This is a genomic window from Bordetella holmesii, from assembly GCF_020735985.1.
Taxonomy (GTDB): domain Bacteria; phylum Pseudomonadota; class Gammaproteobacteria; order Burkholderiales; family Burkholderiaceae_B; genus Bordetella; species Bordetella holmesii.
On the sequence record NZ_CP085973.1, the window covers coordinates 1,592,222 to 1,649,892 of the forward strand.

The 57,671-nt window shown below is 63.4% G+C and carries 44 protein-coding genes, 1 tRNA gene and 9 pseudogenes (2 of these 54 running past the window's edge); 25 read left to right on the forward strand and 29 right to left on the reverse strand.

The window, feature by feature from the left end:
* The 3 genes in view from rbbA to LK440_RS07600 are tightly spaced (at most 13 nt apart) and all read right to left on the reverse strand, a layout consistent with a single transcriptional unit that may run on beyond the window.
* On the reverse strand, positions 1-872 hold the start of the coding sequence (gene rbbA / locus LK440_RS07590) for a ribosome-associated ATPase/putative transporter RbbA (protein WP_005013781.1). Its footprint begins 1,858 nt before the window's first position; 872 of the gene's 2,730 nt are visible here — the first part of the coding sequence; the start codon lies at positions 870-872; its stop codon lies off the left edge, out of view.
* Positions 872-1,933, reverse strand: coding sequence for an HlyD family secretion protein (locus LK440_RS07595; protein ID WP_005013780.1), 1,062 nt, complete (start codon positions 1,931-1,933; stop codon positions 872-874). The genes rbbA and LK440_RS07595 overlap by 1 nt, the downstream gene beginning before the upstream one ends.
* Before the next feature lie 13 nt (positions 1,934-1,946).
* The gene (locus LK440_RS07600; RefSeq protein ID WP_005013777.1) at positions 1,947-3,380 is read right to left on the reverse strand and encodes an efflux transporter outer membrane subunit; all 1,434 of its coding nucleotides are present in this window, start codon (positions 3,378-3,380) and stop codon (positions 1,947-1,949) included.
* Positions 3,381-3,770: 390 nt separating this feature from the next.
* Here LK440_RS07600 and LK440_RS07605 point away from each other — a divergent pair, with 390 nt between their 5' ends.
* A complete protein-coding gene (locus LK440_RS07605) occupies positions 3,771-4,403 on the forward strand; it encodes a TetR/AcrR family transcriptional regulator (protein ID WP_005013776.1) in 633 nt (210 codons plus the stop codon).
* On the opposite strand, the gene ligD is transcribed toward LK440_RS07605, so the two are convergent.
* Together ligD and ku are read right to left on the reverse strand one after the other, a co-directional pair.
* Positions 4,400-6,025 carry a non-homologous end-joining DNA ligase LigD gene (gene ligD / locus LK440_RS07610; RefSeq protein WP_005013772.1) on the reverse strand — a complete coding sequence of 542 codons (1,626 nt, stop codon included), beginning with the start codon at positions 6,023-6,025 and terminating at the stop codon, positions 4,400-4,402. The two genes, LK440_RS07605 and ligD, sit on opposite strands and share 4 nt — an antisense overlap.
* Position 6,026: 1 nt before the next feature.
* Positions 6,027-6,980 (reverse strand): non-homologous end joining protein Ku, encoded by a 954-nt coding sequence (gene ku / locus LK440_RS07615; RefSeq protein ID WP_005013770.1) that lies wholly within the window; start codon positions 6,978-6,980, stop codon positions 6,027-6,029.
* 257 nt (positions 6,981-7,237) lie between these two features.
* Between ku and LK440_RS07620 the strand changes: the two genes are divergently transcribed.
* The 5 genes and pseudogenes from LK440_RS07620 (at position 7,238) to LK440_RS07640 (ending at position 13,042) form a co-directional block, all read left to right on the forward strand.
* Entirely contained in the window at positions 7,238-7,549 is a 312-nt protein-coding gene (locus tag LK440_RS07620; protein ID WP_005013769.1) for a hypothetical protein, read from the forward strand.
* Between the two features lie 69 nt (positions 7,550-7,618).
* Positions 7,619-7,774 (forward strand): hypothetical protein, encoded by a 156-nt coding sequence (locus LK440_RS07625; RefSeq protein WP_017685797.1) that lies wholly within the window; start codon positions 7,619-7,621, stop codon positions 7,772-7,774.
* 55 nt (positions 7,775-7,829) lie between these two features.
* On the forward strand, positions 7,830-9,446 hold the full coding sequence (locus LK440_RS07630; protein WP_005013768.1) for a VRR-NUC domain-containing protein: 1,617 nt from the start codon (positions 7,830-7,832) through the stop codon (positions 9,444-9,446).
* Positions 9,443-11,675 (forward strand): annotated as a pseudogene (locus LK440_RS07635) (ATP-dependent DNA helicase). The gene LK440_RS07630 and the pseudogene LK440_RS07635 overlap by 4 nt, the downstream one beginning before the upstream one ends.
* 98 nt (positions 11,676-11,773) lie before the next feature.
* Positions 11,774-13,042, forward strand: coding sequence for a DUF445 domain-containing protein (locus LK440_RS07640; RefSeq protein WP_017685798.1), 1,269 nt, complete (start codon positions 11,774-11,776; stop codon positions 13,040-13,042).
* A 28-nt stretch (positions 13,043-13,070) separates the two neighbouring features.
* Here the strand turns inward: LK440_RS07640 and LK440_RS07645 are convergent.
* A pseudogene (locus LK440_RS07645) lies at positions 13,071-13,800 on the reverse strand (MgtC/SapB family protein).
* Positions 13,801-14,038: 238 nt separating this feature from the next.
* Positions 14,039-15,412, reverse strand: a complete 1,374-nt coding sequence (locus LK440_RS07650; RefSeq protein WP_005019415.1) for a TonB-dependent receptor domain-containing protein — start codon at positions 15,410-15,412, stop codon at positions 14,039-14,041.
* Between the two features lie 63 nt (positions 15,413-15,475).
* Here LK440_RS07650 and LK440_RS07655 point away from each other — a divergent pair, with 63 nt between their 5' ends.
* The gene (locus LK440_RS07655) at positions 15,476-16,426 is read left to right on the forward strand and encodes an IS481-like element IS481 family transposase (protein WP_005013764.1); all 951 of its coding nucleotides are present in this window, start codon (positions 15,476-15,478) and stop codon (positions 16,424-16,426) included.
* On the opposite strand, the gene LK440_RS07660 is transcribed toward LK440_RS07655, so the two are convergent.
* The 5 genes and pseudogenes from LK440_RS07660 to LK440_RS07680 form a co-directional block, all read right to left on the reverse strand.
* On the reverse strand, positions 16,417-17,601 hold the full coding sequence (locus LK440_RS07660) for a TonB-dependent receptor plug domain-containing protein (protein WP_005013763.1): 1,185 nt from the start codon (positions 17,599-17,601) through the stop codon (positions 16,417-16,419). The genes LK440_RS07655 and LK440_RS07660 overlap by 10 nt on opposite strands.
* Positions 17,602-17,680: 79 nt before the next feature.
* Positions 17,681-18,598: a FecR family protein gene (locus tag LK440_RS07665; RefSeq protein ID WP_005013762.1), complete on the reverse strand. Its 918-nt coding sequence runs from the start codon at positions 18,596-18,598 to the stop codon at positions 17,681-17,683.
* 1 nt (position 18,599) lies between these two features.
* A complete protein-coding gene (locus tag LK440_RS07670; RefSeq protein WP_005013761.1) occupies positions 18,600-19,094 on the reverse strand; it encodes an RNA polymerase sigma factor in 495 nt (164 codons plus the stop codon).
* Between the two features lie 142 nt (positions 19,095-19,236).
* The gene (locus LK440_RS07675; protein ID WP_005013759.1) at positions 19,237-20,217 is read right to left on the reverse strand and encodes a D-2-hydroxyacid dehydrogenase; all 981 of its coding nucleotides are present in this window, start codon (positions 20,215-20,217) and stop codon (positions 19,237-19,239) included.
* Positions 20,201-20,923: pseudogene (locus tag LK440_RS07680) on the reverse strand (Bug family tripartite tricarboxylate transporter substrate binding protein); the annotation flags it as partial. The pseudogene LK440_RS07680 and the gene LK440_RS07675, both read right to left, overlap by 17 nt.
* A gap of 60 nt (positions 20,924-20,983) precedes the next feature.
* On the opposite strand from LK440_RS07680, the pseudogene LK440_RS07685 reads away from it, so the two are divergent.
* A pseudogene (locus LK440_RS07685) lies at positions 20,984-22,106 on the forward strand (IS3 family transposase).
* A 150-nt stretch (positions 22,107-22,256) separates the two neighbouring features.
* Complete coding sequence (locus LK440_RS17865) at positions 22,257-22,388, forward strand: hypothetical protein (RefSeq protein WP_019248680.1); 132 nt, start codon at positions 22,257-22,259, stop codon at positions 22,386-22,388.
* A gap of 7 nt (positions 22,389-22,395) precedes the next feature.
* On the opposite strand, the gene LK440_RS07690 is transcribed toward LK440_RS17865, so the two are convergent.
* From LK440_RS07690 to LK440_RS07735, 10 genes are all read right to left on the reverse strand, one after another.
* A complete protein-coding gene (locus LK440_RS07690) occupies positions 22,396-23,025 on the reverse strand; it encodes a MarC family protein (protein WP_005013757.1) in 630 nt (209 codons plus the stop codon).
* A 294-nt stretch (positions 23,026-23,319) separates the two neighbouring features.
* Positions 23,320-25,524 carry a TonB-dependent alcaligin siderophore receptor FauA gene (fauA, locus tag LK440_RS07695; protein ID WP_005013756.1) on the reverse strand — a complete coding sequence of 735 codons (2,205 nt, stop codon included), beginning with the start codon at positions 25,522-25,524 and terminating at the stop codon, positions 23,320-23,322.
* 110 nt (positions 25,525-25,634) lie between these two features.
* Positions 25,635-26,858 (reverse strand): alcaligin export MFS transporter Bcr, encoded by a 1,224-nt coding sequence (bcr, locus tag LK440_RS07700; protein WP_005013755.1) that lies wholly within the window; start codon positions 26,856-26,858, stop codon positions 25,635-25,637.
* A 122-nt stretch (positions 26,859-26,980) separates the two neighbouring features.
* Positions 26,981-27,955, reverse strand: coding sequence for an alcaligin siderophore biosynthesis transcriptional regulator AlcR (alcR, locus tag LK440_RS07705; protein ID WP_005013754.1), 975 nt, complete (start codon positions 27,953-27,955; stop codon positions 26,981-26,983).
* Positions 27,956-28,022: 67 nt separating this feature from the next.
* On the reverse strand, positions 28,023-29,216 hold the full coding sequence (alcE, locus tag LK440_RS07710; protein WP_005013753.1) for an alcaligin biosynthesis hydroxylase AlcE: 1,194 nt from the start codon (positions 29,214-29,216) through the stop codon (positions 28,023-28,025).
* Between the two features lie 14 nt (positions 29,217-29,230).
* Positions 29,231-30,031 (reverse strand): alcaligin biosynthesis protein AlcD, encoded by an 801-nt coding sequence (gene alcD, locus LK440_RS07715; protein ID WP_005013752.1) that lies wholly within the window; start codon positions 30,029-30,031, stop codon positions 29,231-29,233.
* Positions 30,028-31,884 (reverse strand): alcaligin biosynthesis protein AlcC, encoded by a 1,857-nt coding sequence (alcC, locus tag LK440_RS07720; RefSeq protein ID WP_005013751.1) that lies wholly within the window; start codon positions 31,882-31,884, stop codon positions 30,028-30,030. Before alcC ends, alcD begins: the two co-directional genes overlap by 4 nt.
* Positions 31,881-32,486 (reverse strand): alcaligin biosynthesis acetyltransferase AlcB, encoded by a 606-nt coding sequence (alcB, locus tag LK440_RS07725; RefSeq protein ID WP_005013750.1) that lies wholly within the window; start codon positions 32,484-32,486, stop codon positions 31,881-31,883. The genes alcC and alcB overlap by 4 nt, the downstream gene beginning before the upstream one ends.
* 18 nt (positions 32,487-32,504) lie before the next feature.
* Positions 32,505-33,890 (reverse strand): alcaligin biosynthesis hydroxylase AlcA, encoded by a 1,386-nt coding sequence (alcA, locus tag LK440_RS07730; protein WP_003814013.1) that lies wholly within the window; start codon positions 33,888-33,890, stop codon positions 32,505-32,507.
* 397 nt (positions 33,891-34,287) lie between these two features.
* Positions 34,288-34,377, reverse strand: a tRNA-Ser gene (locus LK440_RS07735).
* Between the two features lie 239 nt (positions 34,378-34,616).
* On the opposite strand from LK440_RS07735, the pseudogene LK440_RS07740 reads away from it, so the two are divergent.
* The 5 genes and pseudogenes from LK440_RS07740 (at position 34,617) to LK440_RS07760 (ending at position 39,816) form a co-directional block, all read left to right on the forward strand.
* Positions 34,617-35,843: pseudogene (locus LK440_RS07740) on the forward strand (cation:proton antiporter domain-containing protein).
* An 88-nt stretch (positions 35,844-35,931) separates the two neighbouring features.
* Positions 35,932-36,714, forward strand: a complete 783-nt coding sequence (locus LK440_RS07745) for a 3-hydroxybutyrate dehydrogenase (RefSeq protein WP_003814011.1) — start codon at positions 35,932-35,934, stop codon at positions 36,712-36,714.
* A gap of 98 nt (positions 36,715-36,812) precedes the next feature.
* Positions 36,813-37,763 carry an IS481-like element IS481 family transposase gene (locus LK440_RS07750; protein WP_005013747.1) on the forward strand — a complete coding sequence of 317 codons (951 nt, stop codon included), beginning with the start codon at positions 36,813-36,815 and terminating at the stop codon, positions 37,761-37,763.
* A gap of 26 nt (positions 37,764-37,789) precedes the next feature.
* Positions 37,790-38,563 carry a peroxide stress protein YaaA gene (gene yaaA, locus LK440_RS07755; RefSeq protein WP_003814010.1) on the forward strand — a complete coding sequence of 258 codons (774 nt, stop codon included), beginning with the start codon at positions 37,790-37,792 and terminating at the stop codon, positions 38,561-38,563.
* An 11-nt stretch (positions 38,564-38,574) separates the two neighbouring features.
* The gene (locus LK440_RS07760) at positions 38,575-39,816 is read left to right on the forward strand and encodes an MFS transporter (protein WP_003814009.1); all 1,242 of its coding nucleotides are present in this window, start codon (positions 38,575-38,577) and stop codon (positions 39,814-39,816) included.
* A 6-nt stretch (positions 39,817-39,822) separates the two neighbouring features.
* On the opposite strand, the pseudogene LK440_RS07765 reads toward LK440_RS07760, so the two are convergent.
* From LK440_RS07765 to LK440_RS07775, 3 genes and pseudogenes are all read right to left on the reverse strand, one after another.
* A pseudogene (locus LK440_RS07765) lies at positions 39,823-41,483 on the reverse strand (FUSC family membrane protein); the annotation flags it as partial.
* Complete coding sequence (locus LK440_RS07770; protein WP_005012808.1) at positions 41,468-42,418, reverse strand: IS481-like element IS481 family transposase; 951 nt, start codon at positions 42,416-42,418, stop codon at positions 41,468-41,470. The pseudogene LK440_RS07765 and the gene LK440_RS07770, both read right to left, overlap by 16 nt.
* Before the next feature lie 99 nt (positions 42,419-42,517).
* Positions 42,518-43,111 (reverse strand): annotated as a pseudogene (locus tag LK440_RS07775) (FUSC family membrane protein); the annotation flags it as partial.
* A 470-nt stretch (positions 43,112-43,581) separates the two neighbouring features.
* Between LK440_RS07775 and LK440_RS07780 the strand changes: the two are divergent.
* From LK440_RS07780 to pssA, 4 genes are all read left to right on the forward strand, one after another.
* A complete protein-coding gene (locus LK440_RS07780; RefSeq protein ID WP_003814007.1) occupies positions 43,582-45,297 on the forward strand; it encodes an acetolactate synthase 3 catalytic subunit in 1,716 nt (571 codons plus the stop codon).
* A 10-nt stretch (positions 45,298-45,307) separates the two neighbouring features.
* Complete coding sequence (ilvN, locus tag LK440_RS07785) at positions 45,308-45,799, forward strand: acetolactate synthase small subunit (RefSeq protein ID WP_005013744.1); 492 nt, start codon at positions 45,308-45,310, stop codon at positions 45,797-45,799.
* A 72-nt stretch (positions 45,800-45,871) separates the two neighbouring features.
* The gene (ilvC, locus tag LK440_RS07790; protein ID WP_005013742.1) at positions 45,872-46,888 is read left to right on the forward strand and encodes a ketol-acid reductoisomerase; all 1,017 of its coding nucleotides are present in this window, start codon (positions 45,872-45,874) and stop codon (positions 46,886-46,888) included.
* 167 nt (positions 46,889-47,055) lie between these two features.
* Positions 47,056-47,835, forward strand: a complete 780-nt coding sequence (gene pssA, locus LK440_RS07795; protein ID WP_003814004.1) for a CDP-diacylglycerol--serine O-phosphatidyltransferase — start codon at positions 47,056-47,058, stop codon at positions 47,833-47,835.
* 18 nt (positions 47,836-47,853) lie between these two features.
* On the opposite strand, the gene LK440_RS07800 is transcribed toward pssA, so the two are convergent.
* Entirely contained in the window at positions 47,854-48,372 is a 519-nt protein-coding gene (locus tag LK440_RS07800; protein ID WP_005013740.1) for a hypothetical protein, read from the reverse strand.
* 293 nt (positions 48,373-48,665) lie between these two features.
* Between LK440_RS07800 and rpsO the strand changes: the two genes are divergently transcribed.
* The 4 genes and pseudogenes from rpsO to LK440_RS07820 form a co-directional block, all read left to right on the forward strand.
* Complete coding sequence (gene rpsO, locus LK440_RS07805; protein ID WP_005013738.1) at positions 48,666-48,935, forward strand: 30S ribosomal protein S15; 270 nt, start codon at positions 48,666-48,668, stop codon at positions 48,933-48,935.
* 89 nt (positions 48,936-49,024) lie between these two features.
* Complete coding sequence (gene pnp, locus LK440_RS07810) at positions 49,025-51,190, forward strand: polyribonucleotide nucleotidyltransferase (RefSeq protein ID WP_005013736.1); 2,166 nt, start codon at positions 49,025-49,027, stop codon at positions 51,188-51,190.
* Between the two features lie 156 nt (positions 51,191-51,346).
* Complete coding sequence (locus tag LK440_RS07815) at positions 51,347-52,078, forward strand: hypothetical protein (protein ID WP_005019399.1); 732 nt, start codon at positions 51,347-51,349, stop codon at positions 52,076-52,078.
* 12 nt (positions 52,079-52,090) lie between these two features.
* Positions 52,091-52,828 (forward strand): annotated as a pseudogene (locus tag LK440_RS07820) (pyridoxal-phosphate dependent enzyme); the annotation flags it as partial.
* Here LK440_RS07820 and LK440_RS07825 read toward each other — a convergent pair.
* Positions 52,823-53,773, reverse strand: a complete 951-nt coding sequence (locus tag LK440_RS07825; protein ID WP_005012808.1) for an IS481-like element IS481 family transposase — start codon at positions 53,771-53,773, stop codon at positions 52,823-52,825. The pseudogene LK440_RS07820 and the gene LK440_RS07825 sit on opposite strands and share 6 nt — an antisense overlap.
* 92 nt (positions 53,774-53,865) lie before the next feature.
* Here LK440_RS07825 and LK440_RS07830 point away from each other — a divergent pair.
* Positions 53,866-54,357: pseudogene (locus LK440_RS07830) on the forward strand (threonine ammonia-lyase); the annotation flags it as partial.
* On the opposite strand, the gene LK440_RS07835 reads toward LK440_RS07830, so the two are convergent.
* Together LK440_RS07835 and LK440_RS07840 are read right to left on the reverse strand one after the other, a co-directional pair.
* Entirely contained in the window at positions 54,351-54,887 is a 537-nt protein-coding gene (locus tag LK440_RS07835; RefSeq protein WP_005013733.1) for a PIN domain-containing protein, read from the reverse strand. The pseudogene LK440_RS07830 and the gene LK440_RS07835 sit on opposite strands and share 7 nt — an antisense overlap.
* A gap of 383 nt (positions 54,888-55,270) precedes the next feature.
* The gene (locus LK440_RS07840) at positions 55,271-56,218 is read right to left on the reverse strand and encodes a LysR family transcriptional regulator (protein ID WP_005013732.1); all 948 of its coding nucleotides are present in this window, start codon (positions 56,216-56,218) and stop codon (positions 55,271-55,273) included.
* Positions 56,219-56,380: 162 nt separating this feature from the next.
* Between LK440_RS07840 and LK440_RS07845 the strand changes: the two genes are divergently transcribed.
* Positions 56,381-57,253: a branched-chain amino acid ABC transporter permease gene (locus LK440_RS07845; protein WP_005013731.1), complete on the forward strand. Its 873-nt coding sequence runs from the start codon at positions 56,381-56,383 to the stop codon at positions 57,251-57,253.
* 13 nt (positions 57,254-57,266) lie between these two features.
* Positions 57,267-57,671, forward strand: partial view of a branched-chain amino acid ABC transporter permease gene (locus LK440_RS07850; RefSeq protein WP_005013730.1) — the beginning only. It continues 522 nt past the right edge of the window; the window shows 405 of its 927 coding nt (coding positions 1-405); the start codon lies at positions 57,267-57,269; its stop codon lies beyond the right edge, outside the window.

Genomic DNA, 57,671 nt, shown 5'->3' on the forward strand with positions numbered 1-57,671 from the left:
AAATTGACATGGTCGACGGCGACGAAGTCGCCAAAACGCATGGTAAGGTCGCGTGCCTCGATGGCGACGTCGGCGGCCTCGTCGACGGCCAGGGGCTGGATCACCACGGGTTGGTGCCCTTGCTTGCGTTCTTCGGGCAACAGCGCGATGAAGGCTTCTTCAAGCGAGGTGCTGCCCGTAGACGAGAGCAGTTCGGCGGGGGTGCCGGTGGCCAGCACGCGTCCGGCGTCCATGGCGATGAGCCAGTCAAAGCCCTGAGCCTCGTCCATATAGGCGGTGGCCACGATGACGCTCATGCCGGGGCGGTCCTGGCGAATGTCGTTGATGAGGTCCCAGAATTGGGCACGGGCTAGCGGGTCGACCCCCGTGGTAGGTTCGTCCAGGATGAGCAGATCGGGGTCGTGAATGAGGGCGCAGCACAGGCCCAGCTTCTGCTTCATGCCCCCGGAGAGTTTGCCGGCTGGCCGCTGCAAGAAGGATTCCAGGCCGGTGGCCCGGGTGAGGTCGTCGATGCGCCGGCGGCGCTCGGCGGCATCATGGCCGAACAGACGGCCGAAGAATTGCAGGTTTTCTTCGACCGACAGCGTGGGGTAGAGATTTTTTCCCAACCCTTGCGGCATATAGGCAATACGCGGGCAAACCTGTTCGCGATAGCGCGCATTGGCCATGTCTGCGCCCAGCACCGTGACGCTGCCTTGCTGCACGGCGCGCGAGCCGGCGACCAATGCCAGCAGGCTGGATTTGCCAACCCCATCCGGGCCGATCAGGCCCACCATGCGCGCGGCAGGGAAGTCCAGGCTCACGTCATCGAGCGCGGCGGTCTTGCCATAGTGCTGGCTGACGTGCTCAAGCCGGGCGACGGGTTTGTCCATCACGGTACCTTGACTTGCAGATTGGCGGGCCAGCCCGTGTCAGGGTCGAGCTTGATCCAGGCCACGCCGGGCAGGCCGGTCTTGACCTGGGTGAGGTGGCGTTGCAGCAGTTCGGGGCTGATTTGCGCGCGGACGCGAAACATCAGTTTCTGGCGTTCGCTGGCCGTCTCCACCGTCTTGGGCGTGAACTGCGCCGTACTGGCGACATAGCTCACGGAGGCGGGGATGACGAACTGAGGTGCGGCATCGAGTACAAGGCGCACCTCCGTGCCCAGCCCCACTTTGCCGGCGGCCTGCTCGGGCAGGAAGAAGGTCAGATAGACATCGGAGAGGTCGACCAGGTTGAGGACCTTGCCGCCGGCACCCAGCACTTCGCCCGGCTGGGCGACGCGATACTGCACGCGGCCGGCTCGCGGCGCGCGTAATTCGCTGTCGGCGATGTCGGCCTGCACCCGGGCCACCGTGGCTTGGGCGGCGTCGATAGCCGATCCCGCGCCCACCTCCTCGGCCTGGGCCGCCTGGATGGCCGCGTCGGCAGCGGCGACTTGGGCACGTGCTGCCGCCACGGCCGCCTCGGCGCTTCGGACGCGGGCGCGGTCATCATCGAGTTCCTGAATGGAAGAGGCGCCTTCCTTGGACAGAGTCTGGGAGCGGGCAAGACGCCGGCGGGCCGCGTCGAGCTCGCTTTCGCGCTGGACGACGACGGCCTGTGCGGCCTGTTTGTCGCTCCTGCGCAGGGCCACCTGCGCGCGCGCGCTGGCCGCGGCGTTGATGGCTTGCTGATGCTGGGCACGTGCTTCGGCGTGCTGCGCCGTGAGAGTGTCGATCTGCATGCGTGCCAGCGGTTGACCGGCCTGGACGAACGCGCCTTCGTTGACCAGTACATCATCGACGCGGCCGGCCAGTTTGGTTGCGACGTCGATCTCGGTGGCTTCGATGCGGCCGTTTCCACTGACAAAGCCTTCGCCGGGGCCACGGTCGTTGATGTTGCGCCAGCCGTAGTAGCCGAGCAAAGCCACGACAGCAAGGATGGCCAAGGGCAGAGTTTTGCGGGCATTCATCGTTGAAACCTCGTTACGGATGATCGGTGGGGACCGGGGCGGTGACTTGCGCGTGCGTGCCCCCGCCCAACGCCGCGTACAGCGCGACCTGGCTCGACAACAGCGCGCGCTGCGTGCTGGCCCATTGTTGCTGGGCATCCAGCAGATCTCGTTGGGCGTCCAGGACTTCGAGAAAGGGCGAGGCACCGTGGTCGTAGCGCAGGCGGGCCAGGCGGGCACGCTCGCCTTGGGCCTGAACGGTGGCCTGCAGGATCTGCACCTGTTCGGCCAACCAGTAACGTGCCGACAGCGCGTCGGCCACCTCACGAAAAACGGTCTGTATGGTCTTTTCGTACTGGGCGATTGCCTGTTGCTGGCGCGCGTGAGCCAGTTCAAGATTGGATTGCCGACGGCCGGCGTCAAAGATGGGCAAATTCAGGTTGGGCGAAAAACTCCAGGCTGAGCTTGCGCTGCCGAACAGCCCGTGGAGCTGACTGCTTGCCGAGCCGAACGCGCCCGTCAACGAGATCTGGGGAAAGAAGGCCGCCCGTGCCGCACCGATATTGGCGTTGGCGGCCTTTAGCTGATGCTCGGCTGCAACGATATCAGGGCGGTTGGTCAGCAGATCCGAGGGCAGGCCGGCGGGCAGCTCCTGCATCAGCGCCTCATGCGTCAACGCGTCGGGCGCTTCTGCCAGAGTGATGGGTTCACCGACGAGTTCTTGCAGGGCCTGCAGTTGCGCGGCCCGGGTGCGTTCGAGCTCGGCTCCCAACGCCGTGGCCTGCTGCCACAGGGTTTCGACCTGGGTCAGGTCGAGTTTGGAAATCGATCCGACCTCGAAACGGCGGCGGAAAATCCGCAGTGATTCGGCCCGCGTGGCGATGGTCGTCCGGGTCAATGCCAGGCGTTCATCGAGTTCGCGCAGGGTGAGATAGCCGTCAGCCACCTCGCTGATGAGCGAAAGCGTGGCTGCGCGCTGGGCGGCGTCGGTGGCGAGGTACTGTTCCAGCGCGGCATCCTTCAAATTTCGCACCCGGCCCCAGAAGTCCAGCTCCCAGGCCGCCATGCCCAGTCCGACCTGATACTGCGAGCCTGTGACCGAGCGTCCGGTCAGGTTGAGATCACCAGGGGTGCGCTGGCGCGTGCCGTCGGCCGTCACCCCAAGCGTGGGGAACAGGCCGGCGCGTTCGATGCCATAGGCCGCACGCGCCTCTTCGACACGCAGAACGGCCAACCGCAGGTCGCGGTTGTTGTTCAGGGCCTGCGTGATCAAGCCGCGTAGTTGGGGATCGGTATAAAACGATTGCCAATCGACGGCAGCGGCAGGCGCACTAATGGTAAGGGAACCGGATGGCTGCGGGAAGCTTGCTGCCACTGGCAGCGCCGGGCGTTCATAGTCGGGCGCCAGGGAGATGCAGCCAGACAGCAGGATGGCGCTGATGGCAAGGCTGAGCAGGCGGCGGGTCATGATGTCATATCTCCAGCACATAGAGGCCAGGCCCGGTACGCGGCATGCAGAATCTGCGACGCGGCGCGCCCCGTCGGGCCGGCTTGGCTCGATGAGGACTAGCCCCCACCCCTGCCAGCAGACCTGCCACCGAAGACCAGGGTGCGGTGTCCCGCGCGGTATGGCCTTGCGTTGCGGTGATGTACGTGCTCATTGCCTGCCACCTTCAGTGTCGCGGCGCCGATGGGCGCCCGCTTTGATAGGGGATACGTTCTGTGGCGTAACGGACGGGCTTGGTCCGCCTGACTATTGTCGGCCGGCGAGGAGTCGCAGGCCTTGACGCAGATCAAGGTAATGACCGACCGGTCGGTATGTAATGCTCGGGAAAATTAACCCTAGTTTCAATCAGCGATGACGAATCCACAACCCGACCCCATCTCCAAGGGACGGCGGCGACTGCCCGCCGAGCTGCGTGTCAGCCAGATACTAGATGCCGCGCTGGCGGAGTTTTCGGCGCGCGGGTATGCCGCGACACGCATGGACGACATTGCGCGGCGGGCACAATTGTCCAAGGGCGGGCTCTACGTCCATTTCACGAGTAAGGAGGAGGTACTTTCCGCTTTGCTGGACCATTGGCTCAAGCCAGTTGCGATCGATCCGAAGATCATGCTCGATGGGGTCGGCACGTCGCGGGAGTTGGCGGAACGTTTGGTGCAGCACATTCACGCCGCGCTGGAGCAGCCTGCCCTGATGACCACCTTCCGGCTGTTGATGGCCGAGGGAGCCCGTTTGCCCGACTTGATCGAACGGTGGGGCCGCGACAGCCGCGCTCAACAAGAGGCGTTGGCCGACCTGCTCGAGCAGGCTGCCGAGCGTGGCCTGTGCCGCCCCGGCGTTGCCGCGCATTCCTGGTTGCTGCTTTCGCCCGCCGTCCACGCCCTGGTGGCCGGCATGGTGTCGGGGCGAGACGAGATTGCCCAGGATCGCCAGTGGCGTGAGGGGCACGTGCAAATGCTGTGCGCCTTGATGGCGCGACCCGCTTAGACGCGCAGCCCAAGGCGAGCCAGCATGCGGGGGCCGACCTGGCGGCGGCTGGCGGCGTAATCGGCCCATGGATGGGGGTGCGTCTCGATCCATTCCAGGGCGTTGCGCACATTGAAGCAGTTGGTGCGCAGATCGCGGGCCGGATCCAGCACGTCCCAGGGCAAGGGCATGGCGACCGGGCCGCCTGGGCGGCCGCGTACCGAGAAGGCGGCCACCGCCGTCGCTGCCTTGCCATTGCGCAGGTAGTCCACGAAGATGCGCCCGCCGCGCTTGGCCTTGGCCATGTTGGCGACGAAGCGATCCGGCAGCACACTTTCCAGCCGGTCAGCCAGCCCATGCGCCAGCGCCTTGACTTCTTGCCAGCCGGCCACGGGCTTGAGCGGCGCGACCAGATGCAGGCCCTTGCCGCCGGTGGACTTCAGAAACGGCACCAGCCCGACCTCCTGCATGAGGCCGCGAACCAATTGCGCGGCCTCCACAATGGTGGGCCAGTCGACGCCGTCGCCAGGGTCCAGGTCCAGGATGAGGCGATCCGGGGTCTCGGTCTTGGGCGCGCGCGAATTCCAGGTATGAAGCTCGATCACCCCCCATTGCACCAGCGCGATAAGGCCTTCGAGCTGGAGCTGGCAGGCCTGCAGCCAGGCGTGTGCGGCTTGCGCCGCGTCGGCGATGTCCAGCCGCTGGGTCAGCCGCAGCGGGCTGGGGGCACGTTCGAGCAGGACGCTCAGCCAATGCTGGCGCTGCGACAACGGTATGCCGCGCAGGTCCCTGCCTTCCCAATAGGGCAGGTCAAAGACCACGTAGCGCAGGCATGAAGCATCGCCATCCAACGCCTTCTGCAGCAGTTGGAAGTCGGCAATGCCCTGCTCGTTGAAGACCACCACCTCGCCGTCCAACCAACCTTGGCCCAGCTTCAAGGCGCGGATCGTCGTGGCCAGCGGCTGCATCCGTGCGGTCCAGTCCAGGCCATTGCGGCTGATGAAGCGGACGTTGCCATCACGCAATTCGCACAGCATGCGGTAACCGTCGTACTTCACTTCGTAGCGCCAGTCTTCGCCGACAGGCGGCTGATCGGCAAGGGTTGCCAGGGGCGGTTTCAATTGCCGAGGCATGGAGGCCGCCTTGCCGGGCAGCGTACGAGCGGCTGGTTTGGGCGGCACATCCTGGACTTTGCGCAGCAGCCATTGCTCGTCCCGTGTGCGAATGAGCGCCCAGTCACCCTGCAGACGGCGCCCTTGCAGCCGGAAATGCAAATGCCCGCGCTGCAGTGCCTGAGCGGGATTGCCTTGCATGGACCAATGGCCGCGGTCCCAGATGTCGACGTGACCCGCGCCATACTGGCCGGCAGGGATATCGCCGAAGAAATCGGCGTAATCAAGCGGGTGGTCCTCTACCTTGACTGCCAGGCGCTTGACTTGCGGGTCCATACTAGGCTCTTTAGGGACGGCCCAGCTGACCAACACGCTACCGATTTGAAGCCGAAAATCGTAGTGCAGACGCCGCGCGGCGTGTTTGTGTACGACAAAAATCGTCTGGCCTGCGGCGCGTCCCGCCCCTCGGGGTTCGGGGCTGGCGGTGAAGTCACGCTTGGCACGATACGCCTGCAGCTTTGGGTTGCCCACGTCAGGCAACCTTGCGCCGCGTCGACCTGGTAGCGGTCTTGCGTGCGGTGGCCTTTTTCACGGTTTTGGCAGCGGCGGTTTTGCTGGCGGTCTTCTTTGCCGCCTTCTTCGGCGTTTTGCGGGGCGCCGTGGTGGCCTTGGTGGCCGTCTTGCGTGCAGCAGCAGGGGTGCGCTTTCCCTGATCTATGCTTTGTTTGAGCATGGCCATCAGGTCCAGCACCTTGGCCGAACGTGGCGGGGCGGCGGGTTCGTCGGCCTGACTCAGGCTGTGCGTCTTTCCGGCTTTGACCTTGGACTCGATCACGGCCAGCAGATCCTCGCGATAAGCATCGCGATACTGTTCGGGGTCCCATTGCAGGCTCATATCATCGATCAAGCGCAGCGCCATGTCCGTCTCCCGGGCCGCGGCGCGCTTGGAGGGCAGCTCCATGTCTGGCGCGTCGCGAATTTCATCGGCGTAGCGCATCGTCACCATCATCAGGGCGTCGCCCTGTGGCAGCAGTGCCGCCAGATGCTGTCGGGTGTGCAGCACCACCTGCGCCAGTGCCAGGCGACCGCTCTTGAGCAGCGCGTCGCGCAGCAGTACATAGCCCGGCCCGCCACGCTTGTCGGGCTCCAAATAATAGGACGTATCGTAGAAGTAAAGCGGGACCTCGGCGGCTCTCACGAAGCCCAGAATGGATATGGTCTGTGTCGCCACGTCGTCGGCGCGCCGGAAGTCGTCATCGCTCAGATATACGTAATCGCCTTTTTCGTACTCATAGCCGCGCACGATATGCTCGGCGGTGATGACTTTGCCTGTGCGCTTATTGATGCGTTGATAGCCGACGGGGGCATCGTCGCGTTTGTCTATCCAGTCAAAATCCAGTCGCGCGGAACGAATGGCCGCGTGTACGGCCACGGGGATATGTACTAAGCCAAAGCTGATCGCACCTTTCCAGAGGGTTCTGGCCATGTCGGACTCCTTAGCGCCTGCCTGGGTCCACCATACGCGGCCAGTGGCCACCCGTCCAGAATCCTGGTGTGAGCGCGCTCAGCGATGCGCTGAGCAGAGCGATTCCGGGTTAAAAGAGAGAGTCAGCGTACTGTCAGCGGGCCGGCGCCAAGAAATACGGCCATTGCCAATCCGGCAGGCCAGCGTCATGCTGGCATTGCGTTGAGCGGTTCTGAATGGCCGGCGCCCGTCGGGGGCGCCCACAAACAGGAGCAGTCATGAATACCCGTGCCGACAACCCGGTGGCGTTTGGCCGCCCTCCCGCCGATATCGATGCCCGTGGGGCGGATCGACAGGCAGATGCTGTAGCGGCACCCGACAACCCGGCAGTGCAAGTGAGCATCAACGCCAAGGTGTTACCTCCGACCAGTCTGGTCGATGTCCCTAATTTTCCGCCGAAAATTCCGCGCGACGACAATGAAGCCCTGTCCGACCGTCTACCCGCGATGGACGAGCAGACCGAGTCCAACTGGGCCGACGGCAGCGAGCCTCAGCCCCGGGCCAAGAACGCGCGCTCCTCGCTGTTTTGAAGCGCGCCTGACCGCAGCTTGCGCAACCCCGCAGGCTGTGGTGGGGCCGGCCGGTCTCGATGGCGTAACATGAAACGGACGATCGTCACCGGAGGCTTTATGTATCCGCATCTCTGCCATACCCCGCTCAAACCGGCGCCCCAGGATCCCGGCCCGGAGCCGGGCGATATTCCGGTCGATCCGGACAGCGACCAGCCGGAGCTGGACAGGCCGTTTGCCGCGTGAGCGCAGGGTGCTGGTATGATGCTGCTGTATATTCATACAGCTATTTGTTCCATCGATGTTGCCTGCGCATCGCTACTACTACCTGCACAACTTTCAACGCGAGCTGGACTGGGTCGCTGCGCGCTACGACGATATGCTGGACGCGGCCGAGCGGGATTTTCTTTGCCGTTTTGGCGCGTTGCCGCAGGGCTCGCAGGCCCTGCTCGTGCGTTTGCTCACGCGCAAGGGCGATGTCTTTCGTTCGGACAAGCTTGTCTACGATGAAATCGGCGATATCACGGCCGCTGCCTCTCCGCTGCTGGAGCTGGGTTGGTTAGCCGCCAATCCCGATCTCTCGGTCGAGGATCTTGGCCGCCTGTACACCAAGACAGAGCTTGCACCGCTGGCAGACCACAAACCAGGCGTGCGCAAGGACATCCTGCTTGAGGCGTTGCAGCCGCATGCACCGCGGCCGCATCGCGATTGGTGGCCGCACGCGCAAGAGTCCGTATGGCAGGTTCGGGTCGGGGAGGTCTGTGAGCGATTTCGCCTGCTGTTCTTTGGCAATTTGCGCCAGCAATGGGACGAGCTGGTTCTGACCGATCTGGGCATCTACCAGTATGAGTCGGTACCTTTCTCGCTCGAGTCACGGGCCTTTCAGCATCGCATCGACCTAGCGGATTATCTGCGCCTGGAGAGGTGGCGCGAACAACTGGACCAAAGTGGGCCCGATCCGGACCTGCGCCAAGCCGTCTGCGCGGCCACGAGCGCCAATCCCTGGCTGATGGCGCGGCGTGCCAAGTTACTCATGCGTTTTGGGCAGGCCAGCGAGCGGTTGCGCGATTGGCCGCAAGCCGGGGCCGCTTACGCCGCCTGCCACTACCGCGGGGCCCGGCACCGCCTGATGCGGGTGCTGGAGCAGCAAGGCCAGTACGCCCAGGCCCATGCGCTAGCCATGGCGGCCATGGCCGAGCCCGAGGACGAGGGTGAGAGCCAGCGTGTGGCGCGCATGTTGCCGCGCTTGCGGCGACAGTTGGGTCTGGCCGCGCCGCCCAAGGTGGCCGAGCCGGCGCTGTTGCAAGAATCCCTCTGCCTGGCCGCGCCGGCATCCGGCACGTCGGTTGAGGGGGCCGTGCGCGATCATTACGCCAGCCTTGGCGCGACGGTGCACCACGTCGAAAGCAGCCTCATCAACGGCCTGTTCGGGCTGTTGTGCTGGGAGGCCATCTTCGCGCCTCTGCCTGGCGCGTTTTTTCACCCCTATCAGCGCGGTCCGGCGGACTTGTCAGCACCCGATTTCGTCGCTCGGCGCGCCCGCCTGTTTCAAACGTGCCTGGGGTATCTGGACGATGGCAGCTATGTGGGGCGGATTCGGCAGCGGTATGCGGACAGGCAGGGCGTGCAGTCGCCTTTCGTGCAGTGGGGTTTGTTGACGCCTTCATTGCTGGATCAGGCGCTCGACGGAGTGCCGGCGGCCGATCTGCGCCGATTGTTCGAGCGTCTGCTGGCCGATCCGGGCGCCTACCGTAGCGGCTTGCCAGATCTGATCTGCTTCTGGCCCGGGCAGGGTCGCTACGAACTGGTCGAGGTCAAGGGGTCGGACGATCGCCTGCAAGACAACCAGACAGCCTGGCTGCACTACTGCGCGCGGCACGGTATTGCAACACGCGTTTGCTATGTGAACTGGAAATGAAGCTCACCGTGGCCGTGCGCACCCTGTGCGAGTTCAGCGCCCGCGTCGGCGACCTGGACCTGCGCTTTACGCCAGCGCCCAGCGCCCAGGAGGGGATGGCCGGGTATACCGCCATCGCCGAGCGGCGTGCGGACACCTACGAAAGCGAGGTCTTCCTGTCTGGCGAGCATGGCGCCCTGACGGTGCGGGGCCGGGCCGACGGTTTTGACGCCAGCCTGGGGCGTCTTGAAGAGATCAAGACGTACCGGGGAGAACTGTCCGCCATGGGGGCGAATCAGCGTGCGCTGCATTGGGCTCAGGCGCACATCTATGGCCATTTGATGTGCCAGGCACGAAACTTGGCCGGCCTGAGCCTTGCGCTTATCTACGTGGATGTGCAGACGCTGGACGAGACGGCGTTGACCGAATGGCAGGACGCCCCAGCGTTGGCCGACTATTTTGGCCAGGCCTGCGAGCGCTATCTCTTATGGGCGCAGCGTCAGGCGCAGCACCGGTTTGCCCGCGACGCCGCACTGGATGCGATGCGGTTTCCGCATGGGGACTTCCGCCCTGGGCAACGCGAATTGGCCGTTGCCGTGTTCAGGGCCGCCCGCGATGGCCGCGCTTTGCTCGCCCAGGCCCCCACCGGGATAGGCAAGACGCTCGGCGTGCTGTTTCCCGCGCTCAAGGCGTGCGCGGCGCAAGGCCTGGATAAAGTGTTCTTTCTTACCGCGAAAAGCTCGGGTCGCGGGCTCGCAGTGAGTGCACTGGATCAATTGCCGCCGGGGTTGCGCACCGTTGAACTCTTGGCGCGCGATAAAGCCTGCGTGCATCCGGATAGGCACTGCCATGGCGAATCCTGCCCGCTGGCGCGGGGGTTTTATGACCGCCTGCCGGCCGCGCGTGACGCGCTTGAGGCCGGCGGCGATTACTCGCAGCCTGTGCTGGCGCGCACGGCCCGTGAGCATGAGCTCTGCCCGTATTTTCTCAACCAGGAGATGGCGCGCTGGGCCGACGTCGTGATCGGTGACTACAATTATTATTACGACGCCAATGGCCAGCTTTATCAGCTGTCGCAGGCCTGCCAGTGGCGGGTGGTGGTTCTGGTGGACGAAGCCCACAACCTGGTCGAGCGCGCCCGTGCGATGTATAGCGCTAGCCTTCGTTTGAGCGGGCTGATGGCCGCGCGCCGCGCCCCAAGCCCTGCGTGCGCCTCTGGATGGATTGAAGCGCTCCTGGCGGTCGCTGACACGAAAAAGCGATGCCGAGTATGAGGTTCATGACGAGGTGCCTGCCGGGGTGCTGGCCGCGTTGCAGAAACTGGTACAGGCGGTCGGAGACCATCAGGCGCAAACGGCCCAGGCGCTGCCGGCAGACGACGCGCTTCTGGCGTTTTATTTTGAGGCGCTGCGCTTTACCCGGTTGGCCGAGCAATTCGGCGACCACAGCCTGATCGACCTGCAGCGGCACGGTGAAGACGCTGAGCTGGGTTTGCGCAACGTGGTGCCGGCCAATTTTCTGGCAGCTCGCCATGCGGGTGCCCATTGCACGGTGATGTTTTCGGGCACGATAGGGCCGCAGCGTTTCTATCGCGACATGCTGGGGCTGCCCGCGGCCACGTCCTGGCTGGAGGTGGCCGGCCCTTTCCGCGCCGAGCAACTGGCGGTGACCGTGGCCGGCCACGTGTCCACACGGTTTCGCGACAGGCCGCGGTCGGTCGAACCCATCGGCGCCATCATCGCCCGGCAATATGCCGAGCAGCCGGGTAATTATCTGGCCTTTCTGAGCAGTTTCGACTATGCCCGGCAGGTCGAGGAGTGGCTGGCGCGGCACCACCCCGGTTTGCCCGTCTGGCGCCAGACTCCCGGCATGGGCGAAGGCGAGCGCGAGGCTTTTCTGGCGCGCTTTGTCGAGGGCGGGCAGGGCGTGGGTTTTGCTGTACTTGGAGGGGCGTTCTCAGAGGGGGTGGATCTGCCGGGTGAGCGCCTGGTCGGCGCCTTTATCGCAACCTTGGGGCTGCCCCAGCTCAACCCCCTGAACGAGGCCATGAAGCAGGTCATGGAGCGGCGGTTCGGCGCCGAGCACGCCTATGACTACACCTATCTTTATCCGGGCCTGCGCAAAGTGGTTCAGGCCGCTGGCCGGGTGATTCGCGGTGAGGACGACCAGGGCAGCGTGCACCTGATTGATGACCGCTACCGTTGGCCGCGGGTTCGCGCGCTCCTGCCGCAATGGTGGGCCTTGACCTGAGCGCGGATCTGCGGCGTTGTCGTGTACGCTCTGTACCGTCCCGTCATTCCGGTTAAAGGGAGAATCCCGCCTTGCCCGAGTCGCTTTCCACCACTGAAATGCGCCGCAGCCAGTTGGCCCGCATGAAGCGCTGGGCGCTGGTGCTGCTGCTGATGATGGTCGCCGGTTTTGTGACCAGTCACCTCATGGGCGGCCAAGGTGTCTGGGCGTGGGTGCGCGCATTTTGCGAGGCCGCCACAGTGGGGGCCCTGGCAGACTGGTTTGCGGTTGTGGCTCTCTTTCGCCGCCCTTTGGGGCTGCCCATCCCGCACACGGCCATCATTCCCAACAGCAAAGACCGCATCGGCGAGAACCTCGCTGTCTTCGTGCGCGATCACTTCCTTGATCCCGACAGCCTGCTCGAGCGTCTGCGGGTTTTCGACCCGACCGCGCGGCTGGCGCGCTGGCTTTCCCGGCCGGCGCAGACCAAAGCGCTGGCGCAGGGTGCGCGTCAAATGGCTTTGCAGATGGTGGAGTTGCTCGACGAGCAGGCCGTGCGGCGGGCCATCCGCAGTTTTGTCGAGGACACGGTACGCCGCTGGGATGCCGCGCAGACGGCAGGAGAGGTCCTGACCCTGCTCACACGCGATGGCCGTCACCAGGAACTGCTCGATGCGGCGCTGCAACGGCTGGCGGCTTATCTGTCGCAAGAAAAGGTCAAGGAGCGGGCCTCGGGCCTGTTGGTCCGATTTGCGCGCAAGGAATGGCCACGCATCATCGCGACGGTGGACCTGGTGGCTTCGGTCGACACTATGGCTGATAACCTCGCCGACCGCCTGGCCCGCGCGCTGATGGACGAATTGCGCGACGTACTCGCGCAGCCCGATCATCCCGTGCGCAAGGATTACGAACACTGGATCGCGGATTACATCGAACGACTGCGAGAGGATCCGCAAGTCGCGCAGCAAGTCCAGATGCTGAAGGAAAAACTGCTGGCCGAGCCGCGTGTGCAGACGTACGTGCAGGCACTCTGGGACGATATCCATGGCGCCTTGCGGCGCGACCTGGCGCGTGATGATTCAGCGCTGACGCGCCACCTGGAGGGCGCGCTGGGCGGATTGGCGGCCAGGTTGCGCAAGGATGACAAGGTGCGTGCAGCGCTTAACGCTCATATCATGGGGGCCGCCAACCGGTTGACCGGACGCCTGCGCGCCGGCGTGACCGAGCATATTGCACGCACCGTAAAAAATTGGGACGAGCGGCATCTGGTGGACGAGCTCGAACTGAATGTCGGGCGCGATCTTCAGTATGTAAGGTTCAACGGGACGCTGGTGGGCGGACTGATCGGTCTGGCATTGCACGCTGTGGTGTTGATGCTGCAACGCTAGGCCGGCCCGACCCAAGACGGACCCGCGGTCAGACCGTATTGGCCGACCAGAAGGCCTGGCGGATGGCGGGAGATGCCGCCAGGATGGCCGCCACGCGGTCCAGGTCCTTGTCTTCGATGGCGGCCTCGGCCAGCGTAGCTTCGATTTCCACATCGCTGTCGCCGAACTGATCGATGCTCAGTTCCGAGAGCGGCAATTGCTCTGCCTGCAGCACTTCCTCGAGCCGGGCCAGCGCCTGCTGTTGCTGGCCTGCTCCCGTGATGAGATGGATGACAGTGTTGACCTCGGTGTGCTGCGGCTCGACGGGTTGGCGGTTGACGTAGCTGACCACCGGGCGCAGCAGGGTATTGGCCGCCAGGACGAACAATGCAGCGGCGACGGCCTCCAGCATCATCGACGCGCCGGCGCAGCGGCGCAGCGGCGCAGGCGCCGATGGCGGCCGAGCCCCACAAGGTGGCGGCCGTGTTCAGGCCGCGGATGCTGCCCCCTTCGCGCATGATGGCGCCCGCACCCAGAAAGCCCACGCCCGAGACCACATAAGAGATCACCCGTGCGCCACCGTCCGGGCCGGCGATGCGAAACGCCAGATCCACGAAAATGGCCGCGCCTACCGCTACCAGGACATTAGTGCGCAGTCCGGCGGTACGCTGCCGGACCTGGCGCTCGAAACCGACCAGCGCCCCGAGCAGAAAGGCCGTGGCCAGGCTGACGAGCGTATTGGCCAACGGCAGCCATTGGATATTTTCGAAGTTTTTCATGATGGGCTTGGGCATACCTCGGCCTGGAGGGCCATCCGCCATTGTCCTGCTCTCGCGTGAAAGAGGCGTTACATGGGCAGGCGGACAGGGCTGCGGCGAGTCCGGCAGCGCAGCCTGCCGTGCATGAGCGGCAGGCAGGAATGCGTCGGCCGAGTGTTCAACGCCCGGCGATTATAGGAGAGATGGCTAAGCCCGCTCTGGCCAGGCAGCTCGCCTGACCAGAGCGCGGCAGGGGGCCTTAGTAGCGCACGGTGTACGCCAGACCAAACGTGCGGCCGCGGCCGTTGAACTGCAGCGAGTCTGCTGTCATCAAGCCGGCGTAGAGAGTCTGCGCACGTTGGCTCCAGACGGTCTGATAGCGGCGGTCGAAGAGGTTTCGAATGCCTACGCTGATGGTGCCGTACTTGTCGAGATCGTAACCGCCGAACAAGTCAAAGGTGAGATAGCCCTTGAGGCGATTGCCATCGGCATCGCTGAGGTCGAAATTGCGGTTGGCCTGCAAGCGCATGGACGCAGGACCCGAGTGCCAGGCCCCGTAGATCGAAGCCTTGGACGGACTGGCCAAGGTGACGGTCTGCCTGGCCCAACCGCCATTGGCCTGTTGTTGCTCAGACCGGCTCGCCAGCCAGTTCACGCCCGCGCTCCAACGCGTGTTGAAGTTGTAGTTCAACTGGCCCTCGATGCCATAGTTGCGCACCTTGCGGTCCTGCAGGCCGACTGACAGCGTGATGGGCTGGATGGCCAGGGCTTTGTCGGACCATGCATAGAACGCGGCAGTTTGCAGTTGCCAATCGCCATAGTCGCCGCGCCAGCCCACCTCGACCTGACGGGTCTTGATATTGGCGAGCTCCGAGCCGTCGATCGTCACGGCGCTCAGGAGATTCCAGGTGTTGCCCTGCAGCCGGTAACTGCCATTGCCATAGTATTTGGCGACGTCCACCAACTCGAAGCCTTCGGAGTAGTTGATCCAGGTCTGCTGGCGCGCATCCACCTTCCAGAGCAAGCCTGCATTAAACAACGTGGTGTCGTAGGCGTTGTCACCGCCAGGAATAGCCTGGGCCTGAGTTCCCAGCCCGTTTTGCATGAGGACCTGTTGGGGCACGGGCACGAAGTCGCTCAATTTGACCTTGTTGCGCTGTTGCCGCACGCCGCCGCTTAGCGTCAGGCTGTCGGTCAGACGCCAGTCGCCTTGCGCGAAGGCAGCCCAGGTGTCGGCGGTATAGCTGGGGTAGCGCTGCAAGGTCGCCAGATTATCGAAGTCTAGTCCGCCCGAGGCCAGAGCGCGGTTCCAATCGAAGTTGGCCGTATCGCCGTTGAATTTCTCGCGCGAAAACTCCAGCCCGTAGGTGACTTTGAAGGCTTCCCAGTTTTTGCTCAGTGCGGTCTTCAAACCCCGGGTATCCGTGTTCTGTTGCGACGCACCATAGTAGAAGCCTCGGCGGCAGCTGGCCGCGGTCGGGCACGTGCCGTCGTTGTACGTGAACTGGTTGGGGAAGGGGTAGAAGTCCAGTTTTTCGCGGCGCCAATAGGCCTGCGCGAACAGATCCTGACCGCCCAGCAGGTCGCGGGCGCTGTAGTTGTGAAGATTCAATAGGTTGTATGCATGGTTCATCCGAACCGGATTTGAGAAACTGGAAATCGCCAACCCCCCAGTTCACTCAAGGAGCCCGGCCGGATGAACACCCATAAGCATGCCCGATTGACCTTCCTACGTCGACTCGAAATGGTCCAGCAATTGATCGCCCATCAAGTTTGTGTGCCTGAAGCGGCCCGCGCCTATGGGGTCACCGCGCCGACTGTGCGCAAATGGCTGGGCCGCTTCCTGGCTCAGGGCCAGGCGGGCTTGGCCGATGCGTCCTCGCGCCCGACGGTCTCGCCCCGAGCGATTGCGCCGGCCAAGGCGCTGGCTATCGTGGAGCTGCGCCGCAAGCGGCTGACCCAAGTGCGCATCGCCCAGGCGCTGGGCGTGTCAGCCAGCACCGTCAGCCGCGTCCTGGCCCGCGCCGGTCTGTCGCACCTGGCCGACCTGGAGCCGGCCGAGCCGGTGGTGCGCTACGAGCATCAGGCCCCCGGCGATCTGCTGCACATCGACATCAAGAAGCTGGGACGTATCCAGCGCCCTGGCCACCGGGTCACGGGCAACCGACGCGATACCGTTGAGGGGGCCGGCTGGGACTTCGTCTTCGTGGCCATCGATGACCACGCCCGCGTGGCCTTCACCGACATCCACCCCGACGAGCGCTTCCCCAGCGCCGTCCAGTTCCTCAAGGACGCAGTGGCCTACTACCAGCGCCTGGGCGTGACCATCCAGCGCTTGCTCACCGACAATGGCTCGGCCTTTCGCAGCCGCGCCTTCGCCGCGCTGTGCCATGAGCTGGGCATCAAGCACCGCTTTACCCGACCTTACCGCCCACAGACCAATGGCAAGGCCGAACGCTTCATCCAGTCGGCCTTGCGTGAGTGGGCTTACGCTCACACCTACCAGAACTCCCAACACCGAACCGATGCCATGAAATCCTGGCTACACCACTACAACTGGCATCGACCCCACCAAGGCATCGGGCGCGCTGTACCCATCTCCAGACTCAACCTGGACGAATACAACCTATTGACAGTTCACATGTAGTCGGCCATGAGCATGGCGCGCTCGGTCGACGGTTTGACGTCGGACTCAAATCCGTTGCGGATACCAAGCAGATCCGGATTGGCCGGACCCGCCAGAGGGAGGGCCCCCTGGAGGTTTTTGCCGAGATACAGCGCTTTGCCCGGGTGAAACTCAGAGTGGTAGAACTGCCCAAGCAACTTCAGGGACTGCTTGTCATCCAGTTTGATGTCCAGGGTGCCGGACAGATCGAGCGCGCGGTTGTATTGCAGGTCGGTCTGGGTGATGTCGGGAGTGACCTGTTTGCCGCTGGCGTCGTAGGCGGCTCCGTTCTGCGCGTAAGCCAGCGCCAGCCGGCCGAAGACCTGGTCGGTACCGCCTTCGACAGACTGCGCCACACGCCAATCGACATCCTCCGAACCCGAGAAACCGCTGCGTCCAGCGACTTCGCTGGTGAAGGTCGCCGGGCCCGGTGCGCCGCGCTTGGTCACGATGTTGATGATGCCGCCCGTGGCTCCGCCACCATACACCGAACTGGCGCCGGACAACACTTCGATACGCTCGATATTGAAGGGCGATATCGAGTCGAACTGACGGCTGATGTTGCGCATGGAATTGAGCGACACGCCATCGATCATGATCTGGGCACTGCGCCCGCGCATATTCTGCGAGTAGTTGGTGCGGCTTTGCGAACCCAGGTCCAGGCTGGGGACCAGATTGCCCAATACTTCGGGCAGCGTGGCTCCGCCTTGCGCCTGCTGTTCGATCTGCTCACGGGTCAAATACCATACCGTGCGCGGAAGTTCACTGATGCTGGTGGGCGCGTAGCCGGCGACGACGACGACGTTCTCCAGCGTCTGTGCAGTGGGTGCACCCGCCTCGACCAGCACGGCAGACGGGCCGGTGAAGCGCCAGTTCAGGCCGCTGCCGGCAAGCAGGCGATCGAGCGCCTGTGTGGCCGTGTATCGGCCGGCCAGGGGCGCGCCGCGTTTGTCCTGCGTCAGCGCCGCGGGAAACGAGATCTGCAACTGGTACTGGCGGCCGAGCGCGAGCAATGCCGAATCCAGGGCTTGTGCCTGCAGCTCCACGGCCTGGGGCGTTTCGGATTGGGCGTGGGAGACCGCATGGGTCAGGCTCAGGGCGACGGCCAACGCGAGCGGGCGCAGACGATTCTTCAACAATGAGGGTAGGGGCTTCATAGGGGTTCCTTGCGAGGTCTTTCCGTATAGACGCGTCCCAGGGACGCCGACCCTACCCCTTGCGCTGATTTTTTTAGCTTCAGGGGCGGGAAATCCACGCCCAGTTTCCTAGCCGCTTGACCTTGGCTCCGGCAGCTCGCGCCAGCGTATCGAGCGCTTGCGGATGCTGCACGGTTACCAGCGAACTGATCCGCAGCTCGCGTAGCCCAGTGCTGATCCAGACGCGCATCCCCGTATAGCGTGAGAGCTGATCGACGGCATCTTGTAGTGTCACGTCGCGCAGCAGCAGTAGGCCTTCCGTCCACGCCTGATCGGAGGCGGCATCAAAACGCGTTTCCTGCATCCCGTTTTGACCCGCCTGCACGCGCTGGCCGGGGGCGAGCACAGCGGGCGGCGTGCCCGGCCCGCACGGCAAACACTCGACCCGCACATGGCTCTCGAGCACGGAGACGACCGTTTCGTCGGCGTGCGTGCGATCGACCTCATAGCGCGTGCCGAGTGCGGTCGATCGGGCTTGCGGGGTAAGCACCACAAAGGGGCGTGCAGCGTCAGGCGCCACGGTAAAGAGGGCGCGGCCGCGCAACAATTGAATCTGTCGCTGTTGGGGCCGGAAATCCAGTTCGATCGCGGCTCCGGCATCGAGCACGACCTCGCTGCCGTCAGGCAGACGGGCAGTCTGCACCTGGCCATTGCTGTTGGCGATGACGTTGGCCGGCGGCTCGCTCTGCCGGGAGACCAGCAAGCCGGCCACCAGCGTGGCACAGACGAGCGCGGCCAGCGCACGCCGGCGCTGCGCGCCACGCACATTGCGGCGCAAAGTTGGCCCATCGACGTGGTTCATCTGCTGCCACAATTCAGCGATGCTGTCATAACAGGAAGCGTGCTCGTCGCGCGCCCGATACCACTTCTCGAAAGAAGGGTCGGGCAGGGCGGCCGGCGCCACGCCGTTGCGGCGGACAACCCATTGGGCGGCACGGCGTTCGATGCTCGCATCCATGTCAGGCCTGCGCCATCGCCAGGCGGCATGCCAGCAGCACACGGGTCATGTGTTTTTCTATGGTCTTGAGGCTCACGCCCAGGGCTTGGGCGATGTCCGCATAGCTTTGCCCGTCTATTTTGTGCAACAGGAATATCTGCCGTGTGCGTAACGGCTGGGCCAGGATGGCGGCCTCCAGCCGTGCAATGACCTGCCGCAAGGCGGCGATCTCGGCCGTATCCGGACTGGTGGCGCCAGGGAGCTGGAACTGCGCGTAGCGCTCGATATTGCGGTTTTCCGCCGTTTGCCGCCGTTGCATGTCGATGGCCAGATTAGCGGCCACCTGAAACACATAAGCCCGGACATTGCTTATGGGTGCGCTCACGGCCTGCATGCCCGCCAGTTTGAGCCAGGTTTCCTGGGCGCAATCCTGCGCGGAATCACGCGAGCCGGTGCGGCGGGACAGGAAATCGACCAGCTCGCGGTAATGCGTGGCGACTGTGTCGGCAAGCTTCATGGCATGGGCGGCGGTTGTCGTTGGGATCGCGAATTATAATGAGAAACGTTGTTATCGCGAGTAAAAACGCCCGCTTTCATCGTCGGGGGACCTGCCCGACATCAAAGCAAAGCGTTTTCCTGCTTCCTGCCAGGGTGGCAGCCTACAGCTTGAATAAATTGCGCAGGGGCTCGCCGCGGGCCAGCCGCCTGATGTTATCCAGAAAAATACCGCGCACGCGGTCGGCGTTGCCGCTGGAAAACGCGGCGCTGTGAGGGGTAACGATGACGTTGTCTAGATCCCACAGCGCAGAGTCCGCGGGCAGGGGTTCCTGCTGAAACACGTCCAGAAATGCGCCTGCCAGTCGGGCGCTGGAGAGACGCTCGATGAGTGCGGTTTCATCGACCACATGCCCGCGCGCCACATTGATCAGCATGGCGTGCGCTGGCAGCAGCGCCAGAGCCTCGCGGTTGATCAGGTTCTGGGTCCGCGCCGTCAGCGGACAGGCCAGGATCAGCCAATCGGCCCCGGGCAGGGCTTCGGCCACCCGGTCATAGGGCAGGCTGCGCTCGGCCTCGGCCACCGGGGTGTCGGAGTTGCGCAAGACCGTCAGGCTCATCCCCAAGGCTTTGAGGCTGGCCCCGATACGCTGGCCGATGCCGCCCCAACCCACGATGACCGCATGCTGGCCAGCCAGGTCGCGGGGCTCGCGTTCGTCCAGCGTTTGCCAGGGATGCTCGCGCTGCTGCCGGGCAAGCAGCGGTAGCTTGCGAGCCAGCGACAGCAGACCGGCTAGGGCCGTTTGCGCCACGACGGCATCGCTGGCGCCTTGCGAGGTCGTCACGCTCACGCCGCGGGCGGCCAGATCCAGATAGATCTGGCGGTCGGCGCCCGCCGAGTGCACATGCACCCAGCGCAGGCGGGTATTGCGTCGCAGCGCGTCGTAGTAAACGGCCGTCTCGGGTTCGACCCGGAACTTGGTCGACTTGCCCGTGATGTCGCGCGAGATGAAGGCAATGTCGAAGGCCTGCTCAGGTTGCTGCAGGCGCCAAGCGAACGGCGCTTGAGCCAGGGCTTGGGTCAGAGGCGCGCGCTCCGCCTTGGAGCAGAGGATGCGCAGCAGGGAGTCAGTTGGTTGGAGCATCGAATTTTTTGACCAGAATGGCCCACTTATCGTATTCGCTCCTGATGAAGGAGGCGAACGCTTCCGGGGAGCCGCCCTGCGGTTCAGCGCCTTCTTGCAACATCTGAGCGCCGAGCGCGGGCAAGGCAGCGTTGACCTGTTCGTTGATGGTGTTCACGACTTCAGGCGGCGTACCTTTGGGACCGAAGAAACCAAACCAGGATCCGGCGTCGAAACCGGGGTAACCGGATTCGGCCACGGTGGGCAGCTCGGGCAGGGTCGAGGAGCGTTTGAGGGTACTGACGGCCAAGGGGCGCAGCTTGCCGGCGCGGATCTGCCCGATGACCGACGGGATAGTGGCAAACATGAAGTCGAGCCGTCCTGCCAGCAAGTCATTCAGGGCGTCGGCCCCTTTGTACGGAATATGGACGGCCTGCGCGCCAAGCTGATCCATCAGCATGTAGCTCGACAGATGCGAAGACGTTCCGACGCCGGTGGAGCCGTAGTTCAGCGGTTCCTTGCGGGTTTTGGCATAAAGAAGAAAGCTTTTGATGTCCTTGGCAGGAGAGGACGGCGGCACCACCAGCACGTTGGGCACGGTGGCGATCTGCACCATGGGCACCAGATCGCTCAAGGGGTCGTAACTCAGCTTCATCAAGGATGGGTTCACGGCTATTGGCCCGACCGAGTTGACAATCAGCGTATAGCCATTGGGGTCGGCGCGAACTGACCTGCTCCCCGTGATTAGTACGAAATCGATGTAGAGTCCGTTCCCAAAGGAATGGCAATGAAGAAACGATTTACGGAAGAGCAAATCATCGGCGTGCTCAAGGAAGCCGATGCAGGTGCCAAGCCCGCAGAGTTGTGCCGCAAGCACGGAATCTCCGAGGCAACGTACTACAACTGGAAGGCGAAGTTCGGTGGCATGACGGTGTCGGACGCTCAGAGGCTCAAGGAGCTGGAGCAGGAGAACAACAAGCTCAAGAAGCTGTTGGCCGAGTCGATGCTGGACAAGGCGGCGCTTCAGGATCTGCTAAGCCGAAAGTAGTCAGCCCGCAGGCCAAACGCGAGGCGGTCAGGACATTAATGACCGAGCGCAGCATGGGTGTTACCCGGGCCTGTGGGCTGGTAGGAATTTCGCGGTCGCTGTTTGCCTACGAGAGCACACGCTCAGGCGATGCTGCGCTGACCGAGCGCATGAAAGAGATGGCAGTGGAGAAACGACGCTACGGCTATCGGAGGATCCATGTGCTCTTACGTCGCGAAGGCTGGCAAGCAAATCACAAGCGAATCTGGCGGCTGTACAGTCTGGCAGGGTTAAGCGTGCGAAAACGAAAGCGTAAGCGAATCGCGGCGACCGAGCGCGTGGTTCGCCCAGCGGCAATCGCGCCGAATCAGAGTTGGTCAATGGACTTTGTGGCCGACGGCCTAGCCTATGGCCGCCGATTCCGCTGTTTGACTATCGTCGATGACTACACTCGCGAATGCCTGGCCATCGAGGTCGATACGTCGTTGCCGGGACTGCGTGTTGCCATGGTGCTGCAACGGCTGGCGGAGATGCGTGGCCTGCCGCGATCTATTACCGTGGACAACGGGCCAGAGTTCGCCGGAAGAGCCTTGGACGCCTGGGGGCCTACCAAGCAGGCGTAAAGCTGTCGTTTATTCGGCCGGGTAAGCCGGTGGAGAACGCTTATATCGAAAGTTTCAACGGCAAGTTCCGCGACGAATGCCTTAACGAGCACTGGTTCTTGTCCCTGCGACAGGCTAAAAGCTTGATCGAAAACTGGCGAGTCGAGTACAACACCGATCGGCCTCACAGCGCGCTCGGATATTTAACGCCGGCGCAATTCGTGCAGGCTCATCAGAAAGAAGGTCTTTTACCCCTGGGCTCTATGTCGGTGCCGTACTAAATCTGGGGGCAGGTCACGGCCCATCGCAAGAGTGTGATATATGTCACGTCTTATTTTGCACACAGGGGCGGGTAGGTGGGCGCGACGCGTGAAAGTCGATCGGTCTGGTACGGTGACAGGCGCTATGAGTTCCTGTCGATAGAGCAGGCGATGGGATTCGTCAGGTTTCTGGACCAGGGCAAGGACCTGGATCATGCCTGCCGCATCTGGAGACCCAAGCGCATTTACGCCGGCGTCGGCGCCTGTGGCGAGCGCCCCGCGGCCGACGGGCAGGCTGCCTGACGCCGCTTCAGCCGTGGCCGATGATCGGACGCAGGAATTGCTCCAGCCCGGTCAGCATGATCTGCACGCCCACGCACAGCAGCAGGAACGCCGATACCCGGGTGACGATGCGGGTGCCGTCCGCGCCCAGGTAGCGCGCCAGCGTGGCGGCTACCGCCATGGTGATCAGGACCGACGCCAGGCTGGCCAGCAGGAAGTCGCGCAATTCGTTGGTGCGGTTGGCGCTCAGGGCGATGGTCGCCGCGACCGTGCCCGGGCCGGTGGTCAGGGGCATGGTGAGCGGGAGGAACACCATCTCGCGCGCCATGCTGGGCGTGATCTGCTGCAGCGCCTGGGCCTGCGGGTGCGGCTCCGGGGCGTTGAGCATGGCCCAGCCGGACACGGCCACCGACAGGCCGCCCGCCACGCGCAGCGCCTCCAGCGAAATGCCGAACAAGTGCAGGATGTAGGCGCCGATGAAAAACGTCACCAGCAGCAGGAACATCGCGTTGAGCGCCACACTGTAGGCCAGCCGGGCGCGTTCCTCGGGCGTGAGCGTGGCGGTCTTGTTCAGGAAGACGAAGGCCAGGCCCAGCGGGTTGATGATGCTGATGAGCGTCGTGTAGCCAAACAGGATCTCCGACACGAAATTACCCATGTTCTTCCTCGCGGCCATCGGGGCGCAGCCAGTGTCCGCGCTTTTGCGCCGCTACGCAAGCCGGCGCCGGCCACGCAGCATTGCCAGGGGGGGCTGCCTTCACGGTGGCGGACGCGCCCATCGCCTGGGACCATGGCGTGACGGCCAATCCGTCGGTGGCGTTCTGAGGCCAAACCCGAAAGAAAAACCCCGCAGACGCTCGGTTCTACAGGGGTTTCCTGGGTATTTCGGCAGCCCTGATCTGGTCACCGATCCACTATCGCGGGTCGGGCCCTCCAGGCTGGCCGGACCACTTCAATACTGCGCCCGCAAGTTGAGCATTACATTGCGTGGCGCACCCCACCAACCCTGGCTGTAGAAGCCGATCTGATCGTAGTACTTTTTGTCGAACAGATTGTTCACGTTCAGTGTTGCCGACAGTTTTTTGTTAAAGTCGAAGCGCGCCATGAGGCTCACGAGTGCGTAGCTGTCCTGTTCGACTTCGACATTGCCGCGCGGACTGGCTGCGGCCTGGTACATGCGACTTTGCCAGTCAACGCCGCCGCCCACGGTAAGCCGGTGCAGGGCGCCCGGCAGGCGGTACGTGGTGTAGAGCTTGAACAGGCTGCGCGGATGATTGGTGTTGATGGGGTTGCCGCTGGCGTCCTTGATGGTGAAGTGTGTATAGCTGGCGCCGATGTTCCAGTCGGGCAGGATCTGGCCGCTGGCCTCCAGGTCTATCCCCTCGACCTTGGCGCCGGAGGCGGCACGTGAGGCCTGCATGTTCGGAAAGCCCGGAATGGATGAGCCCGGGATGACCTGGGCCAGGTTATCCTGCCGCGTCTGAAAGAGCGCGGCGGAGGTATTGAGCCGTCCCTCCAGATAGGCTGCCTTCAGACCCAGCTCATAGCTCTTGCCTTTGATGGGAGGAAGAATGCCGCCGCTGGTGTCGCGCGCGTTCTGCGGCTGGAAGATCTCCGTATAGCTGGCGTACGCCGTGTAGGTGTCGTTGATGTCGTAGGTCAGACCGGCATAGGGGGTGAACTGATTCTTGATCCTGTATTCGCGGCGCGAGCCAAAATACATCTGTTTGGTTTTCCAGTCGCTCCAACGGTCGCCCACGATGAGGTGCAGGGGTTCGGCTAGTGCAAACCGGCCGACCAGATAGGCGCCGGTCTGCTTGGTGCGCACGTCGTCGGCGGGCGACAGCGTGTCGGCCCAGCTGGGCTCTTGGATGTGGGCGCGGCGCCAGTCGAAGAAGCTGCCGATGGCTGGGGCCGGTCCGACCATTGCGTATCGCTGGATGTCGCTATGGTTGTCGATGCTCATCCAGCCCAGGGCAACTTCGTGGCGCAGGCCGAAGGCCTCGAAAGGAGCGGACAAGGAAAAATGGATGTCATCCCGATCGAGGTTGCCGTCATAGTTGGAAAATGCAGGGGGGGCAGCGATGATGCCAGTATGGCGATCGGGGTAGCCGCCCCGGTACACATGTTTCATGAGATAGCGGCCATCAGTGTGGCTATAGGCCGCGCGCAGCTTCCAGTCATTGGTGAAGCGGTGCGTGAGGTCCACGAAATAGGTGGTGGCTTCGGTATCCTGCCGGGCCCAGGGAGCGTTGTTGGCCACCGAGCGGTTGAAATCGGTGCGCGAACCGTCGCTATAGAACAGCGGAAAGCCGCTGCCAAACCCATTGCTGTGGTTGTGCTGGTACTCCACGCTGGTCGTCAGCACCGTATCCGGCGTCAGATCGGCGCTGACCACGCCATAGAATGTGCGCCGGCGCGTATCTAAAAAGTGCACATAGCTGTCGCCCTGACTGTAGGCGGCCACCAAGCGTGACCGTATTCTGCCGTCTTCCGTGATGGGCACGGAGATGTCGGCATCGCCGCGCACATAGTCCCAGCTGCCGACACTCGCATTGAACGTAGCCGCGAACTCACGCAAGGGACGCTTGCGCACGAAGTTCACGGCGGCTGAAGGATTGCCCGAGCCTGTCATCAGGCCTGTGGCGCCACGTACGATTTCCACGTGATCGTAGATGGCGGCGTCCATATCGGTCGAACCATAGTTCCATTGGCTCAGGATGGGCGATACCAGGCCGTCAAACTGGAAGTTGTCGATGGTGAAGCCGCGGGCCGAGAATGAATAGCGGTTGCTGTCGCTGCGCGTGACGGAAATCCCTGGCGCGGTCGCCAGGATGGCGCCGGTGTCGGTGAGGCCCTGATCCTCGATCTGCTGTCGGGTGACCACACTGACGGATTGTGGTGTTTCGCGTGGCGAGAGTGTCAGGCCCGTGGCCGTGCTCATGGCCTCGGTTGTGTAGGCGTTTGTACCCTCGGTGAGGTCGGAAATCTCACGACCCGTGACGCTTATGGCGGGCAACTGAGCGATATCGTTCCCCGTTCGCGCTTCCTGGGCCAGGGCGTGCTGGGTAAAGAGTGCGCCAAGCAGGTGCAGAACGTGGGCAAAGAAACGCAAACGGCGCGAATGCGCCGGGGAGAAGTGAGCGGGATCTGGCATGGGGACAGATGCAAGACGGCAAGAAATTAAAGGGAATAGGAATTATCTTTTTTGTAATCGGACGGTTGTATCGGCGATGACGGAGTACGTATGGAAAACGCCGAAGATGTTCAGCGTGCCTGGACCTTGGTCGATATTCTCGATAAATGCTGCAACCACGCCCAGGCCAGCGCGCTTGCCGTCACGCAGGCCAGCATGGCCAGGGCCAGGACCGAGGGCTGCCCATAGGTCAGCGGTACGCCCCAGCCGCTGGCTATCGAAAAGGCCAGCATCTGCATGAAACCCAGCACCGAGGCCCCTGTGCCGGAGAGCGCGGGCACAGACTCCAGGATGTGCAACGTCATGGCAGGCACCGACATGGCTAATCCGCAGGTGAATAAAGCGGGGGGCAGCACCACCCAGGGCAGTGCCGGCGACAAGGCGGTCCAAAAATAGATGGCGTAGGCGAGGCAACTACCGTTCATGAGCAGATAGGCCAGTCCGATGATCCGTGTATCGCGCCAACGTCCGGCATGCCGCGCCGCGATCGCGGCCCCGGTCATCGCGCCGGCCACCAGAGGGACGAATAGATAGGCAAAGTTGGTTTCGGGCAGATCGAGCACATTGGCGATGAAATCCGGCGCCGCACCGATCAGCAGGCCCTGTGCGGCGAAGACCAGGCTGAACGCCAGGCCGGGCGCGGTGAAATTTCCATTGCGCAACACCTCACGATAGCCCGCGGCCAGACCCCGCAAGGAGAGCGTTTGGCGCTTGGCGGGCGCGAGCGTTTCTGGTAGGCGCCAGGCGCATAGGGTCAGGGCAGTGGCGGCCAGAAGCCCCAACATGAAGAAGATCGAACGCCAACCATGATGGACGGCCAATTGACCTCCGATGACGGGCGCGAGCGCGGGCGATAGATTGAACACCAGGATCAGATAAGACATGCTGCGTTGTGCCGCTGCGCCCTGATAGCAATCGCGGATGATGGCCTGTCCTACCACGACCCCGGCGCCGGCGGACAGTCCCTGCAGGGCCCGGGCCGCCAGCAGCCAGCCAAAACCGGGTGCGGCCGTGGCAAGCAGGGCGCCCCAAACATAGAAGCCCAGGGCGCCCAGCACAACGCGACGCCTGCCCAGAGAGTCAGACAGTGTTCCGTGCAGCAAGAGCATCGCCGCATAGCAGAACATGTATACGCCGAGCGTGAGTTGCACGGTTTCCTGGGGTACGCCGAACTCGCGTTGCAGCGCGCCGAAGGCTGGCAGGTAGGCGTCGATGCTGGCGGGTGCGACGCAGGACAGCAGCCCCAGCATTACCATCATGAGCGAATATGAGGGGGCCGACGCGGCGCGGCTCATGGCGGCTCCATGGACAAGGCCGCCCGGAGCGGGCAGCGGCCTTCCATGATGATCCAGCTGGTAACAGGAATGGGATGGTCAATGCCGCAATGTCAATGCCTGCCGCCGCAAGGCACCAGCCGCTAACCGAGTTGACTGGGCGCGACGCCGTAGCGTTCGCGAAACGCCGTGGCGAAATTGGTCGCGTGGCGGTAGCCGACGAAGTGCGCCGCCTGCTGTACGCTCCAACCCCGAGCCAATTGTTCGCGGGCAACCTCCAGGCGGCGTTCGCGCAGCCAGCTGAATACCGAACGGTGATACACGGCATGGAACTTTGCACGCAGCGTGCTTGGACTCATGCAGGCCAGTCGCGCCAGGTCATCCAGAGTATGGTCTTCGCCGGGCGCCTCGTGCAGGCGCTCGCGCACCCTCTCCAGAAGCTGGCGATCCCGCTGGGTCAGGCCGCGGTGGGTCACAGGGGCGTGTTGCAGCGCAGCCAAGGCGTGGGCCAGCAGTTGCGTGCCCACGCCTTCACGCACCATATTGCGTAGAGGTTGATCCCAGTCGCATTCCAGCAGATGCTCAATGGATAGCAGCAAATGGTGCGGCACCGGCCAGCGGCGCAGCCTGGGCGCCGAGGACTGCATGAGTTTCCATATGATTTCGCTGGTGTACTCATCGTCGGCCGCTTCAGGGGCCGTCACGGAGAGATTGACGCTGCGCAGACGCTGGCCGGCCGGATGAACGCCCGTCATGGCGACGGTATCGCCATATAGCGCATTGAGGCCGCTCTGAGCGGCCAGGCGCACGTCGTCCTGCTTGTCCAGCCGAGCCCGGGCCTGGCCCTGGAGCACAACGATGGCTGAAAAGCGCGGCGTCATGACGGACGTCGATTCGTAATGATGATACACATGCACGTCGGAGACGATCAGGGTGATGCCGGGGCGGATCTCACATTCCTCCACACGGCCCTCGGCGATGCAAAGGTTCTCAATGCCGGCGCCCCCGCCTTCCTGGCCGGGCAAGCGGTAATTGAAGCCGACCGACCCGCCCATGCGGTTGAAGTCCGAGACCGTGAATCGGGTGCGGGGCGGTGGGGGGAGCGTCGGTTGCGTCATTGGCGTTGCCGGAGGAGGCCTGGTCCGCATGAGCTGTTAATGATAATGCAATTCATTCGCTTTTATTTCATGAGCGAAATGGCATGGGCCGTTGGGTCGATGCGACATGCGGCGCGGCGCTGTCACCAAGCTGCTCTCCCATGTTGCTCAGGTACCACTCATGGAAATGCAACATGCCGTCTTCCATGGGTGATTGATAGGGGCCGCTGTCGGAAACGCCGCGGCGCAGCAGCGCCAGGCGTCCGGCGTCCATGCGCTCACCGATTTCATCGTCTTCGACCGCCGTCTCCATGTAGGCAGCGCGTTGGGCCTGTACGAAATCACGCTCGAACAGCGCAATTTCCTCCGGATAGTAGAACTCCGCGATGTTCAAAGTCTCTTGCGGCCCCTTGGGATAGAGCGTCGAGAGCACCAGCACATGCGGGTAGAGCTCAATCATGTGGGTGGGGAAGTAGGTTACCCAGATGGCTCCGAAATCCGGGGTCCTCCCGCCCCGGTAGCGCATGAGATTGTCATGCCAGCCGCGATAGACCTCGGTACCGGGTTGTTCCAGTGAGTCGTGCACGCCCACCTTCTGGAGACTGTATTGCGCGCCGAACTCCCAGGACAGGTCGGCGCAGGTGACAAAGCGTCCAAGGCCCGGATGGAAAGGGCCCACGTGATAGTCCTCCAGATAGACTTCGATGAAAGTCTTCCAGTTGTAATTGCATCGATGTACTTCGACGTGGTCCAGCACATAGTCGGAGAAATCGAATTCGGGTCGGCGGAAAAGCACGTCGAGGTCTTTCAATGGATCGCGTGGGCCTTCGAACAGTAGCCCATGGCAGTTATGCAGGGGGAAGCGCGACAGATTCAGGCAGGGCGTACTGGGAAAGTGGGGGGCGCCTAGAATCCGGCCCTGGCCGTCGTAAGTCCAGCGGTGCAACGGGCAGACGATGTTGCCTCCCGTGACTGACAGATTGCCCTTCATGGCCTCGCCGCCTGCAATCGGGCCTAGCATGACGGCCTGGCGATGGCGGCAGACATTCGACAGCAGTGCCACTTCATTTCCATTGCGCACGAGGATGCGACTGCCGTCGTCCTGCGGCAAGCGACGCCAGTCGCCCGGCTCGGGCACGCTCTTCTCATGCCCGACATATAACGCAGATTGTCGGAACAGGATTTCCTGTTCTCGCACGAAGAGGGCTTCATCAAAATAGGCCCGTGCGTGCAGAGGGCTGAGCGCTTGCTGCAACTGCGCCAGGCTGGCGATATCCGTCATGTCCGGCTCCTTACTCAGGCTGCCGCCTCGTCCGCCTCGATGCGCGCGATACGCTCGGCGGGGGGCAATTTGGGGCAAGTACTGCAATAGTCGCCGTCGTGGCGGCGGAAATGGTGGCAGCAGACCTGGCGGTCAAGCGCCAGGACGGGCCGGCCGGCGCGCGCATAAACCAGATAGCCGCTGTGGCCGGCGATTCCCAGGCGATCCAGCCAGTCGGCCGCCTGCTCATGCGCCCAGGCCACGGTGGCCTTGTCCTCATTGGCACGGGCGGCTAGCAGAGCGGATAGCACGCAGTCCGCCTGCATGCACGCCGCGGCGCGCGGGCTCAGGCGCAACAGTTGAGAGAGCTCCCGAAAATAGGTCGCGCAGATCCGGCGTAGCTGAGCGGCAACTGCCTGCTTGCGCTGTTCCAGACAACCGCGTAACGGCTCGTGGCGTTCGAGAATGTAGCCCGCGATGAAACCATCGCGCACCGGCTGGCCGAGGCGATCCAGATCCGGAGCAATGTCGCTGCAATGCACCGCGATTACACCCAGGTAAATCGGCTGCCAGATCAGCAGGCCCCAGCAACGTAGCGCCAGATAATGCGAGCCGGCTTCGGGATGGCGCAGGCGCCACCAGTCTTGCAGCGTCCGCAGCGTAGCCCGATTGTCGGCGCCCGGCCGGATATCGCCGGAGACCGGACCGATGCGTCCATCGAGCCCGGGCACCAGGGAACCAGCCAGGGCGAGCAGAGCATCCAGGTCCGAGCAGGCGGTCCGATTGATGTCTTGGGCCACGCCGGCGCCGGTCTGGGCGGCAATGTCCCAGCTCATGCGGCCGTCAGCGTCTGCAGGGCTTCGCCGCTACCCAGCCACGACGGACGGAAGCAGGCGATAGGGTTGGGCAGATTGGGGGCCATTTGGAAACTGCCAATGGGATCGGCCAGGTTGACCATCTGCAGATTGTTGGCCAATTGCAGGCGGTTCAGGCACGAATGGATCATGTCGGGCGCAAACAAGTCGTAGCGCCGATACTTGTCGAGCCGTTGCGGATGCGCTTGCTGATAAGCGGCGATGCGCCCAGCCACTAGCCGCCAGAAATCATGTTCCGGCATCAGTTCCGTCTCAACCAGGATCTGGGTCAGATGGCGGAAATAGCCCTCGAAGACATCCACGAAAATCGTCAGCAGCTTATAGGCCTCCGGCACATCGGCGGCCAGGCGCTGAGCCGCCTGCGGAAGCCTGACCTGCGGATTGAGGATGGAAGACTCTTCCGCGATGTCCTTCATGAAGGCGCGCACAGGTACGCCATCCTGGATGACGAGAATCACGTTTTCACCGTGCGGCATGAAAACCAGGTCATGAGCATAGAAACAATGGATCAGTGGAGTCAGATAAGCGTCCATATAGCGCTCCAGCCAAGTCCCTGCATCCAGTCCTGAAGCCTGTATCAATTCGGGAAGCAAAGCCCGGCCTTGTGGGTCCACATGCAGCAGCGCAGCCATGGTCATGAGATTTTGTCCGGGAGCGATCAGCGTCAGGGGGTTCTCGCGCCAAAGCGCCGAGAACATCTTCTTGTACGGTGTGTCCGTATCGATGGCGGCTTCGTAGTAGTAGTTGCGAAAGCCCATCGAGGCGACTTCGCGCAGAATTCTGAAACCATTGGCGCGCAGCCACGGATCGGCCGATATCAGGTCATGGATGTATTCGTTGATGGCTGGCGTACCTGCCATGTAGTAGGGTGACAGGCCGCGCATGAATCCCATGTTGAGAATGGACAGCGAGGTCTTCACATAACGCTTGCCGGGTCGGCTGATGTTGAAAAAGGTACGGATGGACTGCTGAGCGAGGTATTGCTCCTCGCCGTACCCCAGGCAGACGATTTTGCGCTGGGCGACGTAGGGGGCAAAAGCCAGGGACAGCTTGTTGAACCATTGCCATGGGTGGGCGGGCATGAAGTAGTAGTCCGCGGGATGCAGGCCCTGCTCGCGCAGTCGGGCGGCGAAATCGGTTACAGCGGACTCACCCAACTCCTCGCTCATTAGGCTGTCGTAGTCCATGTCGGACAAGCAGGAAAAATGCGCGTTGTCCTTGTGAACCGCCAGCCACATCAAGCGCACCGGCGTGGCAGCTTCGGGCGCGTAGCCATGGTAATCCTCGGCATCAAAGCCAAGGCGGCCATTGTTGGCCACGAAGCTGGGGTGGCCCTCGATCATCGATGTTTCTATGGTCTGGTAGTCGGCTCGTGCCAATGCCGCGGCGCCAAGCGTCGTCCGGCCATGTTTATAGGCGCTGCCGTGTAGAGTGCTGGTGATTTCGTCCATATAGATGGGCAGACGGTCCACCGGCAAGCCGAGTTTGTCCCGGATCTCTATCACGAACTGCAGGGCATCCAGCGGCGCCGGAACCCCGGCCACGGTCTTTACGATGGATTCAGGCGGAATACGCCAATGGCGCATGGCCATGACCTGAGCGTCAAAGTCATATTGCGCGCCGTCAGCCAGTGTCAGGCGAAAGCGTTCAAATCCCGGCGTTTCGCCCGGACCGAGTCGCTGAGGTTCGAGCAGCCACTCATGTGCATATTCGGATATCGCCTTGCGCACCAGCAGGCGATTGACCTTGTTCCAGATTTCCGGCTGCAGATGAGCAACGATCTCGGCGGGATGAGGAGGGGTGGTGCGGCTCATTGCGTCAACTCCTGGCGTTGGGCTTGCTCGAATTGGGCGCGCGTGCAGAAGGCAAGACTTGCCGTCTTTTCCCGAAAGCGCGCCAGCCCGGCATAGACGAAGCCCATGGATAGATTCAATGCATGGATCTTGGTGTTGTTCACGTCGGGTTCCACGACGACACGGGCCGCATGGAGGCGGTCGAACATGAAGCGCATGACGAGCGCGAACACCGCACGGCTGAAACCGGGAATGTGCTCGGTCGGGGGGGCGATGAGAAGATGCATGCCCAGGTCGCCTGGGCGCACGCAGTAGTGCTCGCCGACTTGGTCGCGAGCCGGGTCATAGCATTCCACCAGAAAGGCCGCACGGCCATGGTGCAGGCCCAGCCAGGCTCCGGCGTGTCCACTGGAGCACAACGCAGTGTAGAAGTCGCGCACCTGGTGCACGCTAGAGTCTTGCATGGACCAGAAGCGGGCATAGTCCATGGAAAACCATTGCTGCAGCTGGGCTGCGTCCGCCTCGGGGTCGAGCGAACGTAACGCCAATCCCTTGCCTTCGTCATAGTGGGAGCGGGTTTTTTGGTCGATCACGTCCAGGAACGTTGCCATCATCGTCATCATCGCGCTTCCTTGGCAGCCTCAGAGTGTGGCGCGGTGGATGTCCATCAAGGGTCGGGCTGCAACCGTGGGCCTCCGTTCGGCTCGCCGGGCCGGACGGTGCTTGAGCACGCCGTCTGCTGGTGGAGAGAACTCCTGCAAGGCGGTTCGTGTCTCGATGCGGTAATGTTCCGTGCCGGTCAGTTCACGCAGGATCTGTGAGTTGCGATAGCAGCAGAAGCCCAGATCCGGATTCGTCACTCCATGGCTGAGCAAACCGGTGTTCTGCACGAAGATCTCGCTGCCCTCGTGGTCAATGGCGTAATTACGTCCGATGCGATAGCTACCGTCGGCATTCCAGGCAATTCGGTCGTGAATGGGATTGATGCAGGCCGGGATCTCATGAGAATAGCCTGTGGCCAGGACCAGTCCGTCGGTGGCGTGGCTAAAAGGGCGGTCGCAATCGAGATGCTGAAAGTCCAGCTGAAAGCGTTCCTGCAGCGGGTCGTAGCGGCAGGCGCGTAGTTCGGAGTTGGTCAGAAGCGTATAGCGGTTGTCGCCATCATGGACCTTCTCGTCGAGAAGATCGTAGATCTGGTTGATCAGCGAGGCATTGATGCCTTTGTACAGGCTGTTCTGTTGAGTCAGGATCTCCTGGCGGCGTGCCTCGGGCAGATCATGGAAATATTCGGTGTAGTCCGGCGATATCAGCTCCAGCGTGAGTTTTGTGTTCTCCATCTGGAAAAAGCGCGGAGAGCGAGTGATCCAGGCCAGACTGTAATCATGTCGCCCGCTCTCACGGAGCAGATCATGGAACACTTCGGCCGCGCTTTGTCCGCTGCCCACTATGGTGATTGACGCGCGGCCCTGGAGTTCGTATTTATGGCGCAGATAGTCCGCGCTATGGATGAAGGGCGCGGCACGTCGATCGCAGCACGCTGGCAGATAGGGCTGGGAACCAAGACCCAGGACCAGCTTGCGGCAGCGGAACATGAACCGCTGGCCGGACATGGTGTGTTGGCCGGTGACGAGATAGCTGTGGCTTTCGGGATCGTGCAGTACGCCCTGTACATCGCAGCCGAAACGCAGGTTCGGCAAGCGTGCAGCTACCCATTGGCAATAGCGGGTGTACTCGGCGCGGCTCAGGTAATGGTTCTCGCGCATGTAGTAGGAATAAATGCGGTTGGTGAGTTTGCAATAGTTCAGATAGCTATATTCGCTGCGTGGGTCGGCCAAACTGACCAGATCGGCGAGAAAAGGGTTTTGCAGAGTGGACGTCTCGATCAGCATGCCTGGATGCCAATCAAAGCCGGATTTCTTGTCCAGGAAGAGCGTGCGCACGCCTCGCAAGGGCGCAGACAGGCTCGCCAGGCTGAGATTGAAAGGTCCGATACCGATAGCCACGAAGTCATAGATTTCACGATTCATGTTGGATTCGCCTTTGCTGTGTCTGTCCCGTATGCCGCCTTGCCGAAGCACTGAAAGAGGCTGTGCGAAGAAAGCCTGTCCTTCAGCCGGTTTGAGAATGCGGTTGATGCTGTGTGGGCTTATTCATTGTCTTATTAATGAGAATAATTATAACTTCTATTCTCATGTCTGTTGTGCGAAAAACTCTAGCAAATTGAAATTCTGCGCGACAGACGCTCGCCCACTTTCCGGCAGGATGCATATGCATGGTGGCGGCCGACATAGGGGGGGCGGTCCACAGGCGTGGGTTTCGCCGGTCGGGGCCGCATGAGTCGCCCTCTCCTTGATTCACAAGGCGTTTGTCGAGGGGCATGGGACCAAGAAAAAATTCCCTGACGGATCAGGGGCTTGCAATGTCTGGCGGAGAGGGTGGGATTCGAACCCACGATACGCCTAAACGTATACCGGATTTCGAGTCCGGCGCATTCGACCACTCTGCCACCTCTCCGGGGTGTGCTGTCTTGCCTGTGTTCTTGCTGTCTGCCGCATGGACCGTGGTCATGGCCCTGGGCAATCTCCCCGCCGGCATTTCGCGCGGGATCCAGCAAAGCCAGCTATTCTACCTGAAAATTTTCGGCCATGCCAGGATTGCGGCAAGATTTTGCTCGGCGCCGATGCCGGATTTCGCGCAGCCCGGGTTTTTGTCAGAATTGCCGCAATATTGCCGCCACCTCCAAGCCCCGCGCCATGGAACTGCTCACCATTTTGCTGATCGCCGCCGTCCTGTGCGTGCCCCTGGCGCAGCGCCTGGGCCTGGGCGCCATCCCCGGCTACCTGCTGGCGGGCGGGGTGATCGGGCCGTCCGGGCTGGGGCTGGTCACCGACGTGCCGGACATCATGCGCGTCTCGGAATGGGGCGTGGTGATGATGCTGTTCGTGATCGGCCTGGAGCTGGCGCCCAAGCGACTGTGGGCGATGCGCCGCGAAGTGTTCGGCGCCGGCACCTTGCAGATGGTCGTCTGCGGCGCGTTGCTGGGCGCGGTGTTCGGCGCCGGGCTGCGCCACCTGGCCGGCATGGGCTGGCAGGCGGCCATCCTGTGCGGCCTGTCGCTGGCCCTGTCCTCGACCGCGGTGGCGCTGCGCCTGCTGGAGGAGCGCGGCCTGGTGCGCACGCCGTTGGGCCGCTCGGCCCTGGGGGTGTTGCTGCTGCAGGATATGGCGGCCATCCCGATGCTGGTGGCGGCCGGCCTGCTGGGTTCGGATGGCGATTCCGCGCCGTCGTTCGAGGCGGCCCTGGTGGCGGTGGTGGTGGTGCTGGCGTGCTAGCGCCTGCGGCTGCTGGACTGGGCGGCGCGTTCGCAGCTGCATGAGCTGTTCACTGCCGCCACGCTGCTGGTCGTGCTGGGCACGGCGCAACTGTTCGATTACGCGGGCCTGTCGGCCGGCCTGGGCGGTTTCCTGGTCGGCATGCTGCTGGCCGAGTCGCGCCATCGCAATGAGCTGGAGCACACGATCGAGCCGTTCAAGGGGCTGTTGCTGGGCCTGTTCTTCCTGGCCGTGGGCATGTCGGTCAATGTGGAGGAGGCGCTGGATTACTGGCCGTATGTGCTGGCCGGGGTCGTGGCGCTGCTGTCGCTCAAGGCGCTGGTGCTCTACGGCATCGCGCGCCTGATGGGGCTGCCGCACTATCATCGCCTGCTGTACGCGCTGGTGCTGGCGCAGGGCGGCGAATTCAGCTTCGTGATTTTCAACGAGGCCTGGGACAATCATTTGATGTCGCTGGAGCAGCGCGACCTGCTGGCCATCGTGGTGGCGATTTCCATGGGCGAGGTGCCGATCGTCATCCGGCTGCTGGAGCGCCTGCCGGGCCGCTACGGCGGTATCGGCGACATGGCGGTCACGCCGGTCGGATTCGCCGGTTCGCCGCCGCCCCAATCCGCCGCGGACAACGAGGAGCGGTCCGGCCCGGGCTGACCGCGCCCGGTCACGGATCCGTGCCATCATTGCCGGCGGCGGACGGCTACACTTGAGGCCGTCCCGCCCACTCCACAGGAGAACAGTCATGCTCAAAGGAAAAGTTGCAGTCGTCACCGGTTCCACCAGCGGCATCGGCCTGGGGATCGCCAGCGCGCTGGCGCAGCAGGGCGCCGACATCGTGCTCAACGGATTCGGCGACGCGGCGGACATCGAGAAATTGCGGGCCGGGCTGGCCAGCCAGTACGGCGTGCAGGTGCGCTATGACGGCGCCGACCTGTCCAAGGGCGAGGCGGTGCGGCAACTGGTGTCCGGCGCCGTCGCCGAGCTGGGCCGCATCGATATCCTGGTCAACAACGCGGGCATCCAGCACACCGCCTTGATCGAGGACTTTCCCGCCGACAAGTGGGACGCCATCATCGCGCTGAATCTCTCGGCGGTATTCCATGGCACGGCCGCGGCGCTGCCCCACATGAAGAAGCAGGGCTGGGGGCGCATCATCAACATCGCCTCGGCCCATGGCCTGGTGGCCTCGGCCGCGAAGTCCGCCTACGTGGCCGCCAAGCACGGCGTGGTCGGCCTGACCAAGGTCACCGCGCTGGAGACGGCCGGCATGGGCATCACCGCCAACGCCATCTGCCCCGGCTGGGTGCGCACGCCGTTGGTGGAAAAGCAGATCACCGCCCTGGCGGCCAAGGACGGCGTCGACCAGGAAAGCGCCGCGCGCGAACTGCTCGGCGAGAAGCAGCCGTCGCTGCAGTTCGTCACGCCCGAGCAACTGGGCGGCACGGCCGTGTTCCTGGCCTCGGAGGCCGCGGCCCAGATCACCGGCACCACCATTTCCGTCGACGGCGGCTGGACAGCCCGCTAGTTGTGAAGATTCAATAGGTTGTATGCATGGTTCATCCGAACCGGATTTGAGAAACTGGAAATCGCCAACCCCCCAGTTCACTCAAGGAGCCCGGCCGGATGAACACCCATAAGCATGCCCGATTGACCTTCCTACGTCGACTCGAAATGGTCCAGCAATTGATCGCCCATCAAGTTTGTGTACCTGAAGCGGCCCGCGCCTATGGGGTCACCGCGCCGACTGTGCGCAAATGGCTGGGCCGCTTCCTGGCTCAGGGCCAGGCGGGCTTGGCCGATGCGTCCTCGCGCCCGACGGTCTCGCCCCGAGCGATTGCGCCGGCCAAGGCGCTGGCTATCGTGGAGCTGCGCCGCAAGCGGCTGACCCAAGCGCGCATCGCCCAGGCGCTGGGCGTGTCAGCCAGCACCGTCAGCCGCGTCCTGGCCCGCGCCGGTCTGTCGCACCTGGCCGACCTGGAGCCGGCCGAGCCGGTGGTGCGCTACGAGCATCAGGCCCCCGGCGATCTGCTGCACATCGACATCAAGAAGCTGGGACGTATCCAGCGCCCTGGCCACCGGGTCACGGGCAACCGACGCGATACCGTTGAGGGGGCCGGCTGGGACTTCGTCTTCGTGGCCATCGATGACCACGCCCGCGTGGCCTTCACCGACATCCACCCCGACGAGCGCTTCCCCAGCGCCGTCCAGTTCCTCAAGGACGCAGTGGCCTACTACCAGCGCCTGGGCGTGACCATCCAGCGCTTGCTCACCGACAATGGCTCGGCCTTTCGCAGCCGCGCCTTCGCCGCGCTGTGCCATGAGCTGGGCATCAAGCACCGCTTTACCCGACCTTACCGCCCACAGACCAATGGCAAGGCCGAACGCTTCATCCAGTCGGCCTTGCGTGAGTGGGCTTACGCTCACACCTACCAGAACTCCCAACACCGAGCCGATGCCATGAAATCCTGGCTACACCACTACAACTGGCATCGACCCCACCAAGGCATCGGGCGCGCTGTACCCATCTCCAGACTCAACCTGGACGAATACAACCTATTGACAGTTCACACCTAGTCTCGTTCAAATCCAAGGAAACCCTCATGTTGTTCCTGTTGTCTCCCGCCAAGAAGCTGGACTACGACTCTCCCGTTCACGTCGAAACGCACACGCAGCCACTGTTCGTCGACCAGGCCGCGGCGCTGATCAAGGTGCTCAAGACCAAGTCCGCCGACGAAATCGCCGAGCTGATGAGCCTGAGCCCGGCGCTGGCCGAGCTGAACGCGGGCCGCTACGGCGCCTGGAAGCGCAGCTTCACGCAGGCCAATTCGCGCCAGGCCGTCCTGGCGTTCAATGGCGACGTCTACGAAGGGCTGCAGGCCGACACGCTGTCGGCCCGCCAGCTCGATTGGGCGCAGGACCATGTCGTGATCCTCAGCGGCCTGTACGGGGCGCTGCGCCCGCTGGACCTGATGCAGCCGTACCGCCTTGAAATGGGCACCCGCCTGCACACGCCCAAGGGCAAGAACCTGTACGAGTACTGGGGCAGCGGCATCGCCGAGTATCTGAACGAACGCCAGGCGGGCGCGAAAGCGCCGGTCATCGTCAACCTGGCCTCCGAAGAGTATTTCAAGGTCGTCGACCTCAAGACGCTGAAGGCGCGCGTGGTGCAGTGCGTCTTCCAGGACTGGAAGAACGGCGCCTGGAAGGTGATCAGCTTCCATGCCAAGCGCGCGCGCGGCCTGATGGCGCGTTACGCCATCGCGCACAAGGTCGCCCGTCCGGAAGGCCTGCAGGGTTTCGATTCGGAAGGCTATGCCTACGACGCTGCCGCTTCCAGCGCCGACAAGCTGGTGTTCCGCCGCAAGCAGGCCTGACAGGACGCGCGATGTCGGCAGGCTTACGCGTCTTCCTGTTCTTTTCGCTCGGCTACCTGGTCTCGTATCTGTTCCGGGGCCTGAACATCGGCTTCGGGCCGACCTTGAGCGCCGAACTGGGCCTGTCGGCCGCCGATCTGGGCACCCTGACCAGCCTGTACTTTCTCGGTTTCGCGCTGCTGCAGATCCCGGCCGGCGTGCTGCTCGATACCTGGGGGCCGCGGCGCGTCAACGCCGCCCTGCTGGTGGTAGCCGCCGTGGGCACCCTGGTCTACGGGCTGTCGCAGGGCCTGCCCGGCCTGATGGTGGGGCGGCTGCTGATCGGCGCCGGCGTGTCGGTCTGCCTGGGCGCGGCATTCCAGGCGCTGGCGCTGAACTACCCGCTGGCCCGGTTGCCCCTGATCAACGGGCTGGTGATGGCGGTGGGCGGGCTGGGCGGCGTGCTGGTGGGCTCGCCGCTGTCGTGGCTGCTGAATTTCTCCACCTGGCGCGAGGTCAGTATCGGCATGGTGGTGGTCACGCTGTGCGTGGCGGCGCTGCTGTGGTTCGGCGCGCCGCGCGAACCCGCCCGCGACCGGCCGCACGCCAGCCTGGGCGAGCAGCTGCGCGGCACGTTCGTGCTGCTGCGCACGGCGCACTACTGGCGGCTGGTGTCGCTGCCGGTGGCGACCGGCGGCGTGTTCTACGGCGTGCAATCGCTGTGGGTGCGTCCCTACCTGACCGACGTCAATATGCTGCCGGCCGCGCCGGCCGCGGCGCTGGTGTCGCTGCTGGGCTTTGCCATGATGGGCGGCAACGTCGGGCTGGGCGCCATGGCGCGGCGCGTCGAGCGCATGGGCCTGGGGCTGTATGGCTTCAGCGGCGTATGCCTGGCGCTGTTCATCCTGATCCAGCTGCTGATCGTGCTGCGCGCGCCCGTGCCGCTGGCGCTGCTGTGGGCGGGTTACGGCGTGTTCGGTTCGGCCAATATCCTGGTGTTCGCCCTGCTGGCGGGCGAGTTTCCGCGCGAATTGCTGGGGCGCGTGGCCGCGACCACCAATCTGCTGACCTTTGTTTCCATCTTCGTGTGCCAGGTCACGTTCGGCTGGATCGTCGAACTATGGCCGCGCGGCGACGCCGTGTATGAGCCCGGCAGCTACCCGGCCGGCGGCTACCTGGCCGCGTGGGGGGCCTTCCTGGCGCTGCAGATAGCGGTGGCCCTGTACTACTTCTGGCCGCGTCGCCGCGCCGCCTCGGCCAGGCAGGGCGCCTGAGCCGGCTCAGGGCGAGGCCGGCGCCGGACGCGGGTCTTCGGGGTCGGCGACGCCGGCCAGTTCCTGGCGGATCATCACGCAGGCGCGCAGCATCTGCTTGAGCGGATAGGCCAGCGCCGCCTGCTCGTCTTCGGTGTCGAACTGCGCGGGCAGCGCGGCCGGCGGCTTGCGGGCCGGGTCCAGCAGGTCCATCATCGCGTCCAGCGCCTGCTGCACCGCGGGCGGCGTGTGCGACAGGCCGACCAGGATGGGCACGACGGCCGTGATCTGCGAGGCCAGGATGTGGTTCTGCACCAGCAGGTTATTGAATTCGGGCACGCTCACCTGGTGCTGCGTCGGCTCGCTCATCATGCGATAGAACGCCTCGGCGAAATTGCTGAACGCGATATGCACGTTCTTGCGGCCCAGCCGCCAGGCCAGGCCAGGTCGGCGTCGGCGTCGGCGCGCTCGCCGGTCTCGGGCGTTTCCTCGCCCGCCGCCGCGCCGCCGGGCGCCGGCTGGCGCATGGCCTCGATATAGCGCAGCCCGGCGCGCAGGTATTCGCGGTTGGCGCGCGAGGCGGCCCGCGCCAGCGGCTTCATGTAGCGCGCCTCCCACCAGGGCAGCACATAGCTGCAGATCAGCGCCAGCGCGCAGCCCAGCGCCGTATCCATCGCCTGCTCGCCGATCACCTCCAGCGAAACCGTGCCCGGGGCGACGAAATGGAACACCAGCACCACGAACAGCGTGTTGAAGATGGCGCTGGCCATGTAGTTCAGCTGCACCAGGCTGTTGCCCATGATGCAGGCGCCCAGCAGCACCGCGAACAGGATGGTCGGGTTGTTGGTCAGCGTGAACAGGGTCAGGGCCAGGATGCAGCCCACCAGCGTGCCCATCAGGCGCCAGCCGTTGCGCTGGCGCGTGAGCGCGAAGCCCGGCTTCATGATGATGACGATGGTCAGCAGCACCCAGTAGCTGTGCGCGGCCATGTTGGGCGCCAGCCAGATGCCGATCAGCGTCATGGCCAGCGCCGCGGCCAGCGTGACGCGGATGGCGTAGCGGAAGTGGGGCGAGTCCAGCCGCAGGTTGCTGGTGATCATGCCCAGGCGCAGCTCCTGGCGCGAGATGAACTGCGTCAGCGATTTGTCGATGCGCAGCATGCTCGTGGGGATGGCGTCCGAGCGCGCCTCGGTGTGCTGGGCCAGCTTGTCGACGATGCGCGCGGCGTTGCGCAGCCGGCGCAGCACCTGCACGGTCAGCGCCAGCATCTCGGGTTCGCGCTCGCCCAGCCCCTGCTGCTTGAGCTGCTCGATCTCGTACTCGATGGCGCGCAGCTCGGCCTTGGCGCTGCTGCGGTATTGCGTCTTGTGGCCGCGCGAGACGTCCAGCGCGACGCGGTTGAGCTCCAGCGACATCTTTACCAGGGCGTCGCGCATGAAGACCAGCGCGTCGTGGCCGGCCAGGGTGCGGCGCAGCGAGGAGTAATCGGTATGGGTGGCGACCAGCGTATCGAGCAGCTGCAGCATGTCGACGAACATGTTCCACAGCATGACCCGGTCGTCTTCGCGAAAGCCGCCGCCACGCGGCAGGGCGCGCAGCACCATGTCGCGCGCGGCCTGGTGCTTCTCCGTCATGGCCGACTGGCGCTGGATCAGGGTGCGGTAGGCGTCGTCTAGTTGTGAACTGTCAATAGGTTGTATTCGTCCAGGTTGAGTCTGGAGATGGGTACAGCGCGCCCGATGCCTTGGTGGGGTCGATGCCAGTTGTAGTGGTGTAGCCAGGATTTCATGGCATCGGCTCGGTGTTGGGAGTTCTGGTAGGTGTGAGCGTAAGCCCACTCACGCAAGGCCGACTGGATGAAGCGTTCGGCCTTGCCATTGGTCTGTGGGCGGTAAGGTCGGGTAAAGCGGTGCTTGATGCCCAGCTCATGGCACAGCGCGGCGAAGGCGCGGCTGCGAAAGGCCGAGCCATTGTCGGTGAGCAAGCGCTGGATGGTCACGCCCAGGCGCTGGTAGTAGGCCACTGCGTCCTTGAGGAACTGGACGGCGCTGGGGAAGCGCTCGTCGGGGTGGATGTCGGTGAAGGCCACGCGGGCGTGGTCATCGATGGCCACGAAGACGAAGTCCCAGCCGGCCCCCTCAACGGTATCGCGTCGGTTGCCCGTGACCCGGTGGCCAGGGCGCTGGATACGTCCCAGCTTCTTGATGTCGATGTGCAGCAGATCGCCGGGGGCCTGATGCTCGTAGCGCACCACCGGCTCGGCCGGCTCCAGGTCGGCCAGGTGCGACAGACCGGCGCGGGCCAGGACGCGGCTGACGGTGCTGGCTGACACGCCCAGCGCCTGGGCGATGCGCGCTTGGGTCAGCCGCTTGCGGCGCAGCTCCACGATAGCCAGCGCCTTGGCCGGCGCAATCGCTCGGGGCGAGACCGTCGGGCGCGAGGACGCATCGGCCAAACCCGCCTGGCCCTGAGCCAGGAAGCGGCCCAGCCATTTGCGCACAGTCGGCGCGGTGACCCCATAGGCGCGGGCCGCTTCAGGCACACAAACTTGATGGGCGATCAATTGCTGGACCATTTCGAGGCGACGTAGGAAGGTCAATCGGGCATGCTTATGGGTGTTCATCCGGCCGGGCTCCTTGAGTGAACTGGGGGGTTGGCGATTTCCAGTTTCTCAAATCCGGTTCGGATGAACCATGCATACAACCTATTGAATCTTCACAGCTAGGTCGGCGTTCTCGTCGTAGAAGCTGGCCCGCGCGGCCATGTAGTCGGCGGTGGCGAACAGCGCCACCGACATCGCCTGGCGCTCCTCGCGCAGCCAGAACAGGCGGCTGAAGGCCAGGCTCCAGCCGAGGTAGAACAGCGCCCCGCCCAGCGTGGCGGCCGAGTGCAGCAGCACCTCGTGCGGGGCCAGCGGCGAATGCATGGTCAGGGTCATCAGCAGCAGGCCGGCAAAGCCGATCAGGCCGCCGCGCTTGCCGAACACCGAGAATATCGAGAACGTGAAGCACTGGGCGATCACCGCCAGCCACAGCAGGATGGGGTAGGAGGAGGCCGCGCCGGTCAGCGTGACCGTGGCGGTGCCCAGCAGGGCGCCGCCCAGCATTTCGTTGGTGCGATGGCGCTGCGGCCCGCCCGGCTGGTCGATGATGGCCAGGCACTGGGCGCCGAAGGTGGCGACCAGGCCGATGCTGTACTGGCCGAACAGCCCGCCCAGCACCAGGACGGGCAGAAGCATGCCGATCGCCTGTCGGATACCGCCAAAGAAGTAGTGGCTGTATAGAAAGCGCCGGATGCTGGCGATGCGCAAATCCATGGAGATGGGGCGATTTGTCCGTGACAACGCCAGTATAGAGAGATGTGCGCCACTTTTGGGGCCGGATCGGAAAACGACGGGTTGCGGGGCTTTCCCAACACCCGATTTGCTCCGGATGCCGCAACGCGGTAAATTGCCCGTCTTGCGCCGGCGTGACTATCCGAAGCCGGTGCGCCGGCTTACAGCTGCCCCGGGCCACCTTCCGGGCGGATTGCGCCAGTTACACCTGCCGTTGGCCGCGCCACAAGCGTGTGCTGCCAAGGCTTCCATTTCGACCTCCAGCGCCCCCAGGGCGTTTGCACTGCGTTTCTGACGAGCGTGTGCCGGGTCGACAATGTGTCCGGGTGGCGTGGCTCCGTGAGCCGCAAAGCGCCGGATCATGTTGTTGTCGCCGGTTCGGGTTCAGCTGCCGTCGTATCCGGGCGGGCAGCGCTCAGGCGTGCAAGGCCGGTACTGAAAGGAAAGACAACATGGAACTCAATGGCGCCGACATCGTCGTGCGCTGCCTGGCCGAAGAAGGCGTGGAACACGTTTTCGGCTACCCTGGCGGCGCGGTGCTTTACATCTACGACGCGATTTTCAAGCAGGACAAATTCCAGCACATTCTGGTGCGTCACGAGCAGGCTGCCGTGCACGCCGCCGACGCGTACTCGCGCGCCTCGCAGAAAGTGGGCGTATGCCTGGTGACCAGCGGTCCGGGCGTCACCAATGCCGTCACCGGCATCGCCACCGCCTACATGGACTCCATCCCCATGGTCATCATCAGCGGCCAGGTGCCGACTGCGGCCATCGGCGAGGATGCCTTCCAGGAATGCGACACCGTGGGCATCACGCGTCCCTGCGTCAAGCACAACTTCCTGGTGCGCGACGTCAAGGACCTGGCCGAGACCATGCGCCGTGCCTTCTTCATCGCCCGCACCGGCCGTCCCGGCCCCGTGCTGGTCGATATCCCGAAGGACATCACCGTCGCGCAGTGCAAGTACGCGCCGCCCAAGGGCGAGATCTCGATGCGCTCGTACGCGCCGGTGAACAAGGGGCACCAGGGCCAGATCAAGAAGGCCGTGCAGATGCTGCTGCACGCCGAGCGTCCCATGATCTACACGGGCGGCGGCGTGATCCTGTCCGATGCCGCCGAGGCCTTGCGCCACCTGGTGGACCAGACCGGCGCGCCGTGCACCAACACCCTGATGGGCCTGGGCGCGATGCCGGCCACCGACCACCGCTTCCTGGGCATGCCCGGCATGCACGGCACCTACGAGGCGAACATGGCGATGCAGCACTGCGACGTGCTGCTGGCCATCGGGGCGCGCTTCGATGACCGCGTCATCGGCAATCCGCGCCATTTCGCGCAGAACGCGCGCAAGATCATCCACATCGACATCGATCCCTCGTCGATCTCCAAGCGCGTGCGCGTCGACGTGCCCATCGTCGGCAACGTCAAGGACGTACTGGCCGATCTGAGCGCCCAGTACGACCTGGCGCGCGCCGACGCCAAGCCGGCGCCGATCGAGAAGTGGTGGCAGCAGATCGAGGCCTGGCGCGGCAAGGAGTGCCTGAAGTACGCCGGCTCCGACGAGGTCATCAAGCCTCAGTTCGTGGTCGAGAAACTGTGGGAAGTGACCGGAGGCGACGCCTTCGTGACCTCCGACGTCGGCCAGCACCAGATGTGGGCCGCGCAGTACTACAAGTTCAACAAGCCGCGCCGCTGGATCAACTCCGGCGGCCTGGGCACCATGGGCGTGGGGCTGCCCTATGCCATGGGCGTGCAGATGGCCAATCCGGGCGCCGACATCGCCGTGATCACCGGCGAGGCGTCGATCCAGATGAACATCCAGGAATTGTCCACCTGCCACCAGTACCACCTGACGCCCAAGATCATCTGCCTGAACAACCGTTTCCTGGGCATGGTGCGCCAGTGGCAGCAGATCGACTACGGCTCGCGCTATTCCGAGTCGTACATGGATTCGCTGCCGGATTTCGTCAAGGTCGCCGAGGCCTATGGCCACGTCGGCCTGCGCATCGAGCGGCCCGCCGACGTCGAGCCGGCGCTGCGCGAAGCATTCAAGAAGCACAAGGATCGCCTGGTCTTCCTGGACTTCATCACCGACCGCACCGAAAACGTGTGGCCCATGGTGAAGGCCGGCCGCGGGCTGACCGAGATGCTGCTCGGTTCCGAGGATCTGTAAGGAGGCCACCATGAAACACGTGATTTCTGTGCTGATGGAAAACGAACCCGGCGCGCTGTCGCGCGTGGTCGGCCTGTTCTCCGCGCGCGGCTACAACATCGAGACGCTGACCGTGGCGCCCACCGAGGACGCGACCCTGTCGCGCCTGACCGTGGTGACCGTCGGTTCGGACGAGGTCATCGAACAGATCACCAAGCACCTCAATCGCCTGGTCGACGTGGTCAAGGTCGTGGACCTCACCGAAGGCGCGCACATCGAGCGCGAGCTCATGCTGATCAAGGTGCGGGCAGTGGGCAAGAAGCGCGAGGAAATGAAGCGCATGGCGGATATCTTCCGCGGGCGCATCATCGACGTCACCGACAAGTCCTACACGATCGAGCTGACCGGCGTTCAGGAGAAAATCCAGGCTTTCATCGAAGCCCTCGACCGCAGTGCCATCCTGGAAACCGTGCGCACCGGCGTGTCCGGCATCGGGCGCGGCGAACGGATACTGAAAATCTGACCGGCGCGCCTGGCGGCGCGCCACCCTGCATTAGCATTCACGATTACCAAAATTCAAGAACCGGAGCACAACATGAAAGTTTTCTACGACAAAGACTGCGATCTCTCCCTGGTCAAGGGCAAAACCGTCGCCATCATCGGCTACGGCTCGCAAGGCCACGCCCACGCGCTGAACCTGCATGATTCGGGCGTCAAGGTCGTGGTGGGCCTGCGCAAGGGCGGCGCCTCGTGGAACAAGGCCGCCAACGCCGGCCTGGAAGTCGCCGAAGTGGCCGAGGCCGTCAAGCGCGCCGACATCGTCATGATGCTGCTGCCCGACGAGAACATCGCCGCCGTCTACCGCGACGAAGTGCACGCCAACATCAAAGCCGGCGCCGCGCTGGCCTTCGCCCACGGCTTCAACGTGCACTACGGCCAGGTCGTGCCGCGCGAAGACATCGACGTCATCATGGTGGCGCCCAAGGCCCCGGGCCACACCGTGCGCTCGACCTACAGCCAGGGCGGCGGTGTTCCGCACCTGATCGCCGTCTACCAGGACAAGTCGGGCAGCGCCCGCGACGTGGCCCTGTCGTACGCCAGCGCCAACGGCGGCGGTCGTGCCGGCATCATCGAGACCAACTTCCGCGAAGAGACCGAGACCGACCTGTTCGGCGAACAGGCCGTGCTGTGCGGCGGCACCGTCGAGCTGATCAAGGCCGGCTTCGACACGCTGGTGGAAGCCGGCTACGCGCCCGAAATGGCCTATTTCGAGTGCCTGCACGAGCTCAAGCTGATCGTCGACCTGATCTACGAAGGCGGCATCGCCAACATGAACTACTCGATCTCGAACAACGCCGAATTCGGCGAGTACGAGACCGGCCCGAAGGTCGTGACCGACGCGACCCGCCAGGCGATGCGCGAGTGCCTGACGGCCATCCAGACCGGCGAATACGCCAAGAAGTTCATCCTGGAAAACACCGCCGGCGCCCCGACCCTGACCTCGCGCCGCCGCATCAACGCGGAATCGCAGATCGAGCAGGTCGGCGGCAAGCTGCGCGCCATGATGCCCTGGATCGCCGCCAACAAGCTGGTGGACAAGGCCAAGAACTAAAGGCCACGGCCACGCCGGGTCCCGCAGGGCCCCGGCAGGCTGGTCCAGACGCGCCCCACAGGGCGCGTTTTTTCTTTTCCGCGGTGCAAACGACACGGTGATGCGCGCCCGCAAGTGGGGTCATATGGGTTAAACTTTCACTTCCGCTGCAAGCGATTCTGTCATCTATGCCCAATTTCTCCATGCGCGATCCCGAAAATCGCCATCGCAGCATCTACCTGCTGCCCAATGCCTTCACCACGGCGGCCCTGTTCGCGGGGTTCTACGCCGTCGTGCAGGCCATGAACGACCGCTTCGAGACCGCGGCCATCGCCATCTTCGTGGCCATGGTGCTCGACGGCATGGACGGCCGGGTTGCGCGCCTGACCAACACCCAGTCGGCCTTCGGCGAGCAATACGATTCGCTGTCCGACATGACCTCCTTCGGCGTCGCGCCCGCGCTGGTCATCTACGAATGGATCCTGCAGGACCTCGGCCGCTGGGGCTGGCTGGCCGCCTTCGTGTACGTCGCCGGCGCGGCCTTGCGCCTGGCGCGCTTCAACACCAACATCGCGGTGGTCGACAAGCGCTTCTTCCAGGGGCTGCCCAGCCCCGCTGCCGCGGCGCTGGTGGCCGGCTTCGTCTGGCTGGCCATCGACAACAAACTGCCCATCCACGACAGCATCATGGCCTGGGTGGCCTTTGTCCTGACGATGTACGCCGGCGTGGCGATGGTCAGCAACGCCTCGTTTTTCAGCGGCAAGAACTTCGCCTTGGGCCGCAGCGTGCCGTTCTGGGGCATCCTGCTGGTGGTGGCCGTGTTCGTGTTCGTCTCCAGCGATCCGCCGGTGGTGCTGTTCGGCCTGTTCGTGCTTTATGGCCTGTCGGGCTGGGTGGTGATGGCATGGCGCTGGAACCGCGCCCGCAGGCTGCAGCAGGAGCGCCGCAGCGGCCATCATTCTCCGTGATGGCCGGGCGCTGTCCGCTCAGTGCCAGCGCCAGTCTTCGTCGTACATCGGGTCCGGCCCGGGATGAAAGCGCGTGACGCGGTCTCCCTCGCGGCCCATGTACACGTACATCAGCGAATTCCAGACCCGCGATTCGCGGTAGCGGTACGACCACACCACCTGGCGCACGCTGGGCAGGCCGACCTGCTTGATCTCGGCTGGCGGGCCGAATTCGCAGCGCACCTGGTCGGCCGTCCAGGTGCCGGTGCCCAGCACCTTGAAATGCTCGTCGGTCAGCACCTCGACGACGCGGTCGACGCGCCCGTCGGGGCCTACGTTGGCGCCCCAGGCGAACTGGCCGTATGGCTGCTGGGTCCAGATCACCCGCTGCCCGCCATTGGGCAGATCGCAGGCGAAATTGGGCGCGCCGAATTGCGCCTGCACGTCGGCCAGGGGCGTGCCGGGCGGCACCTGGTTCAGGTTGGCGCAGGCGGCCAGCAGCATGCCCGCGCCGGCCAGGCGCAGGGCGCGGCCGATGGGGCGGCGAATCGGGGGCATGGCGGTCTCCTTCAATAAGGGGCGGATCATCGCGGCCGGAATCCGCCCGCGTGCGGCCTCACTGGGCAATTCTACCGAATCGGCTATAATCATCGTCGCTTTTGCGGTCAAGGTTGTCGAAGTTGCTTTTCCGGCCGCAAGACACGCCAGCCTGCCGAGTCCGAGAATGATCAAGAATGGATCCGGCGCGGCGGCAACAGCGTAACAGGGCGCCCGGTTGTCTCGGGGCTCGTTTTTCTTGAAACCCACGTCCGGGCGCCTCGGCCCTGACGCATGTCCGTAGAGGTCATCAAATGTCTGTAGCTGACATCAAAAAATCCGAAATCGTCGCGCAATTCCAACGCGCTCAAGGCGATACCGGCTCCCCTGAAGTTCAGGTGGCTCTGCTCACCGCCCGCATCAACGAACTGACCGGTCACTTCAAGGAACACGCGAAGGACCATCACTCGCGCCGCGGTCTGCTGCGCATGGTCAGCCGTCGCCGTAAACTGCTCGACTATCTCAAGGGCCGCAATCCCGATTCGTACCGCGCTCTGATCGAAAAACTCGGTCTGCGCAAGTGATCGACGGGGCTGGCTCCCCATGACGCAACCGTGGTCGCTGCGACGTTGTCGCGACGGCCACGGTTTTTCATTTGCAAGGAACCATCGTCATGTTCAATAAAGTGACCAAGACTTTCCAATACGGCCAACATACGGTCGTTCTGGAAACCGGCGAGATCGCTCGCCAGGCCTCAGGCGCTGTGCTTGTGTCCGTTGAGGACACCGTCGTGCTGGCCACGGTCGTCGCCGCCAAGAAGGCCAAACCCGGCCAGACGTTCTTTCCGCTGACCGTCGACTACATCGAGAAAACCTATGCGGCTGGCCGCATTCCCGGGGGGTTCTTCAAGCGCGAAGGCAAGCCTTCCGAGAAGGAAACGCTGACCTCGCGTCTGATCGATCGTCCCCTGCGTCCGCTTTTCCCGGAAGACTTCTACAACGAAGTCCAGGTGGTCATCCACACGCTGTCGGTCAATCCGGAAATCGATCCCGACATCCCCGCCATGATCGGCGCTTCCGCGGCGTTGGCCATCTCGGGCATCCCCTTCAATGGCCCCATCGGCGCTGCCCGCGTGGGCTATGTCGACGGCCAATACGTGCTCAACCCGACGGCCTCGCAGCTCAAGACCTCCAAGATGGATCTGGTGGTTGCCGGTACGGAAAACGCCGTGCTGATGGTCGAGTCCGAAGCCCAACAACTGTCCGAAGAGATCATGCTCGGCGGTGTGGTGTTCGGCCACGAACAGATGCAGGCCGCTGTCAACGCCATCCATGATCTGGTGCGCGATGCCGGCAAGCCCGAGTGGAACTGGGCGCCTGCGGCCAAGAACGACGCTCTGATTGCCGCGGTGACCGCCGCGGCTCAAGAGGGTCTGACCGCTGCCTATCAGATCCGCGAGAAGCAGGCGCGCACGACCAAGTTGCGTGACGTCTACGCCGATGTGTCGGCCAAGCTGGCCGAGCAGGCCGCTGCCGCAGGCCAGGATGCGCCCGATAGCGTGACCGTCGACAACATCCTGTTCGATCTGGAGGCGCGTCTGGTGCGTAGCCAGATCCTCAATGGCGAGCCCCGTATCGATGGTCGCGACACCCGCACGGTGCGTCCGATCAGCGTGCGCCTGGGCGTGTTGCCGCGCGCTCACGGCAGTGCCCTGTTCACCCGTGGTGAAACGCAGGCCCTGGTCGTGGCTACGCTGGGCACCAAGCAGGATGAGCAGATCATCGATGCGCTGATGGGCGAGTACCGTGACCGCTTCATGCTGCACTACAACATGCCGCCTTTCGCCACCGGCGAAACCGGCCGTATTGGTGTGCCCAAGCGTCGTGAAATCGGCCATGGCCGACTGGCCAAGCGTTCGCTGGTGCCGGTGCTGCCCAAGCCCGAGGACTTCCAGTACACGATCCGTATCGTCTCCGAAATCACCGAGTCCAATGGCTCCTCGTCGATGGCTTCGGTCTGCGGCGGCTCGCTGGCCATGATGGACGCCGGCGTGCCGACCACGGATCACGTCGCTGGCGTGGCCATGGGCTTGATTCTCGAAGACGGCAAGTTTGCCGTGCTGACCGATATTCTGGGTGATGAAGATCACCTGGGCGACATGGACTTCAAGGTTGCGGGTACCGAAAACGGCATCACCGCGCTGCAGATGGACATCAAGATCCAGGGCATCACCAAGGAAATCATGCAAGTCGCGCTGGCTCAGGCCCGCGAAGGCCGTCTGCACATCCTGGGCAAGATGCGTGATTCGCTGGATGGTTCGCGCACCGAGCTGTCCGCATTCGCGCCGCGCATGCTGACCATCAAGATCAACCCCGAGAAGATCCGTGACGTGATCGGCAAGGGCGGCGCCACGATCCGTGCGCTGACCGAAGAAACCGGTACGCAGATCGACATCTCCGATGACGGCACCATCGTGATCGCCAGCGTGGACGAGACTCAGGCCAAGGAAGCGCAACGCCGCATCGTCGAACTGACCGCTGATGTCGAAGTGGGTCAGGTCTACGACGGTTCCGTGCTGCGCCTGCTGGACTTTGGCGCCATCGTGCAAGTGCTGCCGGGCCGCGACGGTCTGCTGCACATCTCGGAAATCGCCAACTACCGCATCGCCAACATCAACGACGTGTTGAAGGTCGGTCAGCAAGTCCGCGTCAAGGTCATCGAGGCCGACGACAAGGGCCGCCTGCGCCTTTCGGTCAAGGCTATCGGTGGTATCGAACAGCAGCAGCCGCCTGCTGCCGATGCCCCGGCCGCAGCCCCTGCCGAGCCGCAAGCCGAGTAATCGGTTTGACAGTGCAGAAAAATGGCGCCTTCGGGCGCCATTTTTCTTTCGCTTGCAAAAGCGGGAACATCCCTGCTTACGTGGGCGGGCAAATCCGGTAAAGTCGTGGCAGTTCCGCAGGGCGGCGGATGGCGACAGAGGACTGGCGAATCTGGCATGAGGCGATGGTGGTGGCTGGCCGCGACGATACTGCTGACAGGCTGGAGCCTGGCAGGCTGCGTGACGCCCGCGGCGACGCCTTCGTCCGCACGTGTGCCGCGCAGCGAACCCATGTCCGCCGACCAACTTGCCCAGACGGATTTCAATCGTACCGTCACGCTTGCGGCGCGCGACAATTTCAATAGTCTGTATGCCTTGCTGGATAAGCTGTACCGGCGTAATCCGCGCGAGTGGCGCAAATCGGGCCTGGCCGACCAGGCCGCCGCGGTGGCCTACGTCAAGCGCCTGATCGAAGAGCGTCGAGCGCCCAGCGGCTTGGCCGGGCTGCGCGATGTGCAGGTCCTGGCCGTATCGCTGGACCCCAATTACCATGGCGACAGAGTCGCGGCGTTTATTTACGGGCTGGCTGACACTATTCTGGCAGCCCACAATGACAAAACCCGCTTTTACGTTTCTGACATATTGGACGGCCAGCGGATCTATAACGCGGCCCGTAACGTCGAAGCGGCCGCGTGGCTGCTGTCATCGCGGCGAAACGCCCGGGGCGAGCCGCTTTTGCTGGCCAATGAAATGTCCAGCACCGTCACCAATCTGAGTTTCGAGCGCGAGTTCGGCGCTATCATCGGCCGTCTGGATTTGATTGCCAATCTGCTCGGCGAAAATACCCGTCGGGTCGGTATCAACTATGCTCAAGGCCTGATGTTCTTCAATTTCCTGCCGGTGCGCTGACCGGGGTGTCTCATGATCGATTTCGCCGCTATTGAATCCGCACGCGACAATTTACGCGGGCAAGTCCAGAACACCCCCTTTACGCTGTCGCGCACGCTCTCCGACATTCTGCAGGCGGAGGTCTGGCTCAAATTCGAAAACCTCCAGTTCACGGCATCCTTCAAGGAGCGGGACGCGCTCAATCGCATGCTGACCCTCACTCCCCAGGAGCGCGCCAACGGCGTGATCGCGGTCTCGGCGGGCAATCACGCCCAAGGGGTGGCCTATCATGCCCAGCGCATGAAGGTGCCCGCAGTCATCGTGATGCTGCGGTTCACCCCGACGGTGAAGGTTGCCAACACCATGCGTTTCGGCGCAGAGGTGGTGATGGCCGGCGATACCTTCGATGACGCCAAGGCGCATGGGTTCGAGCTGGCCCGGGCGCGCGGGTTGACAATGATTCATCCCTACGATGATGAGGCCGTGATCGCCGGGCAGGGCACCATAGGCATCGAGATGCTGCAGGCGCAACCGGATTTGGACGCCATCGTCATCGCCATCGGCGGCGGCGGCCTGATTTCCGGCGTGGCCACCGCGGCCAAGGCCATCAAGCCAGACATAGAGATCATCGGTGTGCAGACCGAGCGATTTCCGTCCATGTATGCAGCGGTGCGCGGGCTGACCATGGATAGCGGCAACTACACCATTGCGGAAGGTATCGCGGTCAAATCGCCCGGCACACTGACGCAAGCGATCGTCAGCCGCCTAGTTGTGAACTGTCAATAGGTTGTATTCGTCCAGGTTGAGTCTGGAGATGGGTACAGCGCGCCCGATGCCTTGGTGGGGTCGATGCCAGTTGTAGTGGTGTAGCCAGGATTTCATGGCATCGGCTCGGTGTTGGGAGTTCTGGTAGGTGTGAGCGTAAGCCCACTCACGCAAGGCCGACTGGATGAAGCGTTCGGCCTTGCCATTGGTCTGTGGGCGGTAAGGTCGGGTAAAGCGGTGCTTGATGCCCAGCTCATGGCACAGCGCGGCGAAGGCGCGGCTGCGAAAGGCCGAGCCATTGTCGGTGAGCAAGCGCTGGATGGTCACGCCCAGGCGCTGGTAGTAGGCCACTGCGTCCTTGAGGAACTGGACGGCGCTGGGGAAGCGCTCGTCGGGGTGGATGTCGGTGAAGGCCACGCGGGCGTGGTCATCGATGGCCACGAAGACGAAGTCCCAGCCGGCCCCCTCAACGGTATCGCGTCGGTTGCCCGTGACCCGGTGGCCAGGGCGCTGGATACGTCCCAGCTTCTTGATGTCGATGTGCAGCAGATCGCCGGGGGCCTGATGCTCGTAGCGCACCACCGGCTCGGCCGGCTCCAGGTCGGCCAGGTGCGACAGACCGGCGCGGGCCAGGACGCGGCTGACAGTGCTGGCTGACACGCCCAGCGCCTGGGCGATGCGCGCTTGGGTCAGCCGCTTGCGGCGCAGCTCCACGATAGCCAGCGCCTTGGCCGGCGCAATCGCTCGGGGCGAGACCGTCGGGCGCGAGGACGCATCGGCCAAGCCCGCCTGGCCCTGAGCCAGGAAGCGGCCCAGCCATTTGCGCACAGTCGGCGCGGTGACCCCATAGGCGCGGGCCGCTTCAGGCACACAAACTTGATGGGCGATCAATTGCTGGACCATTTCGAGGCGACGTAGGAAGGTCAATCGGGCATGCTTATGGGTGTTCATCCGGCCGGGCTCCTTGAGTGAACTGGGGGGTTGGCGATTTCCAGTTTCTCAAATCCGGTTCGGATGAACCATGCATACAACCTATTGAATCTTCACACCTAGTCGACCGCATCGAGCTGGTGAGCGAGGCCGATATCGAGCATGCGATTGTCGTGTTGCTGGAAATCGAGAAAACGGTGGTCGAAGGCGCCGGCGCAGCAGGGTTGGCCGCCTTGCTGCTGGAAAAATCACGCGGCAATACCTATTTCAAGGGCAAGCGCATCGGCCTGGTGCTCACCGGCGGCAATATCGACCCTCTGATGCTGGGTGAGCTGATCGAGCGCGGCATGGTGCGCGCCGGCCGTCTGGCCCGCATTCGCGTGGACTTACGCGATCTTCCTGGCGCGCTGGCGCATGCCACGCGGCTGATTGCGGACGTCCATGCCAACATTACCGAAGTGCATCATCAGCGTGCCTTTACCGCGCTGCCCGTGCGCAACGTCGAAGTGGATTTCGTATTGCAGACGCGCGGGCCGGAACACATCGCCCAGGTCATAAGTGTGCTGAACGACGCCGGCTTTGCTGCCAGCAATCACGATCACTGAACCAGGTTCTTGACCCGGTACAGTCGCTCGCGATGCAGCGTGGTGGCAAGCGGCTCAGCGTCTCGGCCAAGCGCGACGTAGTCCTGAGGTACCAGCGCCAGCGCATCGCGTATGGCCTGAGGATGCTCTGCGTACCAGCGTGCTATCAGCGTGTCGGGATTGAAAGCGTCCAGGCCCTGGCGTCGCAGCTCTGAGCGGTTGAAGTCCTTCAGATTCCAGGTGGCCACCTGCACCTGCGGGGGGTGTTGGTGGCCGCAACGTGCGCGGCGCGCAAGGCCCGCGGCGATGACGTGGAAATCCTTGGGGTCGCTGTAGCGCAAGCTGAGTTCGTAAGGTTCGATATCGCTTTCGAGCGCCTGCGGAAACTGCGCATTCATCTGTGCCCATTGCTGTTGCAGGAAGTCTGGCGCGACGTCCCAGATGCGCGCGGCATTGCGGCGCCATTCATGACCGATGCGCTCGGTCCACACCGGCTGATAGACCGCTGCCGCTGCCAGGCGCAGCATCAACCTGCGCACGATATTGGACATCAGTACGCAGGCGTCGAGAACGATATAGGGAGCAGGTTGAGACAAGTTCAAAGCACAATAAGGCCGTTTGCAGCGAGCAAGTATAGCCCCCGGCCTGGCCGGGCGCGGCCGGCCCGTGGGTGCCCAGATATCAGCTAGCGTGATGATGAAAATAAATTTCGAGGATTGGATTTATTTCTTGGAAGGGCAGACTATATCGGCTCTGACGGCCGTCCCAGGCTGCATGGCTGGGCAACTTGGCGCACGCCAATGTAAAGGTGCCGACTGACCGAAGAACGCTATTTCTGGCCCGTAGTCTATGCACGGGGTGTCCTGAGGGGCGAATTTCCTGTCTATCGGAACTAAAGATTCTGGTCGTGCTGACCTGCTACGGCTTTTGTCCTTCAGATGCTCGTCATTGCGCCTTCCCTATGAGGGGCCCAGTCTCTCTCCCCGACTCCTCCCTCCGCACAAGCGCGCCGGGCCACATCGAGAAAGCGGGCAAGCACCGGTGAGTTGTCGTTGCTACGCCATACCAGTTCGAGCTCCAGCTGCGAATCCAGATCGGGCACGTTGTGAAAAACAATACCGCGTGGATGCATAAAGCGGCTCACGCCCGGCACGACTGCAATCCCCATGCCTGCCGCGACAAGTCCTAGCATGACCAAAAAATTGCTGCCCATCTGAACAGTCCTGGGCTGAAAGTTAAGGCGACGGTACTCATTCTCGACGAAATCGTTGAAATGAAATGAAGATGCCTTGGGCGTGCCGATATAGGGTTCCCCCGACAGCTCGGACAGACGTTTTGGCGGCGATTTGGCGTAGGGGGAGTTCTCTGGCACAGCCAGCACTAAATGCTCGTTGTGCACGAGTAGGCCAGCAAACGACGAATCGTGCCGCGGGCGCATAAACATGAAGCCCGCGTCCAGGTCTCCTCGGTGAATCCCGTCCAGTTGTCTGCCAGACTGCAGCATGTCCAACATGAGCGTGACCAACGAATGTTCATCGCGGAATTGGCCCAGCATTCGGCATATAAGCGGCAGCCAGGCATGTTGCGGACTGATGGCGAGATGGAGGTTGCCGAGCACACCTTCGCTGGCCCGCACGGCATTGCTGCGCATTTGCGCCGCCTCTTGGAGCAGGCGCGTCGCATCCTGGTAGCACTGTCGCCCTGCAGCGGTGAGTTTGACGCCCCGGGCGTGTCGCACGAATAACTGGGCGCCCACGCTTTCTTCCAGAGTCTGGATAGAACGGGTCAGTGCGGGTTGCACCATACACAGGATGCGAGCTGCCGACGCAATGCTTTCCTGTTCGGCCGCGACCACAAAGTGTCGCAGATGCCGCAACTCCATACGGTACCTCCCAACGTATGCAAAAAATCTATAGCTAACCGAAAAATATAGCATTTTATTTTTATGGAAAGTCTGAATAATCTGGCGGGCCTTAGAACCAGAACATAAAGCGGCACATGCCTTACGCAGGCATCCACCGCGTTCTTTCCGGAGACAAAGCCGATGTCGGCCTTCTTGCAGCAGCTGCTCTACGGTTTATCCGTGGGCAGCACATACGTACTCATAGCCTTGGGCATAACCCTGGTCTATCGAGGCATGGATTTGATCAATTTTGCGCAGGGCGAAATCTTCATGGCAGGGGCCTTCATGGGCTATGTATTCCATGTGGATCTGGCTTTGCCCATATGGCTGGCGTTGCCCTGCGCCATGGCTTCCGGTCTGTTGCTCGGTGCCATGCTCGAACGCGTTTTCCTGCGCCGCATTGAAAACTCCAGCCCGCTTACGCTTTTCATGATGACGGTGGCACTGTTCATTCTGCTGCGCAGCGCGGCGCAATTGATATTTGGCGCGTCGGCCTACCGCTTCCCTCCCTTCAGCGAGCGGGTCATCGAAATCGGCGGCGTGCAAATCGGCATGCAGTACCTGCTCATCATCGCTGTCAGCCTGGTCATGATGGCGGCTCTTTATTGGCTCCTAACCAAGACCAAAATCGGGTTGTCGGCGCGTGCCGTTGCTCAAGACCGGACTGCAGCTCGCATGATGGGCATCAACGTGTCGCGGGTGAACTGTTTCATTTACGCATTGAGCGCGTTGTTGGGCACTGTCGCGGGCATCGTCTACGCGCCGGTGGCGGTGCTGAGTTTCGATATGGGCAACCTAATCATGCTCAAAGGCTTTACTGCAGCGCTGCTGGGTGGGCTGGGGCTGGTTTCGGGCGCCGTGTTTGGCGGTTATGTCCTGGGCATCATCGAGCAGTTCGGAACGCTGGCACTGAGCTCCGCCTACAAGGACATGGTGTCCTTCTCGATTTTGCTACTGATCATCCTGCTCAAGCCCAATGGCATTCTGAGCAAGAAAGTCGTGAAGAAAGTCTGACGGACGGCCGAACATGAATCGCAAATATCTCATCGGCATCGCTGTCGTAGTGTTGCTGGCAGTTCCCGCCCTGTTGGACGATCCCTTCGTCACCCATCTCTCCATCCGTGCGGCGACCTACGCTATCGTCGTCATGGGCCTGACCTTGTTCGTTGGCTGCACCGGTCAGATCTCTCTGGGTCACGCCGCATATTTTGGGCTGGCAGCCTACGTGTCCGGCATGCTGGCTAAGGCCGGAGTGCCCTATATCTTGGCAGCGCTGGGTGCCACGGCCGCCACCGGCCTGGTCGGCGCACTCGTGGGTCTTGTTGTACTGCGTACGAGCGGACATTACCTGGCGTTGGCCAGCATTGCGGTGGCGATCATCATTCAGACGCTGATCAAAAACGCCAGTATCACTGGCGGCCCTTCAGGTTTG

Coding starts and splice junctions, on each gene's coding strand:
- LK440_RS07595 (WP_005013780.1), bottom strand. CDS start 1,933: ATGAATGCCCGCAAAACTCTGCCCTTGGCCATCCTTGCTGTCGTGGCT.
- LK440_RS07600 (WP_005013777.1), bottom strand. CDS start 3,380: ATGACCCGCCGCCTGCTCAGCCTTGCCATCAGCGCCATCCTGCTGTCT.
- LK440_RS07605 (WP_005013776.1), top strand. CDS start 3,771: ATGACGAATCCACAACCCGACCCCATCTCCAAGGGACGGCGGCGACTG.
- ku (WP_005013770.1), bottom strand. CDS start 6,980: ATGGCCAGAACCCTCTGGAAAGGTGCGATCAGCTTTGGCTTAGTACAT.
- LK440_RS07620 (WP_005013769.1), top strand. CDS start 7,238: ATGAATACCCGTGCCGACAACCCGGTGGCGTTTGGCCGCCCTCCCGCC.
- LK440_RS07625 (WP_017685797.1), top strand. CDS start 7,619: ATGAAACGGACGATCGTCACCGGAGGCTTTATGTATCCGCATCTCTGC.
- LK440_RS07630 (WP_005013768.1), top strand. CDS start 7,830: ATGTTGCCTGCGCATCGCTACTACTACCTGCACAACTTTCAACGCGAG.
- LK440_RS07640 (WP_017685798.1), top strand. CDS start 11,774: ATGCGCCGCAGCCAGTTGGCCCGCATGAAGCGCTGGGCGCTGGTGCTG.
- LK440_RS07650 (WP_005019415.1), bottom strand. CDS start 15,412: ATGAACCATGCATACAACCTATTGAATCTTCACAACTACAGCGCCCGC.
- LK440_RS07655 (WP_005013764.1), top strand. CDS start 15,476: ATGAACACCCATAAGCATGCCCGATTGACCTTCCTACGTCGACTCGAA.
- LK440_RS07660 (WP_005013763.1), bottom strand. CDS start 17,601: ATGAAGCCCCTACCCTCATTGTTGAAGAATCGTCTGCGCCCGCTCGCG.
- LK440_RS07665 (WP_005013762.1), bottom strand. CDS start 18,598: ATGGATGCGAGCATCGAACGCCGTGCCGCCCAATGGGTTGTCCGCCGC.
- LK440_RS07670 (WP_005013761.1), bottom strand. CDS start 19,094: ATGAAGCTTGCCGACACAGTCGCCACGCATTACCGCGAGCTGGTCGAT.
- LK440_RS07675 (WP_005013759.1), bottom strand. CDS start 20,217: ATGCTCCAACCAACTGACTCCCTGCTGCGCATCCTCTGCTCCAAGGCG.
- LK440_RS17865 (WP_019248680.1), top strand. CDS start 22,257: ATGGGATTCGTCAGGTTTCTGGACCAGGGCAAGGACCTGGATCATGCC.
- LK440_RS07690 (WP_005013757.1), bottom strand. CDS start 23,025: ATGGGTAATTTCGTGTCGGAGATCCTGTTTGGCTACACGACGCTCATC.
- fauA (WP_005013756.1), bottom strand. CDS start 25,524: ATGCCAGATCCCGCTCACTTCTCCCCGGCGCATTCGCGCCGTTTGCGT.
- bcr (WP_005013755.1), bottom strand. CDS start 26,858: ATGAGCCGCGCCGCGTCGGCCCCCTCATATTCGCTCATGATGGTAATG.
- alcR (WP_005013754.1), bottom strand. CDS start 27,955: ATGACGCAACCGACGCTCCCCCCACCGCCCCGCACCCGATTCACGGTC.
- alcE (WP_005013753.1), bottom strand. CDS start 29,216: ATGACGGATATCGCCAGCCTGGCGCAGTTGCAGCAAGCGCTCAGCCCT.
- alcD (WP_005013752.1), bottom strand. CDS start 30,031: ATGAGCTGGGACATTGCCGCCCAGACCGGCGCCGGCGTGGCCCAAGAC.
- alcC (WP_005013751.1), bottom strand. CDS start 31,884: ATGAGCCGCACCACCCCTCCTCATCCCGCCGAGATCGTTGCTCATCTG.
- alcB (WP_005013750.1), bottom strand. CDS start 32,486: ATGATGACGATGATGGCAACGTTCCTGGACGTGATCGACCAAAAAACC.
- alcA (WP_003814013.1), bottom strand. CDS start 33,890: ATGAATCGTGAAATCTATGACTTCGTGGCTATCGGTATCGGACCTTTC.
- LK440_RS07745 (WP_003814011.1), top strand. CDS start 35,932: ATGCTCAAAGGAAAAGTTGCAGTCGTCACCGGTTCCACCAGCGGCATC.
- LK440_RS07750 (WP_005013747.1), top strand. CDS start 36,813: ATGAACACCCATAAGCATGCCCGATTGACCTTCCTACGTCGACTCGAA.
- yaaA (WP_003814010.1), top strand. CDS start 37,790: ATGTTGTTCCTGTTGTCTCCCGCCAAGAAGCTGGACTACGACTCTCCC.
- LK440_RS07760 (WP_003814009.1), top strand. CDS start 38,575: ATGTCGGCAGGCTTACGCGTCTTCCTGTTCTTTTCGCTCGGCTACCTG.
- LK440_RS07770 (WP_005012808.1), bottom strand. CDS start 42,418: ATGAACACCCATAAGCATGCCCGATTGACCTTCCTACGTCGCCTCGAA.
- LK440_RS07780 (WP_003814007.1), top strand. CDS start 43,582: ATGGAACTCAATGGCGCCGACATCGTCGTGCGCTGCCTGGCCGAAGAA.
- ilvN (WP_005013744.1), top strand. CDS start 45,308: ATGAAACACGTGATTTCTGTGCTGATGGAAAACGAACCCGGCGCGCTG.
- ilvC (WP_005013742.1), top strand. CDS start 45,872: ATGAAAGTTTTCTACGACAAAGACTGCGATCTCTCCCTGGTCAAGGGC.
- pssA (WP_003814004.1), top strand. CDS start 47,056: ATGCCCAATTTCTCCATGCGCGATCCCGAAAATCGCCATCGCAGCATC.
- LK440_RS07800 (WP_005013740.1), bottom strand. CDS start 48,372: ATGCCCCCGATTCGCCGCCCCATCGGCCGCGCCCTGCGCCTGGCCGGC.
- rpsO (WP_005013738.1), top strand. CDS start 48,666: ATGTCTGTAGCTGACATCAAAAAATCCGAAATCGTCGCGCAATTCCAA.
- pnp (WP_005013736.1), top strand. CDS start 49,025: ATGTTCAATAAAGTGACCAAGACTTTCCAATACGGCCAACATACGGTC.
- LK440_RS07815 (WP_005019399.1), top strand. CDS start 51,347: ATGAGGCGATGGTGGTGGCTGGCCGCGACGATACTGCTGACAGGCTGG.
- LK440_RS07825 (WP_005012808.1), bottom strand. CDS start 53,773: ATGAACACCCATAAGCATGCCCGATTGACCTTCCTACGTCGCCTCGAA.
- LK440_RS07835 (WP_005013733.1), bottom strand. CDS start 54,887: ATGTCCAATATCGTGCGCAGGTTGATGCTGCGCCTGGCAGCGGCAGCG.
- LK440_RS07840 (WP_005013732.1), bottom strand. CDS start 56,218: ATGGAGTTGCGGCATCTGCGACACTTTGTGGTCGCGGCCGAACAGGAA.
- LK440_RS07845 (WP_005013731.1), top strand. CDS start 56,381: ATGTCGGCCTTCTTGCAGCAGCTGCTCTACGGTTTATCCGTGGGCAGC.